The organism is Pseudonocardia hispaniensis (assembly GCF_042658695.1).
GTDB classification, from domain to species: Bacteria; Actinomycetota; Actinomycetes; order Mycobacteriales; family Pseudonocardiaceae; genus Pseudonocardia; species Pseudonocardia hispaniensis.
Genome location: NZ_JBHSQW010000044.1, coordinates 340773 through 396235, shown reverse-complemented (window position 1 = coordinate 396235; position 55463 = coordinate 340773). Strand labels below are relative to the sequence as shown.

Annotated in this window: 61 protein-coding genes and 1 riboswitch (2 of these 62 cut by a window edge); of the genes, 26 read left to right on the top strand and 35 right to left on the bottom strand. The window is 72.9% G+C overall.

The annotated features are described in order from the left end of the window. A protein-coding gene (locus ACFQE5_RS22025) for an HNH endonuclease family protein (RefSeq protein ID WP_379587749.1) crosses the window boundary here: on the top strand, positions 1 to 427 show its 3' portion. Its footprint begins 299 nt before the window's first position; the window shows 427 of its 726 coding nt (coding positions 300–726); its start codon lies off the left edge, out of view; it ends in the stop codon at positions 425 to 427. 9 nt (positions 428 to 436) lie between these two features. Here the strand turns inward: ACFQE5_RS22025 and ACFQE5_RS22020 are convergent, their stop codons facing one another. The 5 genes from ACFQE5_RS22020 to ACFQE5_RS22000 form a co-directional block, all read right to left on the bottom strand. Next, on the bottom strand, positions 437 to 1813 hold the full coding sequence (locus ACFQE5_RS22020; protein ID WP_379587748.1) for a deoxyguanosinetriphosphate triphosphohydrolase: 1377 nt from the start codon (positions 1811 to 1813) through the stop codon (positions 437 to 439). Next, complete coding sequence (locus tag ACFQE5_RS22015; protein WP_379588079.1) at positions 1810 to 2382, bottom strand: YdcF family protein; 573 nt, start codon at positions 2380 to 2382, stop codon at positions 1810 to 1812. Before ACFQE5_RS22015 ends, ACFQE5_RS22020 begins: the two co-directional genes overlap by 4 nt. Positions 2383 to 2540: 158 nt before the next feature. Then, complete coding sequence (locus tag ACFQE5_RS22010) at positions 2541 to 3596, bottom strand: XdhC family protein (RefSeq protein ID WP_379587747.1); 1056 nt, start codon at positions 3594 to 3596, stop codon at positions 2541 to 2543. 49 nt (positions 3597 to 3645) lie between these two features. Continuing rightward, entirely contained in the window at positions 3646 to 4902 is a 1257-nt protein-coding gene (locus ACFQE5_RS22005; RefSeq protein WP_379587746.1) for a glycosyltransferase, read from the bottom strand. Positions 4903 to 5141: 239 nt separating this feature from the next. Next, positions 5142 to 6539, bottom strand: a complete 1398-nt coding sequence (locus ACFQE5_RS22000) for a glycine--tRNA ligase (protein WP_379587745.1) — start codon at positions 6537 to 6539, stop codon at positions 5142 to 5144. 266 nt (positions 6540 to 6805) lie between these two features. Between ACFQE5_RS22000 and ACFQE5_RS21995 the strand changes: the two genes are divergently transcribed. The 3 genes from ACFQE5_RS21995 (at position 6806) to ACFQE5_RS21985 (ending at position 8316) form a co-directional block, all read left to right on the top strand. After that, positions 6806 to 7174, top strand: coding sequence for an ArsR/SmtB family transcription factor (locus ACFQE5_RS21995; RefSeq protein ID WP_379587744.1), 369 nt, complete (start codon positions 6806 to 6808; stop codon positions 7172 to 7174). Continuing rightward, complete coding sequence (locus ACFQE5_RS21990) at positions 7171 to 7602, top strand: Fur family transcriptional regulator (RefSeq protein ID WP_379587743.1); 432 nt, start codon at positions 7171 to 7173, stop codon at positions 7600 to 7602. The genes ACFQE5_RS21995 and ACFQE5_RS21990 overlap by 4 nt, the downstream gene beginning before the upstream one ends. A gap of 99 nt (positions 7603 to 7701) precedes the next feature. Beyond that, positions 7702 to 8316, top strand: coding sequence for a hypothetical protein (locus tag ACFQE5_RS21985; RefSeq protein WP_379587742.1), 615 nt, complete (start codon positions 7702 to 7704; stop codon positions 8314 to 8316). Positions 8317 to 8328: 12 nt separating this feature from the next. Here the strand turns inward: ACFQE5_RS21985 and ACFQE5_RS21980 are convergent, their stop codons facing one another. From ACFQE5_RS21980 to recO, 3 genes are read right to left on the bottom strand one after another with little or no spacing between them, the layout of a single operon-like run. Further along, on the bottom strand, positions 8329 to 8739 hold the full coding sequence (locus ACFQE5_RS21980; protein WP_379587741.1) for a hypothetical protein: 411 nt from the start codon (positions 8737 to 8739) through the stop codon (positions 8329 to 8331). Further along, positions 8736 to 9521, bottom strand: coding sequence for an isoprenyl transferase (locus tag ACFQE5_RS21975; RefSeq protein WP_379587740.1), 786 nt, complete (start codon positions 9519 to 9521; stop codon positions 8736 to 8738). Before ACFQE5_RS21975 ends, ACFQE5_RS21980 begins: the two co-directional genes overlap by 4 nt. A gap of 46 nt (positions 9522 to 9567) precedes the next feature. Beyond that, positions 9568 to 10371: a DNA repair protein RecO gene (gene recO, locus ACFQE5_RS21970; RefSeq protein ID WP_379587739.1), complete on the bottom strand. Its 804-nt coding sequence runs from the start codon at positions 10369 to 10371 to the stop codon at positions 9568 to 9570. Positions 10372 to 10457: 86 nt separating this feature from the next. Here recO and ACFQE5_RS21965 point away from each other — a divergent pair, with 86 nt between their 5' ends. After that, entirely contained in the window at positions 10458 to 11174 is a 717-nt protein-coding gene (locus ACFQE5_RS21965; RefSeq protein WP_379587738.1) for a hypothetical protein, read from the top strand. Positions 11175 to 11259: 85 nt separating this feature from the next. Here the strand turns inward: ACFQE5_RS21965 and era are convergent, their stop codons facing one another. From era to hemW, 13 genes are all read right to left on the bottom strand, one after another. Then, positions 11260 to 12177, bottom strand: coding sequence for a GTPase Era (gene era / locus ACFQE5_RS21960; RefSeq protein ID WP_379587737.1), 918 nt, complete (start codon positions 12175 to 12177; stop codon positions 11260 to 11262). Positions 12178 to 12232: 55 nt separating this feature from the next. Then, positions 12233 to 13528, bottom strand: coding sequence for an L-2-hydroxyglutarate oxidase (gene lhgO, locus ACFQE5_RS21955; RefSeq protein WP_379587736.1), 1296 nt, complete (start codon positions 13526 to 13528; stop codon positions 12233 to 12235). Then, positions 13525 to 13890: a cytidine deaminase gene (locus ACFQE5_RS21950; RefSeq protein ID WP_379587735.1), complete on the bottom strand. Its 366-nt coding sequence runs from the start codon at positions 13888 to 13890 to the stop codon at positions 13525 to 13527. Before ACFQE5_RS21950 ends, lhgO begins: the two co-directional genes overlap by 4 nt. Next, complete coding sequence (locus ACFQE5_RS21945; RefSeq protein WP_379587733.1) at positions 13877 to 15277, bottom strand: hemolysin family protein; 1401 nt, start codon at positions 15275 to 15277, stop codon at positions 13877 to 13879. The genes ACFQE5_RS21950 and ACFQE5_RS21945 overlap by 14 nt, the downstream gene beginning before the upstream one ends. Positions 15278 to 15281: 4 nt before the next feature. Continuing rightward, positions 15282 to 15818, bottom strand: coding sequence for an rRNA maturation RNase YbeY (ybeY, locus tag ACFQE5_RS21940; protein WP_379587732.1), 537 nt, complete (start codon positions 15816 to 15818; stop codon positions 15282 to 15284). 221 nt (positions 15819 to 16039) lie between these two features. Then, positions 16040 to 17101 carry a PhoH family protein gene (locus ACFQE5_RS21935; RefSeq protein ID WP_379587731.1) on the bottom strand — a complete coding sequence of 354 codons (1062 nt, stop codon included), beginning with the start codon at positions 17099 to 17101 and terminating at the stop codon, positions 16040 to 16042. A 105-nt stretch (positions 17102 to 17206) separates the two neighbouring features. Further along, positions 17207 to 17740 carry an isochorismatase family protein gene (locus tag ACFQE5_RS21930; protein ID WP_379587730.1) on the bottom strand — a complete coding sequence of 178 codons (534 nt, stop codon included), beginning with the start codon at positions 17738 to 17740 and terminating at the stop codon, positions 17207 to 17209. Positions 17741 to 17760: 20 nt separating this feature from the next. Further along, positions 17761 to 19389: a thiamine pyrophosphate-binding protein gene (locus tag ACFQE5_RS21925; RefSeq protein WP_379587729.1), complete on the bottom strand. Its 1629-nt coding sequence runs from the start codon at positions 19387 to 19389 to the stop codon at positions 17761 to 17763. Further along, complete coding sequence (locus ACFQE5_RS21920; RefSeq protein WP_379587728.1) at positions 19386 to 19553, bottom strand: hypothetical protein; 168 nt, start codon at positions 19551 to 19553, stop codon at positions 19386 to 19388. Before ACFQE5_RS21920 ends, ACFQE5_RS21925 begins: the two co-directional genes overlap by 4 nt. Positions 19554 to 19833: 280 nt before the next feature. After that, complete coding sequence (locus ACFQE5_RS21915; protein ID WP_379587726.1) at positions 19834 to 20589, bottom strand: 16S rRNA (uracil(1498)-N(3))-methyltransferase; 756 nt, start codon at positions 20587 to 20589, stop codon at positions 19834 to 19836. Beyond that, on the bottom strand, positions 20586 to 21743 hold the full coding sequence (dnaJ, locus tag ACFQE5_RS21910) for a molecular chaperone DnaJ (RefSeq protein ID WP_379587725.1): 1158 nt from the start codon (positions 21741 to 21743) through the stop codon (positions 20586 to 20588). Before dnaJ ends, ACFQE5_RS21915 begins: the two co-directional genes overlap by 4 nt. 49 nt (positions 21744 to 21792) lie before the next feature. Then, complete coding sequence (hrcA, locus tag ACFQE5_RS21905; protein WP_379587723.1) at positions 21793 to 22812, bottom strand: heat-inducible transcriptional repressor HrcA; 1020 nt, start codon at positions 22810 to 22812, stop codon at positions 21793 to 21795. 233 nt (positions 22813 to 23045) lie between these two features. Next, positions 23046 to 24179, bottom strand: coding sequence for a radical SAM family heme chaperone HemW (gene hemW, locus ACFQE5_RS21900; RefSeq protein ID WP_379587721.1), 1134 nt, complete (start codon positions 24177 to 24179; stop codon positions 23046 to 23048). Between hemW and ACFQE5_RS21895 the strand changes: the two genes are divergently transcribed. The 10 genes from ACFQE5_RS21895 to ACFQE5_RS21850 all read left to right on the top strand — a co-directional run bounded on the left by ACFQE5_RS21895 (position 24156) and on the right by ACFQE5_RS21850 (position 32771). Continuing rightward, positions 24156 to 24401 carry a putative leader peptide gene (locus tag ACFQE5_RS21895; RefSeq protein ID WP_379587720.1) on the top strand — a complete coding sequence of 82 codons (246 nt, stop codon included), beginning with the start codon at positions 24156 to 24158 and terminating at the stop codon, positions 24399 to 24401. The genes hemW and ACFQE5_RS21895 overlap by 24 nt on opposite strands. A 112-nt stretch (positions 24402 to 24513) precedes the next feature. After that, positions 24514 to 26193 carry a nitrite/sulfite reductase gene (locus tag ACFQE5_RS21890; RefSeq protein ID WP_379587718.1) on the top strand — a complete coding sequence of 560 codons (1680 nt, stop codon included), beginning with the start codon at positions 24514 to 24516 and terminating at the stop codon, positions 26191 to 26193. Then, positions 26190 to 26357: an Insertion element protein gene (locus tag ACFQE5_RS21885; protein WP_379587717.1), complete on the top strand. Its 168-nt coding sequence runs from the start codon at positions 26190 to 26192 to the stop codon at positions 26355 to 26357. Before ACFQE5_RS21890 ends, ACFQE5_RS21885 begins: the two co-directional genes overlap by 4 nt. After that, on the top strand, positions 26354 to 27055 hold the full coding sequence (locus ACFQE5_RS21880; protein ID WP_379587716.1) for a phosphoadenylyl-sulfate reductase: 702 nt from the start codon (positions 26354 to 26356) through the stop codon (positions 27053 to 27055). The genes ACFQE5_RS21885 and ACFQE5_RS21880 overlap by 4 nt, the downstream gene beginning before the upstream one ends. After that, entirely contained in the window at positions 27052 to 27975 is a 924-nt protein-coding gene (gene cysD, locus ACFQE5_RS21875) for a sulfate adenylyltransferase subunit CysD (RefSeq protein ID WP_379587715.1), read from the top strand. The genes ACFQE5_RS21880 and cysD overlap by 4 nt, the downstream gene beginning before the upstream one ends. Beyond that, positions 27975 to 29264, top strand: a complete 1290-nt coding sequence (locus ACFQE5_RS21870; protein WP_379587714.1) for a sulfate adenylyltransferase subunit 1 — start codon at positions 27975 to 27977, stop codon at positions 29262 to 29264. Before cysD ends, ACFQE5_RS21870 begins: the two co-directional genes overlap by 1 nt. Before the next feature lie 28 nt (positions 29265 to 29292). Continuing rightward, positions 29293 to 30297 (top strand): ABC transporter substrate-binding protein, encoded by a 1005-nt coding sequence (locus tag ACFQE5_RS21865; RefSeq protein ID WP_379587713.1) that lies wholly within the window; start codon positions 29293 to 29295, stop codon positions 30295 to 30297. Further along, on the top strand, positions 30294 to 31070 hold the full coding sequence (locus ACFQE5_RS21860; protein WP_379587712.1) for an ABC transporter ATP-binding protein: 777 nt from the start codon (positions 30294 to 30296) through the stop codon (positions 31068 to 31070). The genes ACFQE5_RS21865 and ACFQE5_RS21860 overlap by 4 nt, the downstream gene beginning before the upstream one ends. Next, positions 31060 to 31974: an ABC transporter permease gene (locus ACFQE5_RS21855; protein ID WP_379587711.1), complete on the top strand. Its 915-nt coding sequence runs from the start codon at positions 31060 to 31062 to the stop codon at positions 31972 to 31974. Before ACFQE5_RS21860 ends, ACFQE5_RS21855 begins: the two co-directional genes overlap by 11 nt. Then, complete coding sequence (locus ACFQE5_RS21850; protein ID WP_379587710.1) at positions 31971 to 32771, top strand: sirohydrochlorin chelatase; 801 nt, start codon at positions 31971 to 31973, stop codon at positions 32769 to 32771. The genes ACFQE5_RS21855 and ACFQE5_RS21850 overlap by 4 nt, the downstream gene beginning before the upstream one ends. A 34-nt stretch (positions 32772 to 32805) precedes the next feature. Here the strand turns inward: ACFQE5_RS21850 and ACFQE5_RS21845 are convergent, their stop codons facing one another. Further along, complete coding sequence (locus ACFQE5_RS21845; RefSeq protein ID WP_379587709.1) at positions 32806 to 33207, bottom strand: PaaI family thioesterase; 402 nt, start codon at positions 33205 to 33207, stop codon at positions 32806 to 32808. Between the two features lie 87 nt (positions 33208 to 33294). Here ACFQE5_RS21845 and ACFQE5_RS21840 point away from each other — a divergent pair, with 87 nt between their 5' ends. Both ACFQE5_RS21840 and ACFQE5_RS21835 read left to right on the top strand, forming a co-directional pair. Next, entirely contained in the window at positions 33295 to 34101 is an 807-nt protein-coding gene (locus ACFQE5_RS21840) for a helix-turn-helix transcriptional regulator (protein ID WP_379587708.1), read from the top strand. A gap of 29 nt (positions 34102 to 34130) precedes the next feature. Next, positions 34131 to 34919 (top strand): enoyl-CoA hydratase family protein, encoded by a 789-nt coding sequence (locus tag ACFQE5_RS21835; RefSeq protein ID WP_379587707.1) that lies wholly within the window; start codon positions 34131 to 34133, stop codon positions 34917 to 34919. Positions 34920 to 34935: 16 nt separating this feature from the next. On the opposite strand, the gene ACFQE5_RS21830 is transcribed toward ACFQE5_RS21835, so the two are convergent. Then, a complete protein-coding gene (locus ACFQE5_RS21830; protein WP_379587705.1) occupies positions 34936 to 35538 on the bottom strand; it encodes a TIGR03086 family metal-binding protein in 603 nt (200 codons plus the stop codon). A 77-nt stretch (positions 35539 to 35615) separates the two neighbouring features. Between ACFQE5_RS21830 and ACFQE5_RS21825 the strand changes: the two genes are divergently transcribed. Next, the gene (locus tag ACFQE5_RS21825; protein ID WP_379587703.1) at positions 35616 to 36488 is read left to right on the top strand and encodes an NAD-dependent protein deacetylase; all 873 of its coding nucleotides are present in this window, start codon (positions 35616 to 35618) and stop codon (positions 36486 to 36488) included. A gap of 4 nt (positions 36489 to 36492) precedes the next feature. Here ACFQE5_RS21825 and ACFQE5_RS21820 read toward each other — a convergent pair whose 3' ends face one another. After that, complete coding sequence (locus ACFQE5_RS21820; protein WP_379587701.1) at positions 36493 to 36684, bottom strand: hypothetical protein; 192 nt, start codon at positions 36682 to 36684, stop codon at positions 36493 to 36495. A gap of 44 nt (positions 36685 to 36728) precedes the next feature. Between ACFQE5_RS21820 and ACFQE5_RS21815 the strand changes: the two genes are divergently transcribed. After that, positions 36729 to 37694 (top strand): zinc-binding dehydrogenase, encoded by a 966-nt coding sequence (locus ACFQE5_RS21815; RefSeq protein ID WP_379587699.1) that lies wholly within the window; start codon positions 36729 to 36731, stop codon positions 37692 to 37694. Positions 37695 to 37772: 78 nt separating this feature from the next. Beyond that, complete coding sequence (locus ACFQE5_RS21810) at positions 37773 to 38345, top strand: MarR family winged helix-turn-helix transcriptional regulator (RefSeq protein WP_379587697.1); 573 nt, start codon at positions 37773 to 37775, stop codon at positions 38343 to 38345. A 72-nt stretch (positions 38346 to 38417) separates the two neighbouring features. On the opposite strand, the gene lepA is transcribed toward ACFQE5_RS21810, so the two are convergent. Next, a complete protein-coding gene (gene lepA / locus ACFQE5_RS21805; protein WP_379587696.1) occupies positions 38418 to 40259 on the bottom strand; it encodes a translation elongation factor 4 in 1842 nt (613 codons plus the stop codon). Positions 40260 to 40394: 135 nt separating this feature from the next. Here lepA and ACFQE5_RS21800 point away from each other — a divergent pair, with 135 nt between their 5' ends. From ACFQE5_RS21800 to rpsT, 4 genes are all read left to right on the top strand, one after another. Continuing rightward, on the top strand, positions 40395 to 41330 hold the full coding sequence (locus tag ACFQE5_RS21800; RefSeq protein WP_379587694.1) for an SPFH domain-containing protein: 936 nt from the start codon (positions 40395 to 40397) through the stop codon (positions 41328 to 41330). 3 nt (positions 41331 to 41333) lie between these two features. Next, positions 41334 to 41531: a hypothetical protein gene (locus ACFQE5_RS21795; protein WP_379587693.1), complete on the top strand. Its 198-nt coding sequence runs from the start codon at positions 41334 to 41336 to the stop codon at positions 41529 to 41531. 76 nt (positions 41532 to 41607) lie between these two features. Then, on the top strand, positions 41608 to 42072 hold the full coding sequence (gene cynS, locus ACFQE5_RS21790; protein ID WP_379587692.1) for a cyanase: 465 nt from the start codon (positions 41608 to 41610) through the stop codon (positions 42070 to 42072). A 189-nt stretch (positions 42073 to 42261) separates the two neighbouring features. Next, positions 42262 to 42534: a 30S ribosomal protein S20 gene (gene rpsT, locus ACFQE5_RS21785; protein WP_379587689.1), complete on the top strand. Its 273-nt coding sequence runs from the start codon at positions 42262 to 42264 to the stop codon at positions 42532 to 42534. A gap of 126 nt (positions 42535 to 42660) precedes the next feature. Here the strand turns inward: rpsT and holA are convergent, their stop codons facing one another. After that, a complete protein-coding gene (holA, locus tag ACFQE5_RS21780) occupies positions 42661 to 43647 on the bottom strand; it encodes a DNA polymerase III subunit delta (RefSeq protein WP_379587687.1) in 987 nt (328 codons plus the stop codon). A 130-nt stretch (positions 43648 to 43777) separates the two neighbouring features. Continuing rightward, positions 43778 to 43898, top strand: a riboswitch (SAM riboswitch). 9 nt (positions 43899 to 43907) lie between these two features. Here holA and thrC point away from each other — a divergent pair. Further along, entirely contained in the window at positions 43908 to 45176 is a 1269-nt protein-coding gene (thrC, locus tag ACFQE5_RS21775; RefSeq protein ID WP_379587685.1) for a threonine synthase, read from the top strand. Here the strand turns inward: thrC and ACFQE5_RS21770 are convergent. The 6 genes from ACFQE5_RS21770 to rsfS all read right to left on the bottom strand — a co-directional run bounded on the left by ACFQE5_RS21770 (position 45079) and on the right by rsfS (position 51478). Continuing rightward, on the bottom strand, positions 45079 to 47589 hold the full coding sequence (locus ACFQE5_RS21770; protein ID WP_379588078.1) for a DNA internalization-related competence protein ComEC/Rec2: 2511 nt from the start codon (positions 47587 to 47589) through the stop codon (positions 45079 to 45081). The genes thrC and ACFQE5_RS21770 overlap by 98 nt on opposite strands. 119 nt (positions 47590 to 47708) lie before the next feature. Beyond that, complete coding sequence (locus tag ACFQE5_RS21765) at positions 47709 to 48551, bottom strand: helix-hairpin-helix domain-containing protein (protein WP_379587684.1); 843 nt, start codon at positions 48549 to 48551, stop codon at positions 47709 to 47711. Positions 48552 to 48699: 148 nt separating this feature from the next. Beyond that, positions 48700 to 49551: a DegV family protein gene (locus ACFQE5_RS21760; protein ID WP_379587682.1), complete on the bottom strand. Its 852-nt coding sequence runs from the start codon at positions 49549 to 49551 to the stop codon at positions 48700 to 48702. Positions 49552 to 49559: 8 nt separating this feature from the next. Beyond that, on the bottom strand, positions 49560 to 50348 hold the full coding sequence (gene octT / locus ACFQE5_RS21755; protein ID WP_379587680.1) for a diglucosylglycerate octanoyltransferase: 789 nt from the start codon (positions 50346 to 50348) through the stop codon (positions 49560 to 49562). A gap of 78 nt (positions 50349 to 50426) precedes the next feature. Beyond that, positions 50427 to 51059 carry a histidine phosphatase family protein gene (locus ACFQE5_RS21750; protein WP_379587678.1) on the bottom strand — a complete coding sequence of 211 codons (633 nt, stop codon included), beginning with the start codon at positions 51057 to 51059 and terminating at the stop codon, positions 50427 to 50429. Continuing rightward, positions 51056 to 51478 (bottom strand): ribosome silencing factor, encoded by a 423-nt coding sequence (gene rsfS / locus ACFQE5_RS21745; RefSeq protein WP_379587677.1) that lies wholly within the window; start codon positions 51476 to 51478, stop codon positions 51056 to 51058. The genes ACFQE5_RS21750 and rsfS overlap by 4 nt, the downstream gene beginning before the upstream one ends. Before the next feature lie 397 nt (positions 51479 to 51875). Between rsfS and ACFQE5_RS21740 the strand changes: the two genes are divergently transcribed. Next, positions 51876 to 52523, top strand: a complete 648-nt coding sequence (locus tag ACFQE5_RS21740; RefSeq protein WP_379587675.1) for a GPR1/FUN34/YaaH family transporter — start codon at positions 51876 to 51878, stop codon at positions 52521 to 52523. On the opposite strand, the gene nadD is transcribed toward ACFQE5_RS21740, so the two are convergent. The 3 genes from nadD to ACFQE5_RS21725 all read right to left on the bottom strand — a co-directional run. Beyond that, positions 52516 to 53154, bottom strand: a complete 639-nt coding sequence (gene nadD / locus ACFQE5_RS21735) for a nicotinate-nucleotide adenylyltransferase (RefSeq protein ID WP_379587674.1) — start codon at positions 53152 to 53154, stop codon at positions 52516 to 52518. The genes ACFQE5_RS21740 and nadD overlap by 8 nt on opposite strands. Before the next feature lie 89 nt (positions 53155 to 53243). Next, positions 53244 to 54692 (bottom strand): vWA domain-containing protein, encoded by a 1449-nt coding sequence (locus ACFQE5_RS21730; protein WP_379587672.1) that lies wholly within the window; start codon positions 54690 to 54692, stop codon positions 53244 to 53246. 26 nt (positions 54693 to 54718) lie between these two features. Next, positions 54719 to 55463, bottom strand: the 3' portion of a protein-coding gene (locus tag ACFQE5_RS21725) for an AAA family ATPase (protein ID WP_379587670.1). 140 nt of this gene lie beyond the right edge of the window; only the last 745 of its 885 coding nucleotides appear in the window; the start codon falls outside the window, past its right edge — the gene reads right to left on this strand; its stop codon occupies positions 54719 to 54721.

Sequence of the window (55463 nt, the reverse complement as noted above, 5' to 3'; positions counted from 1 at the left end):
TCCCCGGCCGTGCATCGTGCTGGCCGGCCTGCTCGCCGATCCCTACAGCGGCGAGGACATCCTGTTCCACCGCGGCAAGGACACCAGCGCCGCCGTGCAGATCGACCATGTCGTCGCGCTGTCGGACGCGTGGCAGAAGGGCGCCCAGCAGCTCACCGCGCAGCAACGCAGGGACCTCGCGAACGACCCGTTGAACCTGCTCGCCGTCAGCGGCCGCCTCAACCAGCAGAAGAGCGACTCCGACGCCGCCAGCTGGCTGCCACCGAACAACCGCTACCGCTGCGCGTACGTCGCGCGTCAGGTCGCGGTCAAGGCCAAGTACCAGCTGTGGGTCACCGAGGCCGAACGCGACGCCATCGCGGGCGTTCTGGAACACTGCCCCGGCGAGCCGCTGCCCACCGACGCCACGATCCGCCCCGTCGCCTGATCGCGAACCTCAGCGGCGGAATCGCACCGCCGCGGCCCGGCCGGCGAGTGGAGCGGCCGTGAGGCGGCCGTGCCAGGCGATGGCCTGCTGGTCGGTGAGCATCGCGACCTGGTCGACGACCACCCGCAGCTGCGCGGCGTCGTCGGGGGCCGCGGCCCAGTCCTCGGCGCGCACCGGGTCGAGCGCATCCGGAGCGCCGGCCAGCAGCGCCGCCGCCAGCTCGGCCAGCAGCTCGCGCTGGCGCGCCTGCATCGCCAGCCGGACCGGGTCGCTCATCACGTACCGCAGGGCGACCGCCTTGAGCAGCGTGACCTCCGCCGCCGCCGCGGACGGCACGACCAGGTTCGCGGCGTAGCGCAGCAGCGGGCCCCGGCCGTCCGCGTACGCGTCGAGCGTGGCCTCGGTTGCCGCCCGGACGAACCGGCCGACCAACTCGCTGGTCAGCGTCTTCAGCGCGACATGCGCCCGCCCCGGGGCGGTGGGCGGATGGAACCCGCACACCGCGGCCACCGCGGGCAACGCCAGCAGGTCCGCCGCGGCCTGCTCCAATGCGGCCGGGTCGGCCCCGAAGTGGGGGGCGGCCAGCTCGGCCAGCGCGGACCGCTCGTCCGGCGAGCCCAGGGCGGCCAGGTCGATTCGACCGGCCAGGATCCCGTCCTCGACGTCGTGGACCGAGTAGGCGACGTCGTCCGACCAGTCCATGATCTGCGCCTCGAGACAGCGGCGCCTGGGCGGTGCACCCTCCCGCATCCAGTCGAAGACCGCGCGGTCGGCGTCGTACACCCCGAACTTGCGCTGAACCGACCACAGCGCCGGGTCGCCCGGCCGCGTCGGCGGCGCCTCGTCGGCGCCCCACGGATACTTGCAGGCCGCGTCCAGCGTCGCGCGGGTCAGGTTCAGCCCGCCCGCTGTCTGCCCGTACCCGACCTTCGGTTCGAGCCGGGTGAGGATCCGCAACGTCTGGGCGTTCCCCTCGAAGCCGCCGCACCCGGTCGCGACCTCGTCGAGCGCCCGCTCCCCGTTGTGCCCGAAGGGCGGATGACCGATGTCGTGGGCCAGTCCCGCGGTATCGACGACGTCCGGGTCCGCGCCGAGCTCCTCGGCGATCCCCCGGCCGATCTGGGCGACCTCGAGCGAATGCGTCAGCCGGGTCCGCGGGACGCCGGTGACCTCCGCGCCCTCCCCGGGACCGACCACCTGGGTCTTGCCCGCGAGCCTGCGCAGCGCCGCGGAGTGCAGGACCCGCGCGCGGTCGCGGGCGAACGGGGTGCGACGCTGCGGGCGCCCGCGGTCGGCGGCCTTGGGCGGCTCCGGGAGCAGCCGCGCACAGTCGTGGCCGGTGTATCCGCCGGGAACCGGCCCCGCACCGGACTCGAAGCCGCTCATCGCAGTCCACCGGTGTCGGTGTCGATCGAGGAGTGGGTGAGCCGGTAGTACAGCAACGCCCCGGTCTCCCGGACGATGTATCGGGCCTGGGTCTCGCGGGTCTGCACGACCGGCCCCATACGCGTCGGTGAGGTCCACGCCTGCAAGCCACTGTCCTCGGCCATGGTCCGAGCCCGCAACGAGTGCCACGGATCGCTGACGATCAGCACGGTGTGCCAGCCGTCGCGCCGGGCCAGCCCCGCCACGGCCTGCAGGCTGGCCAGGGTGTCGCCGCCCTCGCCGACGGCGACGACCGCATCGCGCGGCACGCCCCGCTCGACGAGGTAGCGTCTGCCCGCCTCGGCCTCGGTGTACTCGTCGCCGGCTCGGTTGCCGCCGACGGTGACGATCCGCGGGGCCAGTCCGTCCTGGTAGAGCGTGCGAGCGTGCCGCAGCCGGGCGGCGAACACCGGACTCGGATCGCCGTCGTACTGCGCGGCACCGAGGACGACGACCGCGTCGACGGGGCGGTCGCCGTCCACCCGCGCGGTCTGCCACACCCGGAAGGCCGTACCACCCATGATGATCATGACGACGAGGAGTCCACCGAGGAGCAACCGGACCGGCCAGCGCAGCGGCGAACGGCGCCGCGACCGGGCGGGGCGCAGCGGGACGGTGATCGACTCACCGGTGTCCGCCCTGCGATGAGCGGGGCGCGGCGTCCGGGCAACTCCCGATCCGGAGGCGGTCACCCCCCGATCCGGCCCACAGCGTCGCCGAGTGCGGATGCCCGACGACCTGCGCGCACCGCGATCACCTCCGCGACGATCGAGACCGCCGTCTCCGCCGGGGTGCGTGCCCCGAGATCGAGTCCGACCGGGCCGTGGATCATCCGCAGCTCGTCCTCGGTCAGCCCGGCCGCCAGCAGCCGTTCCCGTCGCTGCGCCTGGGTGTGCCGGGAGCCGAGGGCTCCGATGAAGCCACGACCGCGGCGTACCCCGTCGATCAACAGCGCATCGAACGCGGGAGCGTGGTCGAGCAGGACGGCGATGTCGGCGTCGGAGAATTCGGCCAGCGCCGCGCGAGCCTCGTCGAGCCCGGTGACCTCGCGCGCGCCCCAGCCCAGCACCGCGGCCTGGGCGCGCAGCGCCTCGCCGAGGGCGCCGGAACCGACGATCAGCAGCGACGGCACCGGCACCCACAGGTCCAGGAGCACGTCGGCGCCGGTGAGGTCGAGCCGCTCGGTGGTGGTGACACCGCGGCGCAGCAGCCGCCGCGTGGTGTCGACGGCGGCCCGGTCGAGGTCGGCGGAGCCGAGGGACCCGCTGGTCTGGTCGAGCGCGGGACCGGTCAGGACGAGCGCCGCGGCGCCGTCGACCGTGGCGAGCAGCGCCGCCGGGACCGCCCGTTCCAGTGCCGTGCCCAGCAGCGCCGCCGCGGCGGCGGGCAGCGGGTGCCCGAGCAAGGTCGCCCCACCCCCACAGGCCAGCCCGGCGGCAACCCCCGCCTGCTTGCCGAGGTGCGCTTCGCGGGTCCGGGGCCCGGTGACGGACGCGGTGGCCAACGGAACCGCGATGGGGTCGAGCGCGCCGAGATAGAGCAGCCCGGCGGTGGCGCCCCCAGCCGTGGCCGCCAGCAGCTGACCGGACTCGACGCTGCCCAGACCGTGCCGGTCGAGCACCCGCACGACACCGACGCCCTCATCGGCCCACGCCCGTAGCGCGGCGCCGAGTCTGCGGCGCGGATCGGCGGGACCTGCGGAATCCGTCGGGGGGACAGAAGGCGGCACGGTCACAGCGCTCACCTGGCTCAGCGTAGCGAGTCGGCTGCGGCACCGGCCCGGCATGGCGCCGTCATGGCTCCAGTTCGGGGAAGGGCAGGGGGCGCGCGTCGGTTTCGCCGACCGCTACCGGCGGCCGCGTTCGCCTCTCCGCCGCACGTGCCGGGCCGTCGGGCGCGGCACGACCGTCGATCCGGGCCGTGGTCCCGACGTAAGCGGCGGTGAGCGCGTCGCCGAGGGTGCGGTCGGCGAAGCGGTCCCCGAGCGAGGCCTTGGCGGACTCGGCCATCCGGGCGGCCTCGTCGGGGTGGTCGAGCAGATGGGCGACGGCGGCAGCCAGCAGTCGCGGCCGGTGCGGCGGCACGAGCAGGCCCGTGCGACCGGGGACGACGACGTCGGACACGGCGTTCACCGCCGTCGCGACCACGGGGATGCCGCAGGTCATGGCCTCGACGATCGCGACGGGAAGTCCCTCGTAGCGGCTCGGCAGGGCGAACACGTCGAAGGCGGGCAGCACCTCGCGCACGTCGGCGCGTTCCCCCGCGAGCACCACGCGAGCCTGCGGCAGGGCGCGACCGGCCAGCGTCCGCATCCGTTCGGCGAGCGGGCCGCCGCCGACCCACACCCCGACGACCTCGGGACGGCGCAGCGCGACCATCGCGGCGACGAAGTCCTCCGGGGCCTTCTGGTAGGCCAGCCGCCCGACGGCGCCGACGACGGCCACGTCGGCGGGCAGCCCGAGCAGACCGCGGGCCCGCGCCCGGGTCCGCGGCACGCACGGGGTCGGTAGGCCGCCGGAGGCGACGCCGATCGTGCGGACCCGCTCCGGCGCGGCCAGTCCCCGCCGCACGACCTCGACCGCCACCCCGGTGCCCACGCAGAGCGCGACGTCGGTGATCCGGCCGAGGCGACGTTCGATCGCGATATACGTTCGGCGCCGGGCCGCGGACTGGAACTCGTGGTAGGGCAAACCGTGGAAGGTGTGCACGATCCGGCCCACACCCGAGCGGTGGGCCGCGATCCGGCCCAGGGCGCCGGCCTTGGCGCTGTGGGTGTGCACCACGTCGTCGCGACGGGCCCGCAGCAACCGGGTCAGGTTCCGCAGGGCCGCAACATCGTCAGCCGGGGAGATCGGCGAGCGCAGCGCGGGTTCCAGCAGCACCTCCAGACCCGCCGAGGCCGCCTCGCCGAGCAACCGACTGCCGCTCCCGGCAACGATGCTCACGGCGTACCGGGCGGGATCCAGCGCGAGCGCGCCGCGCAGCGCCACCTCGCCCGCCCCGGCTTCGAGCCGGGTCACGATCGTCGCGACGCGCAGCCGGGAACTCACCACTCGCCCTCGACCGGGCCGAGTCCGGCGTCCACCTCGGCCGCCGAGCCCAACGGCCCGGTGCCGCCGCCCCGCGGCCTGCTGTCGTTGCCGCCCATACCCGTCCACCGCCCAGCCAGGGTTGCCTCGTGCCGCTCCGCTGACGGTACGCGGCGGGTCGACGGCAAGGCCCACGCCGATGGACGAGCGCGGCTACCTCATTCGAACGGCCGGCCCGTCCCTGGCTGCCGAACCGGCGGTCAGACCCCCACGAGCCGGGCGGCCAGGTAGGCCTCGACCTGGTCGAGCCCGATCCGCTCCTGGGCCATCGTGTCGCGTTCGCGGATCGTCACCGCATCGTCGGCCAAGGTGTCGAAGTCGACGGTGATGCAGAACGGCGTGCCGATCTCGTCCTGGCGGCGGTAGCGGCGCCCGATCGCCCCGGCGTCGTCGAACTCGACGTTCCAGTTCCGGCGCAGCACCGCGGCGAGGTCGCGGGCCTTGGGCGAGAGGTCGGCGTTGCGCGACAGAGGAAGCACCGCCGCCTTGATCGGCGCGAGCCTGCGGTCGAGCCGCAGCACCACCCGCTTGTCCACCCCGCCCTTCGCGTTGGGCGCCTCGTCCTCGGCGTAGGCCTCGACGAGGAACGCCATCATCGACCGCCCGACACCGGCCGCCGGCTCGATCACATAGGGCCGGTAGCGGGTGCCCGATGCCTGGTCGTAGAACGACAGGTCGACCCCGGAGTGGTTGGAGTGCGTCGTGAGGTCGAAATCGGTGCGGTTCGCGATGCCCTCGAGCTCACCCCACTCCTGGCCCTGGAAGCCGAACCGGTACTCGATGTCGACGGTGCGCTTCGAGTAGTGGGACAGCTTCTCCTTGGGGTGCTCGTAGTGGCGCAGGTTCTCCCGCGCGATCCCCAAGTCGACATACCAGCGGGTGCGCTCGTCGATCCAGTACTGGTGCAACTCCTCGTCGGTGCCCGGCTCGACGAAGTACTCCATCTCCATCTGCTCGAACTCACGGGTGCGGAAGATGAAGTTGCCCGGCGTGATCTCGTTGCGGAAGCTCTTGCCCATCTGACCGATGCCGAAGGGCGGCTTTCGCCGGGAGGTCGTCTGCACGTTGAGGAAGTTGACGAAGATGCCCTGCGCGGTCTCCGGGCGCAGGTAGTGCAGGCCCTCCTCGGACTCGACCGGGCCGAGATGGGTCTTGAGCATCATGTTGAACTCGCGCGGCTCGGTGTACTGGCCGCGGGTGCCGCAGTTCGGGCAGGGCACCTCCGCCAGGTCCCCCTCGGCGATCTGCTTGCCGGTCCGCTCGGCGTACTCCTCGGCGAGCTGGTCGGCGCGGAACCGCTTGTGGCAGCTGGTGCACTCCACCAGCGGGTCGTGGAACGCGCTGACGTGCCCGGAGGCGACCCAGACCTGGCGTGGAAGGATCACCGACGAGTCGAGACCGACCACGTCCTCGCGGCCGGTGACCATCGAGCGCCACCACTGCCGCTTGATGTTCTCCTTCAGCTCGACGCCCAGCGGGCCGTAGTCCCAGGCCGACCGGGTTCCGCCGTAGATCTCACCGGACGCGAAGACGAAGCCGCGACGCTTCGCGAGCGCGACGATGGTCTCGATCTTGGCGGAAGTCGGCTTGCTGGCCACGAGGCGAACTCCTGCGAGGTGGGACGGGGAACCCCCAGGTTAGCCGTCGCCGTCGCGCGCTCCGGCCGCACCCCACCCGCGGCACGCTGCGTCACCACCGGTGCCATCCGTGCACGACGGCCCCGGACGGCCACTCGATCGAGCCGACCGAGCGTCGCCGTCCGCGGAACACAGCCGATCGCGCCGGACCGCCTACCATGGGGTGAGTGCGGCCGCCGGCGACGATCCGCTTGAAGGCGAGGCCGCCGCCGCGGAACGGGGAGACCATGTCGATCACTGCAGGTGCCGGGCCCGCCGAGGAGCATGTGCACTCCGCGGAGCGCCCCCCCGTCGAGCCGGGCCCGGTGCGTACTCCAGCCACCCTCGCCGCGGCCGGGGACCTGCTCCGCGCGCTCGCCGCACCCGTGCGGATCGCGATCGTGCTACAACTGCTGGAGTCGGCGCGCTGCGTGCACGACCTCGTCGACGCTCTCGGGGTCGCCCAGCCGCTGATCAGCCAGCACCTGCGGGTGCTCAAGACGGCCGGGGTGGTGCACGGCGAACGGCACGGACGAGAGGTTCTCTACTCCCTCGTCGACGACCATCTCGCGCATATCGTCGTCGACGCAGTGGCACACGTGGAGGAGTCTGCATGACACACGCCCGCTCGAGCCCGCCGCGCACGATGCGGGCGACCCGGCAGCGCGCCGCCGTCTCCGCACTGCTCGACCGCCTCGAGGATTTCCGGTCCGCCCAGGAGATCCACGAGTTGCTGCGCCGCAACGGCGACGGCATCGGTCTGACCACCGTCTACCGGACCCTGCAGGCACTCGCCGACAGCGGTGAGATCGACATGCTGCGAACCACCAACGGCGAGGCCGTCTACCGGCGCTGCGCGTCGGCCGAGCATCACCACCATCTGGTGTGCCGGCGCTGCGGCACCGCCGTGGAGATCGAGGGACCCGCCATCGAGACCTGGGCCCAGCGGATCGCCGACGAACACGGCTTCACCGATCTCAGCCACACCGCGGAGATCTTCGGCCTCTGCCGTGGCTGCTCGTCGGTGAGTGCGTCACAGGGCTAGTACACAGCACCGCACGCACGTCGTCGTCTCAATTCGAGACTCCCGGGGCCCTGTCCCGCCGCTAGCGTCCTGCGGACGCACGCAGGGAGGCAGGACAACGTGACCAACGGCAGCATTGCGGAGGCGCCGTCCTCCGTCCGCAAGCTCGACACACCGCAGTCCGGCGAACTCGCCCAACTGGCAGCCGTCTTCGAGGATCTGCAGTACGTGCTGCGCTGCTGTGAGCATCTGGTCACCGCGTTGAACGCGCCCGACTCCGGCCCGGCCCGAGTGGAGACCGACCCCGCGCTGATCGAGGCACTGTGGACGGGCGCGCTCGTCGGGTACGTGCGGTGCTTCTCCGGGCGGACCCGCGTGCTCACCGAGGACGACCTCGGCGCGCTCAACCTCGAAGGCCAGGTCCTCGACTTCCACAATCTGCTCAAGCGGCTGCGCGACCACTACGCGTCCCGGCACGTGAACCCACGGGAGACCTTCACGATCGGGGTCGCGCAGGCCAACGACGGCACCCCGACCGGCGTCGCGGTCGTCTCGGGCCGCCAGCCCGGCGTCGACGACACCACCGTGCGCCAGCTCGGCCGGATCGCCTATGAGCTCTCCCGGCTGGTCGACGGGCGGATGCAGGAGACCCAGCAGAAGGTGCTCGCCGCGGCGGGCGAGATGAACGCGACGGCCCTGGCCGCCCTGCCGCTGGTACACCTGAGCGGCGACTGACCCCCTGGCCGGCTACTCGACGTCCGCGGTCAGCTCGGCGCGGACCGCCGAGGCGTTGCTGACCACCAGCATCAACAGCGTGCCCATCGCCTGCTCGGTCAGTCCTGCGGCCGGGAAGGCGTAGCGCAGCGTGATATCCCAGCCGTGGTCACCCCTGACCGCGCCGAGCGCACCGAACAGCCCTTCCCCGGCCCGCAGCCCCACCCGGGTCGCGATGTCCAGCTCAGCCGGAAGATCCCAGGCGACGACGCAGGTCAGGCTGAGCACCGGCAGTCCCTCCGCCAGCTCCAGACCCTGCAGGACGCACAGCACCTCGCCATGCCGGAACGTCAATGCGCCGTCCGGATCGACGGTGACCTCGAGATAGCGTTCCAGGGCGCGGTGGGCGGTGACGAGCATCTCGGGGATCGGGTTGGCGCTCATGACGCCGTCCCGGGCCGGTCGAGCGCGCCGCCGAAGCGGCGGTCCCGCTTCGCATAGATCTCGACGGCCTGCCAGAGGTGCCGGCGATCGAAGTCGGGGAACAGGGTGTCCAGAAAGACCATCTCCGCGTAGGCCGACTGCCAGAGCAGGAAGTTCGACGTGCGCTGCTCGCCCGAGGAGCGCACGAACAGGTCGACGTCGGGCATGTCCGGCTCGTCGAGGAACCGCGCGATCGTCCGCTCGTCGATCTTGTCGGGGTTGATCCGGCCCTGCGCGGCGAGCCGGGCGATCTGCTTCACCGCGTCGGCGATCTCGGCGCGCCCGCCGTAGTTGACGCACATGGTGAGGTTGAGAACGTCGTTGTGCCTCGTCTTCTCCTCGGCGATCTCCAGCTCCTTGATCACGCTGCGCCAGAGCCGTGGCCGCCGGCCGGCCCAGCGCACCCGCACGCCCATCGCGTGCATCTCGTCGACCCGGCGGCGGATGACATCACGGTTGAAGCCCATGAGGAACCGCACCTCATCGGGGCTGCGCTTCCAGTTCTCGGTGGAGAAGGCGTAGGCCGACAGCCAACGCACACCGATGTCAATGCAGCCGCGGGCGACGTCCATCAGCGAGGCCTCGCCGCGCCGATGCCCCTCGATCCGGGGCAGCCCCCGCGCGTTGGCCCAGCGTCCGTTGCCGTCCATCACCAATGCGACGTGGTTCGGGACGAGCTCGGGCGGGATCGCGGGAGGCCGCGCGCCCGACGGATGCGGCGGAGGCGGGGAGAAGCGGGCCACGGTTGGTCACCCTACGGCCCGGGCTCTCATCGACCGCACGCCCCGCTCACCCCCGGCCGTCGGCGCGGGCGGGCTCCGGGCCCGCGCCGGGCGGTCCTGACCCCGGCGAAGGAGCGGACGGCCGCCGCTCGACCAGCGGCAGCGACCGCAGCTGCCGCTCCAGGTGCCACTGCAGATGCGCGGCCACCAGCCCGCTGGTATCGCGGCGGGTACCGGGGGCGGCCGCGTCGGCGGTGGTCCAGTCGCCGTGCAGCAGCGCGTCGAGGAGCGTGAACGTCTCGCGGGACGGGGTGATCGAGCCCGGCGGGCGGCATCGGGGGCACACCGCTCCCCCGGCCGCGATGTTGAACGCCGCATGCGGACCGGGTGCGGCGCAGCGAGCACAGTCGAGGATCGCGGGCGCCCAGCCCGCGTGGGTCATCGCACGCAACAGGAACGCGTCGAGCACCAGCGACGGGTCGCGCTCCCGACCGGCCAGCGCCCGGATCGCGCCCACCAGCAGGAGATACATCCGCAGCGCGGGCTCGCCCTCCTCGGCGACGAGCCGGTCGGCCGTCTCCAGCACCGCGCAGCCCGCGGTGTAGCGCGCGTAGTCGCTGATCAGCCCGGTGCCGAACGCGTCCACCGTCTGGGCCTGGGTGAGGACGTCGAGCGAACGCCCGGTGTAGCACTGCACGTCGACGTGGTTGAACGGTTCCAGCCGGGCACCCCACCGCGAGCGGGTGCGGCGCACCCCTTTGGCCACGGCGCGAATCTTCCCGTGCCGGCGCGTCAGCATCGTGACGATCCGGTCGGCCTCGCCCAGCTTCTGGACGCGCAGCACCACGCCGGTATCGCGGTACAGGCTCATTCGACGAGCCTACGACGCGTTCGCGATCGCCAACGTCGCTCCGCAGCGGGATTCCGCGGTCTCGGCGGACCGGCGAGGATGCGGATGTGGATCGAGAGCCGTGGCCGACTGATGCGACCCTGACCGGCCCCGATCCCTGGGAGTGGTTCCCCGATCCGCTCGCCGCGCCATCGGGGCTGGAACCGCTCGTCGAGAACCCGCCCATCGTGCGGGCGGCGACGCCCACGCGCCCGGCGGAACCGGCGTCCCCGGCGGAGCCGAGAACGCCGAGGGTGGGTATCGGCGCCGGCATCCCGGTGCCAGCGGCATCGGCGGTCGACGACGCTCGCGGCCCGGCGGCTGCCCAGGCCGTCGTCCCGGTGGCTGCCGCGACCGTCGCGCCGGCACCGCCACGCCTCGCGGAGCCCGGGCGCACCCCGCGACGCGAGCCCCCCGAGCCGGCACCACCGCCCGGGCCGGGCGCGGCGCAGGTGGCCCCGGCGCTCAAGCCCGGCGCGAAACCGGTTGCCCCGCGGCTCACGGCGGGGGCGAAGCCGCTCCCGCCGCGCGGTCCGCAACCCCCGGCCGTACCCCGTCCGGATCCGGGGCCACCCAACGGCCAGTCGGGCCCGGCCCGGCCTCCGGAGGTCAGCGGCGCGGCCGGCTGCGGCTGTCTGCTGTCACTGCTCCTGCCGCCGGTCGGGCTCCTGCTCGGTCTGGTCACGCTGCTGCGCAAGCCCTCGCAGGTGGAGCGTGGGGTCGGCCTCCTGAGCGTCCTCGTCGGCGGTGCGCTGACCGGCCTGCTGCTGTGGCTCCTGCTCTGAGGGCTCCTGCTCTGAGCCATCGCCGCAGCTCACAGCCCCCTGTGAGGGCGTAACAGTGTCAGAACACTGTGACGCACTCACAGGGTCAGAAGCCCAGCTTGCGGAGCTGGCGCGGGTCCCGTTGCCAGTCCTTGGCGACCGTGACGTGCAGGTCGAGGTAGATCTTGGTGCCCAGCAACGCCTCGATCTGGCGGCGCGAGTCGCTGCCCACCTGGCGCAACCGTTCCCCACCCTTGCCGATCACGATGCCCTTCTGGCTCGCCCGCTCGACGTAGATGGTCGCGTGCACGTCGAGCAGGTCGTCGCGCCCCTGCCGCGGCAGCATCTCCTCGATCACCACGGCGATCGAATGCGGCAGCTCATCGCGCACCCCCTCCAGCGCGGCCTCCCGGATCAGCTCGGCGACCAACGTCTCCTCGGGCTCGTCGGTGAGCTCGCCATCCGGGTACAGCGGCGGGCCCTCGGGGAGCCGCGCGACCAGCAGGTCGGCGAGCAGGCCGACCTGGAAGCCATCGACCGCCGAACAGGGCACGATCTCGGCGAAGTCCATCAGGTCGGTCAGCTGGGTGAGCCGTTCGGCGACCTGCCCAGGCCGCGCGAGGTCGGTCTTGGTGACGATCCCGAACACCGGAGTGCGCCCCGCCACCGACCGCAGTTCTCCCGCGATGAACTCGTCGCCCCGGCCGACGGGCTGATCGGCGGGCACGCAGAAGCCGATGACATCGACCTCGGCCCACGTCTCGCGGACGACATCGTTGAGCCTGCTGCCCAGCAGCGTGCGCGGCTTGTGCAGACCGGGCGTGTCGACCACGACGAGCTGCGCGTCCGGCCGGTGCAGGATGCCGCGGATCGCGTGCCGTGTGGTCTGCGGGCGGCTCGACGTGATCGCGATCTTGGACCCGATCAGCGCGTTCGTCAGGGTGGACTTGCCCGCGTTGGGCCGCCCGACGAAACAGGCGAACCCGGACCGGAAGCCCTCCGGGACCTGGGCGAAACCGGTCACGTCTCGTTCCCTCCGGCTCGGCACCGAGATGCGACCCGGGAGCAGGCGTGCGCGCTCACGAGTGCCCCAGGCGCCCGACGATCTCCCGGCCGATCGGCAGCGCGGCGGTCGCGGCCGGGCTGGGGGCGTTGAGCACGTGCAACACCGCGGGCGGGCGGGCGCTCCCGTCCACGCTGCCCTGCTCGACGAACAGGAAGTCGTCGACGAGCGTGCCGTCCGGCTTGACGGCCTGCGCGCGCACCCCCGCCCCCGCCGGGTGCAGGTCGGCGGCCTGAACCTCCGGGAGCATCCGCTGGATCTGCGTGACCATCGCCTTGCGCGACAACGACCGGTGCATCTCGCCGAAGCCGTAGCGCCAGTGCCGCCTGGCGATCCGCAGCATCCCCGGGTAGGTGACGGTCGCCAGGAACTCCGTGGGCTTGATCGCGCCCCACGAGTAGCCCTCCCGGGCCAGCGCGAGCACGGCGTTCGGGCCCGCGTGCACATGCCCGTCGATACCGCGGGTGGCGTGTACCCCCAGGAACGGGAACGCCGGGTCGGGCACCGGGTAGATCAGGCCCTTGACCAGCTCCGCGGCCCGGTCGCCGAAGCCGGAGTACTCGCCCCGGAACGGAATGATGCGGATGCCCGGATCGGCGCCCGCGGCCCTGGCCATCTCGTCACAGCGCAGGCCGGCGCAGACGACCACCTGCGTACCGAGCAGGTCGCCGTCGTCGGTGCGCACCACGACGTCGGCCGCCCGGCGCACGATCCGGCGCACCGCGCGGCCCAGATGCACCTCGCCGCCCTCCTTGACGACGAGTTCGCCGAGCTTCTCCGCGATCGCCCGGAAGTCGGTGATGCCGGTCGACGGCACGTACAGCGCGGCGATCCCGCGCACATGCGGTTCGTACTCGCGCATCCCCGCCTGGTCCAACTCGTGGTTGGGCACGCCGTTGGCGTCCCCGCGCCGCTTGAGCTCGGCGAGCCGCGGCAGCTCCTCGGGCTCGGTCGCGACGACCAGCTTGCCGGTGACCTCGTGGGGCAGGTCGTGCTCGCGGCAGAACGCCACGGTCTCCGCGCAGCCGGCCAGGGCCAGCCGGGCCTTGAAGCTGCCGGGGGCGTAGTAGAGCCCGGAGTGGATGACACCCGAGTTGTTGCCGGTCTGGTGGTTCGCCAGCCGCGGCTCGCGTTCCAGGACCGCGACGGAACGGCCGGACCGGGCGAGCTCGTACGCCGTGGCCAGCCCGACGATCCCGCCACCGACCACGACGACGTCGAACCGCGGGGTGGGTGGCAGCGCCACGCCCGCGACGCGGTCGCGGAGATTCCCCGACTCGGTCGCGGAAAAACCCCGACTCGCGGGGGTCATGTGGCGGCTCCGGCGGTGTAGGTCTGCTGGACAGCGCCGGACGCGTCGGCAACGATCACGGCCGCGGCGGGGGCCAGATCGCGGACGGCGCCCAGCGAGGGGACGTCGATCGCGCCCGCCTCGGTCACCACGGCGGCGGCTTCCAGGCCGGGCGCGCCGCTGGACACCGCGGCCGCGACGGCCGCCTGCAACGCGGTCAGCTGCAGCGACGCAAGGGCGACGGTGGTCGCGACGTAGGTGCGCCCGTCGGTGTCGCGCACGGCGGCCCCCTCGGCGGCCCCGGTGCGGGCCCGCGCGGAGCGGGCCAGAGTCACGATCTTCGCGTCCTCGGGGTCGAGGCCGCCCTGGTCACTTGCGGACATCTGTTCCTTCCCGACGGGCGGTGCCCCCACCGGCCGCGCCCTGCCATGCACCATCACCGTCCCCGTCACCGGGCTCGGCTTCTGTCTCCCGCTGCACCGGGCTGACCAGCACGGTCGAAATCCGCATCCGGCCGCGGGCGTCCTTACCACCCTCGGCCCGCAGCACGAGCCCGGCGACCTCGGCCTCGGCGCCGGGCAGCGGAACCCGGCCCAGCCGCTGGGCCAGCAACCCGCCGACGGTGTCGACGTCCGCGTCCTGCAGCACCGCGGTCAGTTCGGCGCCCAGCTCGCTGTCGGCTCCGCCACCGAAGAGCTCGCCGAGATCCTCGACCGGCAGTCGCGCGGCGACCCGTAGCCTACGTCCGTCCAGCTCCTGGACCTCGGGCACCTCCTCGGCGTCGTACTCGTCGGTGATCTCACCGACGATCTCCTCGAGGATGTCCTCGATGGTGACGACCCCCGCGGTGCCCCCGTACTCGTCGACGACGATGGCCATGTGGTTGCGGGTACGCTGCATCTCCTTGAGCAACTCGTCGATCCGCTTGCTGTCGGGCACGAACACCGCGGGCCGGACGATCTCGGTGAGCGCCACATCGGGCCGGTCGGAGTGCAGGGCCCCGACGAGATCCTTCAGATACACGACACCGGTGATGTCGTCGATGCCCTCGCCCAGGACCGGCAGCCGCGAATAGCCGCTCTTGAGCGCGAGCCGCAACACCTTGTCCACCGGGGTGTCGTGCTCCACCCACATGACGTCCGGGCGCGGCACCATCACCTCACGCACCACGGTGTCGCCGAACTCGAAGACCGAGTGGATCATCTGTCGCTCGTTCTCGTCGACGACCCCGCGGGTGCTGGCCATGTCGACGAGCTCACGCAGCTCGACCTCGGAGGAGAACGGTCCCTCCCGGAAGCCGGGGCCCGGAGTGATCGCGTTACCGACCAGGATCAGCAGCGTGGCCAGCGGTGAGAGCAGCGTGGCCAGCGCCCGGATCGGCGCGGCGACGAGCATGCCCACCCGGTAGGGGTGCTGGCGGCCGAACGTGCGCGGCCCGACCCCGATCAGCACGTAGCTGACCACCACCATGATCACGGCGGCGAGCAGCACCGCCAGCCAGGACGGCGTCACCACCCGCAGCAGCCCCACCGCGAGCAGAACCGTCGCCGCCGTCTCCGCCGCGAGCCGCAGCAGCAACAGGAGGTTGACGTGCCGGGGCCGGTCGACGACGACGGCGGCCAGCGCCCGCGCACCGGGTCGGCCCGCCCGGACCAGGGACTCGACCCGAGCCCGCGAGACGGAGGTGATCGCGGCGTCGGCGGCGGCGAACAACCCGGCGAGCGGCACGAGCAGCGCGGCAATGACGATCATCGTGGCGGTGGCGCTCACGACCTCAACCGTCCTCGAGCCCGACGGTGCCGAGCACCCTGGAGTCGCTGCGCCGCTGGGCCTCCCGGGCGGCGGCATCGGCGCGGGCCCGCCGCCAGTCGCGCAGCAGCTTGTCCTGCAGCGCGAACATCTCGCGTTCCTGCTCGGGCTCGGCATGCTCGTAGCCGAGCAGGTGCAGCACGCCGTGCACGGTGAGCAGGTGCAGCTCGTCGGCGAGACCATGACCCGCCTTACGGGCCTGCTCGCGGGCGAACGCGGGACACAACACGATGTCGCCGAGCAGGGCAGGGCCGATCTCGGGGGCGTCGGGCCTGCGGGTCTCGTCGACCAGCTCGTCCATCGGGAACGCCATGACGTCGGTCGGCCCCGGCTCCTCCATCCAGCGCTCGTGCAGCTCGGTCATCGCCTCCGTGGTGACCGCCGTGATCGCCAGCTCGACCGCGGGGCTCACCCCCATCGCGTCGAGCGCGTACCGGGCCACCGACACGATCAGCGACTCGTCCACGGCGATGCCGGACTCATTGGCGATCTCAATGCTCACGTTGGTTCCCCTGACCTGCTGCCCGGCTCCGAGCGTATCGCCGTGCGCGGGCACCGGTCCGGCCGGTTGGGGTCGAACGTCCAGTCCTCGGGATCGCAAGCGATCGATCCAGCGGGAAACACGATCCCGGTCGCGCCGGACGTCTCGCCGGGATGACGAGCCGAGCGCGACACCCTTGCCCGGCCTGACCGCCGCGGCGCTCGGCGGGAACGGCGGGGCGGTCAGCGCCGCCCGCGCCGCCGCGACTGCTCGGGCCCGGTGCGGGCAGCGCTGGCCAGGCCCCGCCGCTCACCGGCGGCGTCCCAGCGGGCGTAGGCGTCGACGATGTCGCTCACCAACCGGTGGCGGACGACGTCGGTGCTGGTCAGCTGGGCGAAATGGACGTCGTCGACATCGACGAGGATCTCCTGGACGACCTGCAGCCCCGAACGGGTCCCACCCGGCAGGTCGATCTGGGTGACATCGCCGGTCACCACGATCTTCGAGCCGAAGCCGAGCCGGGTGAGGAACATCTTCATCTGCTCGGGGGTGGTGTTCTGCGCCTCGTCGAGGATGATGAACGCGTCGTTCAAGGTGCGTCCGCGCATGTAGGCCAGCGGCGCGACCTCGATCGTCCCGGCCGCCATCAGCTTGAGGATGGAATCCGGATCGATCATGTCGTGCAGCGCGTCGTACAGCGGACGCAGGTACGGGTCGATCTTCTCGTACAGCGTCCCGGGCAGGTAGCCCAGCCGCTCCCCGGCCTCCACCGCGGGCCGGGTCAGGATGATCCGGTTGACCTGCTTGGCCTGCAGGGCCTGCACCGCCTTGGCCATCGCCAGGTATGTCTTACCGGTCCCGGCGGGACCGATGGCGAACACGATCGTGAAGGCGTCGATGGCGTCGACGTAGCGCTTCTGGTTGAGCGTCTTCGGCCGGATCGTGCGCCCGCGCCGGGACAGGATGTCCAGGCTCAACACCTCGGCGGGCGACTCCCCGAGCCGGTCGTGGTGCGCGGCGTTCTCGTCGGAGAGCATCTCGATGGTGCGCGCCACGGTGTCCTTGCCGACCTGCTGGCCACGACCGGCCAGCGTGATCAGCTCGGAGAAGACCCGCTCGGCGAACGCGACGTCGGCGGGCTCCCCCGACAGGGTCAGCTCGTTGCCGCGGACGTGGACGTCGGCGTCGAGGAGCTCCTCCGCGACGCGCAGGCTCTCGTCACGAGAACCGAGCAGAGCGAGCAGGGCGGTGTCGGGAACGGCCATCCGGGACTGGACGACGGGGGCCGGCTCAGTGCCTGTCAAACCGGTAGCGCCTGCCTTCTGCTGCTCTGCTGCTGTGACCACGCGATGGTACCGGCTGGAACCGACGAATCGCCCGGACAATTCCGCCGTCGACCGGCATCCGGCTCATCGGATCAGCTTCTGCACCTCGCGGAACCGGGGATGAGTGCTGTCGCGCAGCCACTCGAACAGCACCATCTCGGTCGTCACCACCTCCGCGCCGTGCTCGCGGGCCCGGCGCAGGGCGGCGTCCCGGTTGACCGGGTCGCGCGAGCCGACCGCGTCGGCGACCAGAACCACGCGCCGTCCCGTCTCGGACAGCCCGATCACGGTCTGCAGCACGCACACATGCGCCTCACATCCGGCGACGACGATCTCGTCACGCCCGGGCGGAAGCAACGTCGCGAACCCCGGTTCGGCCACCGCACTGAAGGCGGTCTTGGCCAGCACGAGCTGGGCGAACCCGGCGAGCGCGGGAACCGTCGGGCCGAGGCCGTCGGGATTCTGCTCGGTCGCCGCGACCGGCACCGCGAGCAACCCGGCGCCCTCCGCGAGCCGCACGGCGTTGGCGAGGACCTGTTCGCCGCCGTGGATCGCGGGCATCAACCGGGCTTGGAAGTCGATGAGCAGCAGCACCGACCGGGGCGCGGAGATCAGCACACCCCTACCGTAACCCGGCCCTAGTGACCCCGGAACGCCTCCGCCAGCCACCACGACCCGCCGTCGGAGGCGATCTTGGCGTCGACCAGCAGCGGGGACGTGCGCGGGCCCGCCACCCAACGGGCGACACCCGCGAGATCCGACGGCGCCCGGACCGTCACCGCCTCGAAGCCGAACCCGCGCCCGATCGCCGCGATGTCGGTCTCCGGGAACCGGACGCATCCGTGGTCGGCGGTGGAGAAATGGTGGAACTCCGCGCCGTACCCGCGGTCGTCGTAGACCACCACCACCATCACGATCGCCAGCCGCGCCACCGTCTCCAGCTCCGCGGCGCTCATCAGCGCGCCACCGTCGCCGAGCGCGGCGACGGTGAGCCGGTCGGGCCGGGCCAGCGCCGCGCCGATGGCGGTGGCCAGGCCCAGGCCGATCGACTGGAAGCCCTGGGTGAGGCAGTACCCGAACTCATCGGGAACATCGAGGTAGACGCTCGGGTAGCCCATGAAGTTTCCCGAGTCCACCGCGACCACCCGCTCGACGGGCAGCACGTCGTCCAACGCGATCGACAGCGTGCGCGGGTCGATCCCCTCCGCCCCGCTCAGATCGTCATAGGGTTCGTCGCGCCAGCGTCCACGCGCGGCGAGCGCGGCCCGCACCGCATCGGTCCGGTACGCCGTCCGGATTCCCGGCAGCGCCGCACGCACCTCGGTGGCGGTGGCGGCGACGTCGCCGAGCACCCCGAGATGGACCGGCCGGTGCGCCCCGATCGCGTCGGCATCGAGGTCGACCTGCGCGACCCGGGTGTCCGGTCCGATCAGCACGCCGTGCCGCGTCGTCCACATGTTCAGCGCACACCCCCAGCCGACGACGAGGTCGGCGCCGGAGATCAGCTCTGCGGCCAGCGGGGTGGCGAACCCACCGGAGATGCCCAGCGACCACTCGTCGTCGTGGAAGAGCCCGGACGCCACGGCGGACGTCGCGAGCAGCGCCCCGGACGCCGCGGCCAGGCCGCGCAGCTCGTCCCGCGCGGCGCGGGCCCCACGCCCGGCGATGAACACCGGCCGCCGTGCCGCCGCGATCAGCTCCGCGAGCGCGGCGACCGCGGCGGCGGCGGGACGGGGCGCCGCCAGCGGCGCCACCGTGGGGACGGGGCCGGTGTCGGGGGCCTTCTCGGCTTGGACGTCCAGCGGCAGGTTGAGCACCACGGTGCGGCGCTGCTGCACCGCGGTGCGGTAGGCGCGCACGGTGTCGGCGAGCGCGCTCTCCGGCGAGTGCACCCGCTCCGCGACCGCGCCGACCGCCGTGACCAGCGAGTCCTGGTCGATCCGGAAGTTGGAGCGGACCGCGGCGCCGCCGGTGTCGGCGGCCAGCACGATCAGCGGGGTGCGGCTCTTGGCGGCCTCGGTGATCCCGGTCAGCGCGTTGGTCAGGCCGCAGCCCTGATGCACCGAGAGGACCGCGGGCCGCCCGCTCATCCGGGCGAATGCGTCGGCCATCGTCGCAGCGCCGCCTTCGTGCCGGGCCGCGGTGAAGTCGACCCCGGCGGCCCGCAGCGCGTTCGTGACATGGAAGTTCCCGCTGCCGACCACGCCGAACGCGTGCCCGACGCCCAGCTCGCCGAGCACGTGGCCGACCAGTTCGGCGACGATCACCGCTGCACCAGCGCCACTGGGCGCGCGGGGCAGGACGGCCCGCCCGCGACCGGTGGCGGCCCCGCGATCATGGCCGCACCGGTGGCCGGGGTCGGTCCGGTCGGATCGAGGATCCTGACGCGGCGGTCGTGTGACGCATCGGGCAGCTCCGGCAGCACAGGCATGGCGGCTCCTCGGCTCAGGGATGCCCAGCATCCCCCGAACCGCCGCGGAAATGCAGCGACTCGGTCGCGGAAACATCGCGACTCGCGGGGAGCAAAGAGTGGCCACGTCGCGGTGGAGATGGGGGGACACCCACCGCGACGTGGCGCCGCCGGCCGAGGGGGACTCTCCGGCGGCCCAGCGGATGCAACATCCGCAGCCCTGTTCCGGTCGCCCTCCGACCGGACCGCTGGCAAGAATAGACCGTTTGCACCCTCAACTGGATACCGCATCACCCGATCGTCAGATCCGGTTCCGCCATCGGGAGGTCAGGACCCCCAACGCACCGAGGGCGACCGCCGCGGCGGTGGAGGCACGCAGCACCTCGGGGCCGAGCCGGACCGCGCGGGCGCCCGCGCCGGCCAACTCCTCGAGCTCGGCATCGGACACGCCGCCCTCGGGGCCGACGGCGATCAGCACATCGCCTCGCTCCGGCAGTTGCCCGGCGACGTCCGCCAGGCCGTCACCGGCAGCCTCGTGCAGCACCAGGGCGACGTCGGCCGCGGCAACCCGCCGCGCCAGCTCGCGGGTGTCGATCGGGTCCTCGACCCGAGGCACCCATGGCCTGCGGGCCTGTTTGGCGGCGGCGCGGGCGGTGCCGCGCCAGCGGTGCAGGGCCCGGTCCCCGCGCGGCCCCGGTTCCCATTTCGCGACGCACCGCGCGGCCCGCCACGGCAGCACCGCGTCGACGCCCGCCTCGGTGGCCAGCTCGACGGCGAGCTCCCCGCGCTCCCCCTTGACCAGTGCCTGGGCCAGCAGCACCCGCGGCGCGGGCGGCTCGACCCACGTCCGATCCACGATCCGGACCGCCAGCGCATCGCGTCCGATCATCGCCTCGACCACCGCGTGCGCCAGCCCGCCGCAGCCGTCGGACAGCACCAGTTCCTCGCCGCGACGCAGCCGCCGCACCGTGGCGGCGTGCCTGCCCTCGGCCCCGTCGAGCACCGCGTCCGCACCGGTCGGCAGCGCGTCGACCAGGAACAGCGGTGCGGTGGTCACCGGCCGCCGAAGGAGTCGCGCAACCGGGAGAACAACCCGTGACCGTTGCGCGACCCGACCGTCAGGTCGGGCTGCTCCTCCCCGCGCAGCCGCGCGAACTGGCGCAGCAGCTCGATCTGTTCCTTGTCGAGCTTGGTCGGCACCACCACGTCGATATGCACCATCAGGTCGCCGTGGCCGTCGATCCGGCCGGTCGAGCGCAGCCGCGGCATCCCCTTTCCGTGCAGCGAGCGCACGGTCCCGGTCTGGGTGCCCGGCTCGACGTGCAACTCCTCGACGCCATCGAGGGTCGGCAACGGCAGCGTCGTGCCCAGAGCCGCCGCGGTCATCGGCAGCGAGACCGTGCAGTGCAGGTCCGCGCCGTCGCGGGTGAACACCTCGTGCGGGATCTCCTCGACCTCGACATACAGGTCGCCCGCGGGTCCGCCGCCCGCGCCGACCTCGCCCTGGCCGGCCAGCCGCACCCGCATCCCGTCGGCCACCCCGGCGGGGATCCGCACGCCCACGCTGCGCCGGGCGCGGACCCGCCCGTCGCCCGCGCACTGCCGGCACGGGTCGGGGATGACCTCGCCGAAACCGCGGCAGGTCGGGCACGGCCGGGAGGTGACGACCTGGCCGAGGAACGACCGCTGCACGGACTGCACCTCGCCGCTGCCGCCGCAGATGTCACAGACGGTGGGGCTGGTACCCGGGGCACAGCCGTTGCCGCCGCACTCCGAGCACACCACCGCGGTGTCGACGGCGAGTTCGCGCTGCACGCCGGTGGCGCATTCCTCCAGGGTGAGCTGCATGCGGATCAGGGCGTCGGCGCCGGGCTGGACGCGGCTGCGCGGGCCGCGCCCCCGGCCACCGCCCGCAGCGCCGAAGAACGCGTCCATGATGTCACCGAAGCCGAACGCGCTGAACGGGTCCGCGCCGCCACCCGCGCCGCCGCCGTTGCTCAGCGGGTCGCCCCCCAGATCGACGATGCGCCGCTTCTCCGGGTCGGTGAGCACCTCGTATGCCGTGCTCACCTCCCGGAAACGCTCCTGCGCCTCCGGGTCGGGATTGACGTCGGGATGCAGCTCCCGGGCCAGCCGCCGGTACGCCCGTTTGATCTCGTCGGGGCTGGCACCGCGTTCGACGCCGAGGATCCCGTAGTAGTCCCGTGCCACCCTTGCGTTCCTCATGATCCTTCGCGCTCAGAGTCGTGCCACTGCGCAGTCAGCGCCCGGCCAGGATCTCACCTACGTACCGGGCGACCGCATGCACCGCCCCAATTGTGCCCGGGTAGTCCATCCGGGTCGGGCCGACGACTCCCATGCCGCCCAGGACCGTACCCAGCCCGTAGCCGATCGAGACGACCGATGTGGCCCGCAGATCCTCGATCTCGTTCTCCTCGCCGATCCGCACGCTGACCAGGTCCCGGTCCTGCGCCGCGGCCAGCAGCTTCAGCACCACGACCTGCTCCTCGAGCGCCTCGAGCACCTGGCGCAGGCTGCCGGGGAAGTCCGCGACGTTGCGGGTCAGGTTGGCCGTGCCGCCGAGCACGAGCCGCTCCTCCGGATGCTCGACGAGGGTCTCGATGAGCACCGTCGAGATCGTGGTGGCCGCGTCACGCAGCTCGGCGGGCACCGCCTCGGGCAGCTCGGCCACCTCCGCGGACGCGGCCGCCAGCGGGCGACCGACCAGCGCGCCGTTGATCCGGGAGCGCAGGGTGGCCACATCGTCGTCGGACAGCACGTCCCCGAGGTCGACGACGCGCTGGTCGACCCGGCCGGAGTCGGTGATCAACACCAGCATGAGGCGGGCCGGGGTCAGCGCGACCACCTCGAGGTGGCGCACCGTCGAGCGGGTCAGGGTCGGGTACTGGACGACGGCGACCTGCCGGGTGAGCTGCGCGAGCAGCCGGACGCTGCGGCGCAGCACGTCGTCGAGGTCGACCGCGCCGGCGAGGAACGAATGCACGGCGCGGCGCTCGGCCACCGACAGCGGCTTGACCTGTGCCAGCCGGTCCACGAACAGCCGATAGCCCTTGTCCGTGGGGATCCGCCCCGCACTCGTGTGCGGCTGCGCGATGAGTCCGTCGTCCTCGAGGACGGCCATGTCGTTGCGCACCGTCGCGCTGGAGACCCCAAGGTTGTGTCGATCCACGATCGCCTTGGAACCGACAGGCTCCTTGGTCGCCACATAGTCGGCGACGATCGCCTGCAGCACCGCGAACCGGCGCTCGTCGGCGTTCATCACCCACCTCCTCGGCACGCCAGGTCGCATCCAGTCTAGGCCGTCGGCACCCGAAACGAGCCGTCCTCGATCGACGTGACGCGCCCCACTGCCGCACATCGGCTTCGCCCACCGGCCCGCCATGATCGGCGTCCGGGAGCCGGGAGCCGCGATTTCCGCGGTCGCGGCCGCCGAATCGCCGATCATGGGGCGGACAGGCCCGACTCGGGCGCGGAAATACCCCGACTCGCGGGCTACAGGAGGTCGCGGACGACGCGGTCGGCGAGCAGCCGGCCGTGGCGGGTGAGGATCGCCCGGCCCGCCGTGAGCGCCGCCGGGTCGAGCAGCCCCTCGGCGGCGGCCCGGCCCGCGGCGGCCCGGCCCGCCTCGTCCAGCAGGCCGGTCGGCAGCCCGGCCGCCAGCCGCAGCCGCAGCATCACCCGCTCCGTCGCCCGCTCGGCCTCGGTCAGCTCCTCGGCCCCGGCCTCGGGCGACCGCCCCGCCGCCAGCAGCTCGGCGTAGCGGGCGGGATGCTTGACGTTCCACCAGCGGCGCCCGGCCAGATGCGAATGCGCGCCGGGGCCCACGCCCCACCAGTCCCCGTCGCACCAGTAACCGAGGTTGTGCCGGCAGGCGGCGTCCGCCCCGCGCGCCCAGTTCGACACCTCGTACCAGGCGAACCCGGCCGCCGAGAGCAGGTCGTCGATGAGTTCGTAGCGCTCGGCGGCGACGTCGTCGTCGGGCGCGGGCAGCTCGCCGCGGGCCACCCGGCGGGCCAGCGCCGTGCCGTCCTCGACGATCAGCGAGTACGCCGAGACGTGGTCGACGTCCGCGGCGAGCACCGCGTCGAGCGAGCCCCGCAGATCCTCGGTGGTCTCCCCCGGCGTCGCGTAGATCAGGTCGAGGTTGACGTGCGCGAGGCCCGCCGCGCGGGCCTCGCGGGCCGCGGCGACGGCGCGGCCCGGGGTGTGCCGGCGGTCGAGCACGCGCAGCACATGCGGCGCCGCGGACTGCATGCCCAGCGACACCCGGGTGAACCCGGCCTCGGCGATGGCCGCGAAGAACTCCGGCGAGGTCGACTCCGGATTCGCCTCGGTGGTCACCTCCGCGCCGACGGCGAGCCCGAACGCATCGCGGATCGCGTCGAGCACCGCGGCAAGCCGGGACGCCCCGATCAGCGAGGGGGTCCCGCCGCCGACGAACACGGTGTCGACCTCGCGCGGCCCGGCCACCGCCGCGGCCCGTGCCAGCTCCCGGCGTACCGCGGCCAGCCAGCCCTCCGGGGACGCCCCGGACCCGGCCAGCTCGCTGGGGGTGTAGGTGTTGAAGTCGCAGTAGCCGCAGCGCGCCGCGCAGAACGGCACGTGGACATAGATCCCGAACGGCATCGCACCAACGGTAGCGCTCCGGGCGGGACGTGCCCGCGCCGGTCCTTCGACCCGGACGACGAGGCGAACGTGAGGCAGGTCACACCGCATCCCGTGGGGTGGCCCCCGGCGCCGGGGGATGGCACGCTATCCGCCGTGACCTCGTGGACCCTGCGGCTCGTGGCCCGTCGCCACGTCGATCTGCAGCGCGTCACGAGCGCGAGCTGTCGGTCGGCCTGCTGATCCCGCGCCGACCCGTCTTCTCACGGACCGACCGTCCCGGCGCCGGGTGCGCCGGGTCCTGGGCCGATCAGGAACCGCGGCGTGCGCCGGCCGCAATTCCGGAGGCCCCACCATGCCCCCTGCCCCCACCGCTGCCCCCCAGAAACCCGCGCGCACCCGCGGCGAAGGCCAGTGGAAACTCGGCCATCGTGAACCCCTGAACCCCAACGAGCGAACCAAACGCGACGACGACGGCCTCAACGTCCGAGCCCGGATCGAGACCATCTACGCCCGCCGCGGTTTCGCCTCGATCGACCCGTCCGACCTGCGCGGCCGGTTCCGCTGGTGGGGTCTGTACACCCAGCGCAGGCCAGGTATCGACGGCGGTCGCACCGCCGCGCTCGACCCCGAGGAGCTCGAGGACGAGTACTTCATGCTCCGGGTGCGCATCGACGGCGGCGCGCTGTCCACCGAGCAGCTGCTCGCCATCGGCGAGATCAGCCAGACCTACGCCCGCGACACCGCCGATGTCACCGATCGGCAGAACATCCAGTACCACTGGATCCGGATCGAGGACGTGCCGGCGATCTGGCAGCGGCTGGAGGGCGTCGGCCTGTCCACCACCGAGGCCTGCGGGGACACCCCGAGGGTCGTCCTCGGTTCGCCGGTGGCCGGGGTCAGCGCGGCGGAGCTGCTCGACGCCACGCCCGCGATCCAGGCCATCCGCGAGCGCTACATCGGCAGCCCCGAGTTCTCCAACCTTCCCCGCAAGTTCAAGACCGCGATCTCCTGGCACCAGGACGTCGCGCACGAGGTCAACGACGTCTCGTTCGTCGGGGTGGTGCATCCCGAGCACGGCCCCGGGTTCGACGTCTGGGTTGGCGGCGGGCTCTCGACGAACCCGAAGCTCGCCCAGCGGCTCGGCGCCTGGGTCCCGCTCGACCAGGTCCCCGAGGTATGGGCCGGGATCGTCGCGGTCTTCCGCGACTACGGCTACCGCAGGCTGCGCCACCGCGCCCGGATCAAGTTCCTCCTCGCCGACTGGGGGCCCGCCCGGTTCCGCGAGGTGCTGGAGCGGGAGTACCTCGGCCGGGCCCTGGTCGACGGCCCCGCCCCGGACGTCCCCGCGGGTCCCGTCGACCACATCGGGGTGCACCGGCAGGTCGACGGACGCAACTACATCGGCGTGGCACCCGCGTCGGGCCGGGTCAGCGGCTCCGCCCTGATCGGGCTGGCCAAGGCGGTCGAGGCGGCCGGGTCGCGCCGGGTCCGGCTCACCCCGCAGCAGAAGATCGTCGTGCTGGACGTCGCCGACGACAAGCTCGACCAGCTCCTCGACGAGCTCGCCGGGCTGGGTCTGCACGCCGACCCGTCGCCGTGGCGGCGCGCCACCATGGCCTGCACCGGGATCGAGTACTGCAAGCTCGCGATCGTCGAGACCAAGGAACGCGCGATCCGGCTGGTCGCCGAGCTCGAACGCCGCCTCGCCGACCTGCACCCCGGCGTCCCCATCTCGATCCACCTCAACGGCTGCCCGAACGCCTGCGCCCGCACCCAGACCGCCGACATCGGGCTGAAGGGGCAGATCGTCACCGACGCCGAGGGCAACCGGGTCGAGGGCTTCCAGGTGCATCTGGGCGGCGGGCTCGGCCTGGACGCCGGGTTCGGCCGCAAGCTGCGGGGGCTCAAGGTGACCAGCGCCGAGCTCGGCGAGTACGTGGAGCGGATCGTGCGCCGCTTCGTGGCACAGCGCGAACCCGAGGAGCGCTTCGCCCAGTGGGTCGTCCGCGCGGCCGAGGCGGACCTCGCATGACCGAACGCATCGTGCCCTACCACTGCCCCTACTGCGGCGACGAGGACCTGCGGCCCGCCGAGCCCGCCGAGCGGGTGCCCCGCGGCGCCTGGTACTGCGCGGCCTGCCTGCGGACCTTCGCCCTCACCTTCGTCGGCCTCGGCGTCGCGGAGGTGTCCCGATGAGCGTCTCGACCCCATCGCGGCTGCGCGAGCTCGCGCGGCGCGGGGCCGCCGAGCTCGGCCCCGACGCGACGGCCGAGCGGGTGCTGGCCTGGACCACGGCGACGTTCGGGGACCGGTTCATCGTCGCCTCGAACATGCAGGACGCCGTCCTGATCGACCTGGCCGCCAGGGCCAAGCCGGACGTCGCGGTGCTCTTCCTGGACACCGGCTACCACTTCGCGGAGACCATCGGCACCCGCGACGCCGTGGCCGCGACCTACGACGTGCGGATCGTCGAGGCGCGACCCGCGCAGACCGTGGCCGAGCAGGACGCGAGCCACGGCGCCGACCTGTTCGCCCGCGAGCCGGACCGGTGCTGTCACCTGCGCAAGGTCGTGCCGCTGCAGCGCACGCTGGCCGGCTACGACGCCTGGGTGACCGGGGTGCGCCGGGTCGAGGCCCCGACCAGGGCGACCACCCCACTGATCCAGTTCGACGAGCGGCACGGCCTGGTGAAGGTCAACCCGCTGGCCGCATGGAGCGACGAGGACATGCACACCTACATCGACGAACACCACGTGCTGGTCAACCCCCTGGTCGCGGCGGGCTACCCGTCCATCGGATGCGCGCCGTGTACGACCAAACCGCTGCCCGGCGCCGACCCGCGCAGCGGCCGCTGGGCCGGCCGCGCCAAGACCGAATGCGGGCTGCACGCATGACGGCCACCCCCGTCGCGGCGGCCCCGGGCCGGGCGGACGCGCTCGACGCCCTGGAGAGCGAGGCCGTCCACATCTTCCGCGAGGTCGCCGGGGAGTTCGACCGCCCGGTGATCCTGTTCTCCGGGGGCAAGGACTCCACGCTGCTGGTGCACCTGGCGGCCAAGGCGTTCGCGCCCGCGCCGGTGCCGTTCGGCCTGCTGCACGTCGACACCGGGCACAACTATCCGGAGGTCATCGAGTTCCGCGACCGGCTCGTGGAGCGACTCGGACTGCGGCTCGTCGTCGCGCACGTGCAGGACTGGATCGACGACGGCAGGCTCGCCGAGCGCTTCGACGGCACCCGTAACCCGCTGCAGACCGTCCCGCTGCTCGACACCATCGCCGAGCACCGCTTCGACGCCGTCTTCGGCGGCGGGCGGCGCGACGAGGAACGGGCCCGGGCCAAGGAACGGATCCTCTCGCTGCGCGACGCGTTCGGCCGCTGGGACCCGCGCCGGCAGCGCCCGGAACTGTGGAACCTCTACAACGGACGGCACGCGCCCGGTGAGCACGTGCGGGTGTTCCCGATCTCCAACTGGACCGAGCTCGACGTCTGGCAGTACATCCGGCGCGAGGGCATCGAGCTGCCGTCGATCTACTACGCGCACGAGCGCGAGGTGTTCCGTCGCGACGGCATGTGGCTGGCGCAGGGCCCGTGGGGCGGGCCGCGGGGGACCGAGACGCTGGAGCGCAGATGGGTGCGCTATCGCACCGTCGGGGACGGCTCGTGCACCGGAGCCGTCGAGTCCACGGCATCCACATTGGATGAGGTGATCGCGGAGGTGACCGCGTCGCGGCTGACCGAGCGGGGCGCCACCAGGGCCGACGACCGGCTGTCGGAGGCCGCCATGGAGGATCGCAAACGAGAGGGTTACTTCTGATGGGCGGCAAGGACCTCCTGCGGTTCGCGACCGCGGGCAGCGTCGACGACGGCAAGTCCACACTGGTCGGCAGGCTGCTGTACGACACGAAGTCGGTGCTCGCCGACCAGATCGAGGCGGTGCATCGCGCCTCCGTCGATAAAGGACTGTCCACTCCTGACCTGTCGCTGCTCGTCGACGGCCTGCGCGCCGAACGCGAGCAGGGCATCACGATCGACGTCGCCTACCGGTACTTCTCCACCCCGGTGCGCGGGTTCGTCCTCGCCGACACCCCCGGGCACGTCCAGTACACCCGCAACACCGTCACCGGCGCCTCGACCGCCGAGCTGGCCGTGCTGCTCGTGGACGCCCGCCACGGGATCGTCGAACAGACCCGAAGGCACGCCGCGGTGCTCGCACTGCTGCGGGTGCCGCGCCTCGTGCTGGCCATCAACAAGATCGACCTCGTCGACTACGACGAGGCCGCGCTGACGGCCATCGCCAAGGAGTTCGCGGGCCTCGCCGCCTCCCTGGGCATCGCTGAGGACGCGGTGCTCACCGTTCCGGTATCGGCGCTGCTCGGCGACAACGTCGTCGAACCCTCGATGCACACGCCCTGGTACGAGGGCCCGACCCTGCTCGCGCACCTGGAGTCGGTGCCGGTCACCGGCCCAGAGGTCGCCGCGCCGTTCCGGATGCCGGTGCAGTACGTCATCCGGGACGCCGGCCGCGACTACCGCGGCTACGCCGGACAGGTCGCCGCCGGTACCGTCAAGCCCGGCGACGAGATCGTCGTGCTCCCGGCGGGCCTGCACACCACGGTCGCGGCGGTCGAGACCGCGGACGGGCCACTGGCCGCGGCCGACGCCGGCCGCAGCATCACCGTGCTGCTTCGCGACGACATCGACGTCTCGCGCGGCGACGTGCTCGCCGCGGCCGCCGACCGGCCGCGCGTCCGCGACGAGTTCGACGCCACCCTGTGCTGGCTGGCCGAGACGCCGCTGCGGCCGGGCGCCCGGCTGCTGCTCAAGCACGGCACCCGTACCACCCCGGCGGTCGTCGGGGCGTTGACCGGGCTGCTGGACACCGACACGTTCGAGGTGCGGATGCCGCAGCAGTTGGAGATCAACGACATCGGCCGAGTTTCCCTGCGCACCGCCGATCCGCTCCCGCTCGACGACTACGGCGACATCCGCGCCACGGGCAGCTTCCTGCTCATCGACCCGCCGACCGGCAACACGCTGGCCGCCGGGCTGGTCGGCACCGCCCCGCTGCTCGACCGCGAGCAGGCCCACACCCCCGGCCCGTAGGCCCAGACGTCCCAAGGACCGCCAGCTCATGCGCTGCCGCTCGATCGCCCTGCTCGCCCTCGTCGCGGTGGGGGTGCTGTCCGCCTGCTCCCGCGCGCCGGAACGAACCGAACCGCCGGGCGCCACCACCCCGGCCGCCGAGGTCCGCCTCGGTCATCTCCCGAACATCACCCACGCCCCGGCGCTGATCGGCATCGCGAAGGGCTACTTCGCCGCCGAGCTGGGCGGCACCACACTCACCACCCAGGTGTTCAACGCCGGCCCGGACGAGGTCAACGCGCTGCTCGGGGGCTCGCTCGACGCCGCGTTCATCGGGTCGGGACCGGCGATCAACGCCTTCGCCCGCTCGAACGGGAAGGCCGTGCGGCTCGTCGCGGGCTCGACATCCGGCGGGGCGCAGCTGGTGGTCCGGCCCGATATCCGCACGCCCGAACAGCTGCGCGGCACGGTGATCGCGACCCCGCAGCTGGGCAACACCCAGGACGTCGCGGCCAAGAAGTGGTTGGCGGAGCAGGGCCTGCCGCCCGGGCCCGGTGGCGTCACGGTGCAGAACCTCGACAACCCCCGCACGCTCGACCTGTTCCGGACCGGCCAGATCGCGGGCGGCTGGCTGCCCGAGCCGTGGAGCTCGCGGCTGGTCGAGGCCGGGGCGAGGGTGCTCGTGGACGAACGCGACCGCTGGCCCGGCGGCCGGTTCCCGGCGACCGTGCTGATCGTCCGCACGGACTTTTTGGCCGCGCACCCGCAGACCGTCGATGCGCTCCTGCGCGCCGAACAGCAGGCCATCGATCTCCTCTCGACCGACCCGGCCGAGGCCAGAGCCGTGGTCAACGCCGAGATCGCGAGGCTGACCGGCGCCGCACTCGAACCACCGGTCCTCGACCGCGCCTTCGCCGGGTTGTCCTTCGGGCTCGACCCGCTGGCCGAGACGTTCCCCCGGCTGGCCACGGACAGCGTCACCGCGGGGGTGGCGACCCGCGAGCCGGACCTGCAGGGCTTCCTCGACACGACCCGGGAGAGATCCGCGAGATGACCGCGACGATCGAGCAGACCCCGCGGCCCCGCTCGGCCGCATCCGCCGTCCGCCTGCACGGCGTCGGCAAGATCTTCGGAACCGGCGCCGCCGCCGTGACCGCGCTGCACGAGATCGATCTCGACGTCCGGCCCGGCGAGTTCGTCTGCCTGCTGGGCGCCTCGGGATGCGGGAAGTCGACGCTGCTCAACCTCATCGCCGGGCTCGACGAGCCGACGACCGGGTCGGTCACCCGTACCGCCGCTCGGCCGTCGTTCATGTTCCAGGAGGCCGCTCTGCTGCCCTGGCTGACCGCGGCCCGCAACGTCGAGCTGCCGCTGCGGCTGGGTGGGCTGTCCCGGGCGGCCCGGCACCGACGCGCGGGCGAGCTGCTGGAGCTGGTCCGGCTCGGTGGGATGCACGCCCGGCGGCCCCACGAGCTGTCCGGCGGGATGCGGCAGCGGGTGTCGCTGGCCAGGGCGCTGGCGGCGACCGGCACCGGCCCGGACGGTCCGGGCCTGCTGCTGATGGACGAGCCGTTCGCCGCGCTGGATGCCATCACCCGCGATGTGCTGCAGGCAGAGCTGCTGCGGATCCAGGCGGCGACCGGCATCACGATCGTGTTCGTCACCCACGACGTGCGGGAGGCCGTCCGGCTCGCGGACCGCGTGGTGCTGCTGTCCTCGCGGCCGGGCACCGTCGTGCGGGAATGGGCCGTCGACGACGACCGGGAGCGGCTGCACGGCGAGATCACCGCGCGACTGCGGCAGGTGATCACGAGTCATGCCGCCTGACGCCGGGCCCACGATCGATCGGCCCGCGCGGGAACCCCGGGCGGAGCCCGACGATGCCGCCGCGGTCGCCGGGCTCGACGCCCTCGATACCCCGGCCGTGCGCCGGCTCGTGTGGTGGCGCCGGGCGCTGGCGGTCGGGCTGCCCCCGCTGGTGGCCTTCGCGCTGTTCGGCGCGCTGTGGCAGGCGGTGTGGGCCTCGGCGATCACCAGCGAGGTCGCGATCCCCGCGCCGGCCGCGGTCGGGGCCGAGATCGCCGCCGTCGTCGCCGACGGCCGGGTGTGGTCGATCCTGTGGACCTCGATCAGCCGGGCATTCCTCGGCTTCGTCGTCGCGCTGCTCATCGCGACCCCGCTCGGTCTGCTGGTGGCCAGGCTCCGCCTCGTCCGGGCAGCGATCGGACCACTGCTGCAGGGCCTGCAGAGCCTGCCCTCGGTGGCCTGGGTGCCCGCCGCGGTGCTGTGGTTCGGGCTGACCGACGCGACGATCTACTTCGTCGTGCTGCTCGGGTCCGTCCCCTCCATCGCGAACGGCCTGGTGGCCGGGATCGACCAGATTCCGCCGATCCTGCCGCGGGTGGGCCGGGTGCTCGGCGCGCGCGGGCTCGCCGGTGCCCGGCACATCCTGCTGCCCGCCGCGCTGCCCGGCTACCTGGCCGGATGTAAACAGGGCTGGGCGTTCTCCTGGCGGTCGCTGATGGCCGCGGAGATCATCGCGGCCGGGCCGCTGCTGGGTGTCGGGCTGGGCGCGTACCTCAAGGAGGGCAGCGACCTCAACAACATGCCGGGCGTGCTCGCCGCGATCGCCCTGATCCTGACGGTCGGGATCGGGATCGAGTTGGTGGTGTTCCGCCCGCTCGAGCGACGCGTGCTGCGGGCCCGCGGCCTGGCGCCGGGCGCCGGGTGAACCCGCCCGCGCTCGTCGCCGTCGCGCACGGCAGCCGCGACGGCCGATCGGCCGCCGCCGTGGCCGCGCTCGCCGCGGCCACCCGTGCACAGGCCCGAAGGCTGGATCTGCGGCTGTCGTTTCTCGACTTCAACGCCCCGGCGCTGCCCACCGTGCTGCGCGCCGTCGCGGCCGACGGGCATCGCACCGTCATCGTCGTCCCGCTGCTGCTGAACACGGCCTATCACGCCCGGGTCGACCTCCCCGCCGCCGTCGCCGCCGCGCTGCACGGGCTGCCGCGGCTGCGCGTCGCGGTCTCCGAGGTGCTCGGCGCGGCGCCGTCGGACCTGCTGGACGCGGTGTGGGACCGGCTGCGGGAGGCCGGGGCCGATCCCGCGGACCCGCGGCTGGGCGTGGTGCTGGCCGCGGCGGGGGCATCGGACCCGGCGGCCAACGCCGCCGTCGCCCGGCTGGCCGCGACCCGTCCCCGGACCGTCGCCGCCTTCGCCGCGGCCGCCCGGCCGGACGTCCCCGAGGCGCTGGCCCGGCTGCGCGCCCAGGGCGCCACCCGGTTCGCCGTAGCGCCCTGGTTCCTTGCGCCCGGCCGGCTGCTCGACCGCGTCCGCGCCGCGGCGCGGGCCACCGATCCGGCCGTGGTGCTCGCCGAACCGCTCGGCAGCCACCGGCGGGTCGCCGCGGCCGTGCTGGAACGCTATCGCGCGGCCGGACGAACGCTGTGGCGCGAGCGGGTCGGACTGCCACTGTCGCCGACGTTATGGCTCCATAACGTTCCAGCCACCCACGTTCCCAGCATGTGATGGCTCCATAACGCGGGCCGGCGTCGGCTGGGCTTCAGCGCAGCACCGCCTGCGTCTGGGTGACCCGGCAGACCAGCCGTCCGGCCGCGTCCCGCACCTCGGTGTCGATGATGATCACCGTCCGGCCCCGGTGCAGCGGTCGGGCCGTCGCCTCGACGTGGCCGCCGCTCACCCCGCGCAGAAAATGCGTCGTCGAATCGACGGTCGCGGTGCCGGTGGCGCCCTCGGGAAGGTTGAGGAACGCGTTCCAGCCGCCGGCCGCGTCCGCGAGGCCGATCAGCGCGCCGCCGTGCAGCATCCCGCCCGCAGTGCACCGGGTCGGGTCCCAGTTCAGCCGCAGTCGGACCCGGTCGGGTTCGGCGGCCACCGCCGAAGCGCCGAGAACGGCGGTGAAGGGCATCACGGCACGCATCCGAGCGGTGAGATCCGTGGTCATGCCGAGAACCTCGCGGACCCGGGTTGCCGCTGTCCATTACCTCGGAGGTCATCGATCGGCCGACCCGCCGACGTTAGGTTCGGTGGGGTGAGCGCCGTACTGACCGCCCCGGCACCCCGCTCTGGTTTCGGCGAGCTACTGCGAACCTGGCGGCGTCGGCGCCGCCTCACCCAGCTCGACCTCGGCATCCAGGCCGACGTGTCGGCGCGTCACCTCAGCTTCCTGGAGACCGGGCGCTCGCGACCGAGCCGGGAGATGGTGCTGCGGCTGGCCGAGGAGCTCGGCGTGCCGCTGCGCGGGCGCAACGAGCTGCTGGTGGCCGCCGGGTTCGCACCCGCATACACCGAACACGGCCTCGACGACGCCGAGCTCCGTGCGGTGCGCGGCTCGCTGGTCCGGATCCTCGACGGCCACGAGCCCTATCCGGCGGTCCTCGTCGACGGCCGATGGAACCTCGTCGCCGGGAACCGGGCGGTCGCGCTGCTCACCGATCTGGTCGCCCCCTGGCTGCTCGCGCCACCGCTCAACGTGCTGCGGGCGAGCCTGCACCCGGACGGTCTCGCACCGCACGTGGCCGACCTGGCGGAGTATGCCGCGCATGTGGTGTCGCGGCTGCGCCGGCAGGTGGCGCGGGCGGCCGATCCGGGCCTGGCCGAGCTGCTGGCCGAGCTCACCGGGTATGTGCGCGACGCCGGGCTCGATCCCGCCGCGCAGCCGCGCGACCGAATCGTGCTGCCGCTGCGGCTGCGCCACCCCGACCAGGAGCTGACCCTGTTCAGCACGGTCGCGGTGCTGGGGGCGCCGCTGGATGTGACGCTGGAGGAGGTCGCCATCGAGTCCTTCTTCCCGGCCGACGCCGCCACCGCGCGGTACCTGCGCACGCGGTTCGGCTGACGCCTGCCGGCACCGGATACGGTCCGGACATGACCTCCCGTACCGCGTCCGATGAGCTGGTCCATCTCGACGTCGCCGACGGCATCGCGACGATCTGTCTCGACTCCCCCGCCAACCGGAACGCGCTGTCGGCCCAGCTGCGCCGCGAGCTGCTCGGTCATCTCGACGCCGCGCTCACCGACGACGCCGTCCGGGTGATCGTGCTGACCCACACCGGCCGGGTGTTCTGCGCCGGGATGGACCTCAAGGAGGCCCGCGGGTCGGACGCGCAGGGCCAGGGCGTCAACGAGTTCCCGGCCATCCTGGAGCGGATCTGGAGCTCGCCCAAGCCCGTCGTCGCCCGGCTGACCGGGCCCGCCAGGGCGGGCGGGGTCGGGCTCGTCGCGGCATGCGATATCGCCGTCGCGGCGCACGAGACGACGTTCGCGTTCAGCGAGGTCCGGATCGGTGTGGTGCCCGCGGTGATCTCGGTGACGGTACTGCCGCGGCTGCTGCCGCGAGCCGCGCACGAACTCTTCCTCACCGGTGAGACGTTCGACGCGGCCCGCGCGGCGGCGATCGGCCTGATCAACTCCGCGGTCCCGGCCGACGCCCTGGACACCGAGGTCGACCGCTTCGTGCAGGCGCTGCGACTGGGTGGTCCCGCCGCGCTGGCCGGGACCAAGGAGCTGCTGCGCCGCGCCCGACCCGCCTCGATGGCCGAGGACTTCGCGCAGATGCAGGAGCTGTCGGCGCGCTACTTCGCGAGCGCGGAGGGCCAGGAGGGGATCCGCGCGTTCACCGAAAAGCGCAGCCCTTCATGGGCCGTGAGTGCGTAACAGTGTTCTAACACTGTTACGCACTCACGGGGGCTCGCCAGCTGGGGTTTCGGCCGCTGAGGCCCAGCGCACGCTCGAAGGCCGGGGCGTCGGCGGGCACCGGCACCTCGGGGCCGAACCAGCCGCCGTCGCGACCCATCGGCGCGATGCCCGCCACACCGGCGAGCACGGCGTCAGCAAGCCCGGCCGGGACCTCGAGCCGCCCGCCGGTCGCCGCCGCGAGGTCCCAGGCGTGCAGCACGAACTCGGCCGTCATCAGCGAGCCGATCGCCGCGGCGGGCATGGCCGCCCCGCCGAGGTGCGAGTCCCCATCCCACACGGCCGGGTCGGTCCAGGCCGACGCGGTGCGCTCACCCTGCCGCGCGCAGGCCCGGGCCCACTGCTCGGCGCGCAGCCCGCGCAGGAACGGGGCGTCGTCGTCGACGCTCCAGGTCTCGTCCCACGGCTCGCGGGTCGCCGAACGCTCGGCGAGCAGCAGCCCGAAGGCGAGGTGGTTGACGAGCCGCCCGACGGTGAAGTCCGGGCACGGGGACGGGTCGGCGTAGCGCTCGACGGGGGCGTCACGGACGGCGGCGACGGCGAGGTCGACGCTGCGGCACAGCTGATCGGTACGGTCCATGCCCCGAGCCTGCCCCCCGGCAGCGGCACCGGTCTTGTAGGAACGCGACACCCGCGGACCCGCTTACCCTGGCAGGCGTGTCTTCCGCCGCACCGGCCGTCGGACCCGCCCTCGACCGCGCGCTGGCCGTGCTGGCCGGCCGGCCGCTGGTCGCCCTGACCGGAGCCGGGGTCTCCACCGACTCCGGGATCCCCGACTACCGCGGCCCGAACTCCCCGTCCCGCACCCCGATGACCTACGACGAGTTCCGCTCCGGCGAGCCCGCGCGCCGCCGCTACTGGGCCCGCAGCCACGTCGGCTGGGCCCGGATGCGCCGGGCCCGGCCGAACGCCGGGCATCGCGCGCTCGCCGAACTGGAACGCACCGGGGTGCTCCGCGGCGTGATCACCCAGAACGTCGACGGGTTGCACCGGGCCGCGGGCAGCCGGGCCGTGATCGATCTGCACGGCCGGATCGCGGACGTCGTCTGCCTGGACTGCCGGCAGGTCACGTCGCGCGACGCGTTGCAGGAGCGGCTGGCCGCCCTGAACCCCGGCTTCGCCGCGGACGCCCGGACCGAGACCGCACCCGACGGTGACGCGGCGGTGGAGGACACCGCGGGCTTTCGCATCGCCGCCTGCGCCGCATGCGGTGGGGTGCTCAAGCCCGACGTGGTGTTCTTCGGCGAGAACGTCCCGCCCGATCGGGTGGCGAGGACCTATGCGCTGGTCGACGAGCTGGCCCCGGACGCGGGCGGCGGCGCGTTACTGGTCGCCGGCTCCTCGCTGACGGTGATGTCCGGGCTTCGGTTCGTCCGGCATGCCCACCGCGGCGGCATTCCCGTGGTGATCGTCAACCGCGGTCCCACCCGGGGCGACACGCTTGCGACACTGCACGTCGACGGCGGCTGTTCGCAGGTGCTCCCGGTGCTCGCCGCCGCAGTCGGTGGCACCCTGGGCGCGGCAGGCTGACGCGTCAGCGGCGCCGGCGCCCCCTGCTCGCCCGCTGCCACCGGCTCACCGTGACGTCGACCGCACGGTCGGCCAGGCCCGCGACGCTCCAGCACAGCGGCAGAGCGACCATCATCGCCAGCAGCACCTGGAACGGGAAGGCGAGCTGCGTCAGCCACAGCTCCACCGCGTCCCACCAGTCGGCCACCGCCCGCACACGTCACACAGTAGACCGGCACCGCCGAGACTAGGGTCCCTGGCATGTTTGCCGTGTACGCCGCAGAGCCGAACGCCGACGCACCGCTGGAGTCGCTGACCGTCGGCGAGCGCCCCGAACCGACGGTTCCCGACGGCTGGGTGGCCGTGAAGGTCCGTGCCGCCAGCCTGAACGGGCACGACATCTGGACCCTGCGCGGTGTGGGGATCAAGCCCGACCAGTTCCCGATGATCCTCGGCTGCGACGGGGCCGGAACCCTCGCCGACGGCACCGAGGTCGTCATCCACTCGATCATCGGCGACCCGGACTGGAGCGGCGACGAGACGCTCGACCCGAGGCGCACCCTGCTCACCGAGAAGTACCAGGGCACGTTCGCCGACACCGTCGTCGTCCCGGCCCGTAACGCGGTCCCGAAGCCCGCGGGCATCTCGTCCGTACACGCGGCCGTGATGGGTACGGCCTGGCTGACCGCCTATCGGATGCTGTTCACCAAGTCCGGTCTCAAACCCGGTCAGACGATGCTCGTGCAGGGTGCCTCGGGTGGTGTCTCGACCGCGCTGATCCAGCTGGGCCGGGCGGCCGGGATGCGGGTGTGGGTGACCGGGCGCACGGAGGACAAGCGCGCGATCGCCGAGAAGCTCGGGGCGCACGCCACGTTCCCCTCCGGCGAGCGGCTGCCGGCCAGGGTGGACGCCGTCTTCGAGTCCGTCGGCGAGGCCACCTGGGCGCATTCGATGCGGGCCCTTCGTCCGGGCGGCACGATCGTGGTCTGCGGTTCCACCAGCGGCCCGAACCCCGGCGCTGACCTGCAGCGGCTGTTCTTTCTGCAGCTGCGTGTGGAGGGCTCGACGATGGGCACCCGGCAGGAGCTCGTCGACCTGCTGTCGTTCGTCGAGGCCACGGGTATCACCCCGCAGATCGGGCTGGAGCTGCCGATGGAGCGGGCCGCGGAAGGATTCCACGCGATGCTCGACGGGAACACAGCCGGCAAGATCGTGTTCACTCGCTGATACGGACCCGCGGGGCGAGCATGCCCTCCATTCTGGAGGTCACCCAGATGCTCGACATAGCAAGTACAGTCAGTCAGCGTGTCAGAGCCACACTATCGGCCGGCGTCGGGATCGGTGACCACCGCCCCGGCGCCGCGGATACCAGGTCTGGTCGAGTTGCTCGACCGGGTCGAACGTGCGGTCACGGTCGCCCTCGTCCCGGTCACCTCGGCGGAAGGCGTCAGCCGGGACGGCTGGCGGGTGCTCCTGATGCTCGCCCGTACCGGCGGATGCAGCATGGGCGAGATCGCCTCACACACCGCCCTCCCCGCTCCCACCGCGACCAGAGTGGTTGATCGCTTGGTGGCGAATGATCTCGCCTATCGGCGCAACGATCCGGTCGACCGCCGCAGAGTCCTGGTGCACCTCGCCCGGGACGGGCGGGCCCTGGTGGAACGCGTGTGCGGCCGGGTCGAACGGCGCGTCGGAGTAGCCCTCGGCTCCGCGCACACCCCCGAACGCGCGCAGCTCGCCGAACTCCTGCAGCTGCTCGCCGAGCGCAGGACCGAGGAGTCGGCGGGACCCAGCAGCGCGAACTCGCCTCCGGACCACGCAGCCGCGCGGCGGCCGGCCCAGCCGCATCGGCTGCCGCCGGACTCTGCAGCCTGCTGAGTCCGGCGCCGGCCAGCGCGTGCCGGCGGATACGGGATGCGCGGGAGGTCCGGACCATCCCGCAGGATCGGGCTACTTCTTGGCCTTGTCCCCGCTCGACTCGGTGGACAGCGCCGCGACGAAGGCCTCCTGCGGGACCTCGACCCGCCCGATGGTCTTCATCCGCTTCTTGCCCTCCTTCTGCTTCTCCAGCAACTTGCGCTTGCGGCTGATGTCGCCGCCGTAGCATTTGGCCAGCACGTCCTTGCGGATCGCGCGGATCGTCTCGCGGGCGATGATCCGGGACCCGATGGCCGCCTGGATCGGCACCTCGAACTGCTGGCGCGGAATGAGCTCGCGCAGCTTGGTGGCCATCATGGTGCCGTAGGCGTAGGCGCCGTCGCGGTGCACGATCGCGGAGAAGGCGTCCACCGGCTCGCCCTGCAGCAGGATGTCGACCTTCACCAGGTCCGCCTCCTGCTCGCCGGCCTCCTCGTAGTCGAGCGAGGCGTAGCCACGGGTGCGGCTCTTCAAGGCGTCGAAGAAGTCGAAGATGATCTCGGCGAGCGGCATCGTGTACCGCAGCTCGACCCGGGTCTCGGACAGGTAGTCCATGCCACCGAGCTGGCCGCGCCTGCTCTGGCACAGCTCCATGATCGCGCCGATGAACTCCGAGGGGGCCAGGATCGTCACCTTGACGATCGGCTCGAAGATCTGCGCGACCTTGCCCGTCGGCCAGTCCGACGGGTTGGTCACGGTGATCTCGCGGGTGTCGTCGAGGATCACCCGGTAGACGACGTTGGGGGCGGTGGAGATCAGGTCGAGGCCGTACTCGCGTTCGAGCCGGTCGCGGGTGATCTCCAGATGCAGCAGGCCGAGGAACCCGCAGCGGAACCCGAAGCCGAGCGCCGCCGACGTCTCGGGCTCGTAGGTCAGAGCGGCGTCGTTGAGCTGGAGCTTGTCGAGCGCCTCGCGCAGCTCGGGGTACTGCGAGCCGTCGACGGGATAGAGGCCGGAGTAGACCATCGGCCGCGGCTCGCGGTAACCGGTCAGCGGCTCGGTGGCGCCGTGGCGCTGGCTCGTCACCGTGTCGCCGACCTTGGACTGACGGACGTCCTTCACGCCGGTGATGAGGTAGCCGACCTCGCCGACGCCGAGGCCCTCGGATGGTTTGGGTTCCGGTGAGACGATGCCGACCTCGAGGAGCTCGTGGGTGGCACCGGTGGACATCATCTTGATTCGCTCACGCGGGGTGATCCGGCCGTCGACGACGCGGATGTAGGTGACCACGCCGCGGTAGGTGTCGTAGACCGAGTCGAAGATCATCGCCCGGGCGGGCGCGTCGGGGTCGCCGACCGGCGCCGGGACCTGCCGGACGACCTCGTCGAGCAGCTCGGCGACGCCCAGCCCCGTCTTGGCGGACACGCGCAGCACCTCGTCGGCGTCGCATCCGACGATGTGCGCGATCTCGGCGGCGTAGCGGTCCGGGTCGGCGGCCGGAAGGTCGATCTTGTTGAGGACCGGGATGATCACCAGGTCCTTCTCCAACGCCAGGTACAGGTTGGCCAGCGTCTGCGCCTCGATCCCCTGCGCCGCGTCGACCAGCAGGATCGCGCCCTCGCAGGCCTCCAGCGCCCGGCTCACCTCGTAGGTGAAGTCGACGTGGCCCGGGGTGTCGATGAGGTGCAGCACGTGGTCGGTGCCGTCGGCGCTCCAGGGCAGCCGCACGTTCTGGGCCTTGATCGTGATGCCACGCTCGCGCTCGATGTCCATCCGGTCGAGGTACTGCGCCCGCATGGCGCGCTCCTCGACGACCCCGGTCAGCTGCAGCATCCGGTCGGCCAACGTCGACTTGCCGTGATCGATGTGGGCGATGATGCAGAAGTTCCGGATGCGCTCCGGCGGGGTGAACGTGCGGTCGGCGTACGTCGTCACTCGAAATCCATTCGATGCGGGGTCGCCCCATGGTCCCACGCATCCCCGACCCGGTCGGCTCCGCCCGTCATCGACCAAAAATTGATATCATCGCGATAGCGTGCGCGCGCCCGGTGACCGCGAACAGGGGAAAAGATGACCATCAACGACGTCCGCCCAGCGACCGATCTGCCGCCCGTGTCGGTCCACATGCCCGAGCCCGCGGTCCGCGAGCGGCCCGCCGCGGGCGCATCCGGGTTCCTCGGCCTGCTCGCGGGCCTCGTCCTGCTGCTCGGGGTCGGCGGCGGCGGGCTCGCCATGGCCGCCGGAGGTCAGGAGGGGGCCGGCGCGGCACTGGCCGTCGTCGGGCTGCTGACCGGCACGCTCGTGCTGCGCGGGCTCACCACGGTTGCCCCGGGCGAAGCCACGGTGCTGCAGTTCTTCGGCCGCTACACCGGCACCGTGCGCACCCCCGGGCTGCGCTGGGTCAACCCGCTGACCAGCAGGCGTAAGGTCTCGACCCGGATCCGCAACCACGAGTCCGACGTGCTCAAGGTCAACGACTCCGACGGGAACCCGATCGAGATCGCGGCCGTCGTGGTCTGGCAGGTGGCCGACACCGCCCGCGCGGTGTTCGAGGTCGACTCGTTCGTCGAGTTCGTACACACCCAGACCGAGACCGCCGTGCGGCACATCGCCACCAGCTACCCCTACGACTCCCACGACGCGGGCCTGTCGCTGCGGCAGAACGCCGAGGAGATCACCGAGCGGCTGTCCATGGAGATCAGCGAGCGGGTCGAGTCGGCCGGGGTGCGGATCGTGGAGTCGCGCCTGACCCACCTCGCCTACGCCCCGGAGATCGCCGGCGCGATGCTGCAGCGCCAGCAGGCGGGGGCGGTCGTCGCCGCGCGGGAGCGGATCGTCGAGGGCGCGGTCGGGATGGTGGACATGGCGCTGGCCCGGCTGTCCGAGCGCGAGATCGTCGAGCTCGACGAGGAGCGCAAGGCGGCGATGGTGAGCAACCTGCTCGTCGTGCTGTGCGGCGACCGGGCCACGCAGCCGATCGTCAACGCGGGCTCGCTGTACCACTGATCCGTGGCCGAACGGAAGAGCTTTCTGTTGCGGCTGGACCCGGCGGTGCACGACGCGCTCGCCCGCTGGGCCGCCGACGAGCTGCGCAGCACCAACGCGCAGATCGACTACCTGCTACGGGAGGCGCTGCGGCTGGCGGGCCGGCTCCCCAAGGACGCCGCCGCCCCGCGGCCGCGGGGCCGCCCGAAGGCGGGCGACTAGCGGCGCCGCGCCGCGGTGGACGAACATCGTCCGCAGCACCACCAGTCGAGGCCGAGAGCCAGGAGGTATCCGTCCGATGTCCGTCACGCCCATTCCGCCGTTGGACCGCAAGCAGGCCGCGCACGCCGTCCTTGCCGCGAAGCAGCGGTTGAGTGTGCGCTGGGAGGCGCTCGCCAAGGCCGTCGGCCGGTCCGTCGAGTGGACCACGTCCGCGCTGCTGGGTCAGCAGACCCTCACCCCCGAGCAGGCCGGCGCCGTCGGGTCCGTGCTCGATCTCGACCAGGCCGTCGTCGAGGCCCTCACGCTGCCGCCGGTGCGCGGCGCCGAGGCCGTCGACACCACCGACCCGCTCGTCTACCGGCTCACGGAGGTGGTCCAGGTGTACGGCGCGACGATCTCCGAGCTGGTCCGCGAGGAGTTCGGCGACGGCATCGTGAGCGCCATCGACTTCGAGCTGGACCTCGAGCGGGTCCCCGACCCGAAGGGCGACCGGGTCAAGATCACACTGAACGGGAAGTTCCTGCCCTATCGCGCATGGTAACCGCCCCGGCGTGGGACGTTCGGCGCGCTCCCGCCCCTGCCGGGGCGGTTCCCGAACCGTCCCGTCGCGCTGTTAGCATGGTCAGCCGAGCGCTCGGCGTGCTCGCTCGATCCGGGTCTGTCCCTGATCCGGGTTGGCGCCGCCGGAGCCCCGTCAGCGTCCCAGGCAGGAAGAACTCGAGGCAGAAGCGTGGCCAACATCAAGTCCCAGATCAAGCGGGTCAAGACCAACGAGAAGCGCCGGCAGCGCAACAAGTCGGTCAAGTCCGCCGTGCGGACGGCGGTTCGGCGCTTCCGCGAGGCCGCCGAGGCCGGCGACACCGAGAAGGCCATCGAGCTGCAGCGGGCCGCCTCCAAGGCGCTCGACAAGGCCGCCAGCAAGGGCGTGATCCACAAGAACCAGGCGGCCAACCGCAAGTCCGCGATGGCCAAGCGCGCCAACTCCCTGAGCGCTAGCGCGTAACTGCGGACGGTTCCGGGGCGATGTCCCCGTAGGGCCGGAGCGGCCCAGCGTGACGGCGATGGCGCTGCCCACTCCCGCGGGGCAGCGCCATTCGCATGCCATCCGCATACCATCGCCCGTCCGTGATCAACGGTGTAGGGCGCGGGCCTCGGCGATCCGCCGCACCGCACGCTCCAGCGCGTAGCCGGGATCGACCGCGGCCCCCTTGACGTCGGCGTTGACCGCCGCGGCCGCCGCGAACGCCGCCGCCAGCGCCTCCGGACGCCACGCCCGAACCTGCCCCTGCGCCTTGCGGATCTTCCACGGCGGCATGCCGAGCGCCCCCGCCAGCCGGTTGGGATCGCCCCGCCCGGCCGCGCCGACCTTCGCCAGCGTCCGCACCGCGTCGGCCAGCGCGTCGGCGACCAGCACGGGGGCCACCCCGAGCACCAGCGCCCAGCGCAGCGCCTCGAGCGCACCCGCCTGATCCCCCGCCACGGCCTTGTCCGCCACCGCGAAACCCGAGACCTCGGCGCGGCCGCGGTGGTAGCGGCGCACGGCCTGCTCGTCGACCACCCCGCCGGTATCGGCAACCAGCTGCGCCGTGACGGCGGCCAGCTCGCGCAGATCGGACCCTACCGCCTCGAGGACCGCGGCAACGGCACCATTGGTGATCTTCCCACCGAGCCGCCGGACCTCTCCTCGGACGAAGTCGGCTCGCTCCTCCTGCCGGGTGATGCGCTCGCAGCGGGTCAGTGCGGCGCCGGCCTTGCGCAGGTCATCGGCGAGCGACTTGCCGCGCGCTCCGCCCGCGTGCAGCACGACCAGCACGATGCCCTCGGCCGGTTCGGCGACGTACCGGGTGATCGCCGCGGCCAACTCCTTGCCCGCCTCGTGCGCGCCCGCGATCACCACGACCCGGCCCTCGGCGAACAATGAGGGGCTCAGATGCTCGGAAAGCTGCCCCGGGCTCAGGTCCGCGCTGCGGAGGCGACGCACCTCGACCTGCGGATCGGTCGTCTGCGCCACGGCCACCACCGCTCGCACCGCGCGCTCCACCAGCAGCTCCTCCTCGCCCACGACCAGGTGCAGCGGGGCGGGGGCCGAGGCGGCGGGTGGGGTCACGCTCGCCATCGTGGCCCACCGGTGCCCGGGACGAAGACCCGGCTCCCACATGGCGGGACCCGGCTGGGCAGCTCGACCGTCGGTGTCGTACCGTTGCCCCACCCCGCGGCCCCACGGTGCGCGGGACACAACCGAACATGGCTCATCCAGAGGGGCAGAGGGAACGGCCCGACGAAGCCCCGGCAACCGGCGTCGCGTGAGCATCGCGCGCGACGATCACGGTGCCAATTCCGACCCGCGGAGTGCGGGGAAGATGAGGAGACCTCACGATGACTCTGACCGCCGACCTCGCGGCCACCACCGCTCTCGACCTCGGGCCCGCTCGCGCCCTGTCCTGCCGCGAATGCGGCCACCGGACCGCGCTCGCCGCCGAATTCGCGTGCCCCCACTGCTTCGGCCCGCTCGAGGTCGCCTACGAGTTCACCGGCATCACCCGCGACTCGATCGAGGCGGGCCCGAAGTCGATCTGGCGCTACCGTCACCTGCTTCCGGTTCCCGGCGACGTGCAGTCCCACCCCAACACCGAGCCCGGCCTGACCCGGCTCATCGAAGCCGACCGGCTCGCCGCCGCGCTGGGCGTCCGGAAGCTGTGGGTGAAGGACGACACCGGGAACCCGACCCACTCCTTCAAGGACCGGGTCGTCGCGGTGGCCCTCGCCGCGGCCCGCGAACTCGGTTTCACCGTGCTGTGCTGCCCCTCCACCGGCAACCTCGCCAATGCGGTCGCCGCCGCGGCGGCCAGGGCCGGCTGGGACTCGGTCGTACTCATCCCGTCCTCGCTGGAGAAGGCCAAGATCCTCACCACCGCCGTCTACGGCGGCACTCTGCTCGCCGTCGACGGCACCTACGACGACGTGAACCGGCTCGCCACCGAACTCGCCGCCGACCACGAGGACTGGGCGTTCGTGAACGTCAACGTCCGGCCGTACTACGCCGAGGGCTCCAAGACCCTGGGGTACGAGGTCGCCGAGCAGCTCGGCTGGCGGCTGCCCGAGCAGATCGTCGTCCCGGTGGCCTCGGGCTCACAGCTGACCAAGGTGGACAAGGGCTTCACCGAGTTCGCCACACTGGGACTGGTCGAGCCCACCCCGTACCGGGTGTTCGGGGCCCAGGCCACCGGCTGCTCACCGGTCGCGAAAGCGTTCGAGGACGGCCACGACGTCGTCACGCCGGTCCGCCCCGACACGATCGCCCGGTCGCTGGCCATCGGTAATCCGGCCGACGGCCCCTACGTGCTCGACGTCGTCCGCCGCACGGGCGGGGCGATCGGCCACGTCAGCGACGAGGAGGTCGTCGAGGGGATCCGGCTGCTCGCCCGTACCGAAGGTGTGTTCGCCGAGACCGCGGGCGGGGTCACCGTCGCGACCGCCAAGAAGCTCCTCGAGGCCGGTGCGCTCGACCCGGACGCCGAGACCGTCCTGCTGATCACCGGGGACGGGCTCAAGACCCTCGACGCGGTGACCGATCGGGTCGGCCCGACCGCGACCGTACCCTCCACCAGCAAGGCCGTCCGCGAGGCCCTGGCCCAGCACGGCTGACGACGACGCGGGCAGCCGATCCGCCGTCGCCCACCTCATGGCTCCTTGACGCGCGAAATCTGCACGCTCGAGGACGTCGTGGCTCCATGACGCGGGTGAGGCGGCGGCGACGGCGTGCGGGTAGCGGGTCGCCGCGGCTGACGAGTGCCAGCTCGGGTGGGCCGGGGCCATCGCCGACGATGACGGCGGTGTCGCCGGCCAGATCGGTTCGGCGTACCGCCACCCCCGCCTCGGTGAGGGCGTTCATCAGGTGCGGGCTTGGGTGCCGGTAGGTGTTGCCGGCCCCCACGCTGACCAGGGCGACCCGCGGTGCGACGGCACTCAGGAAGGCCGCGGAGCTGTAGCGCGAGCCGTGATGCGGCATCTTCAGCACGTCGGCGCGCAACGGCACACCGGCATCGAGCAGATCCGCCTGACCCGACAGCTCGATGTCCCCGGTGAGCAGCACCGTGCCCGCCGCGGTCGCCGCCCGCGCGACGAGCGAACCGTCGTTGACCGCGGTGCCATCGTCGGGATCGACCCGGTCCGCCGGATGGACCGGACCGATGACCTCGAGCGTCAGCGCGGGCCAGACCAGCCGTTGCCCGGCCGCCAGCCCGACGAGCGGCGCGCCCGCCGCCGCGCTGTGCCGGCTCACCTGCTCCAGAGCCCAACGCGGCTGCCGGGACGGCCCGACCGCGACCGCACCGGTCGCCCGCCCGCGCAGTGCCCCGGCGAGCCCGCCGACGTGGTCGGCGTGCAGGTGGCTGAGGATGACGAGGTCGAGTGCGTGGATGCCGAGCCTGCGCAGGCAGTCGTCGACCGGCCCGCCCTCCGGGCCGGTGTCGATCAGTACGGCTCGCCCGGGATGGCCGGTGGCGAGCACCAGCGCGTCACCCTGGCCGACGTCACAGGCGACGACCGCCCAGCCGGCGGGCGGCCAGCCCGGCGGCGCGATCCGGGCCGGGACCAGCACCAGCAGCAGCCCGAGCAGCACCGCCAGCAGCACCGCGCGCCGCCGCGGAGAGCGTCCGAGGGCGATCGTGGCCAGCAGCGCACCGGCGAGCAGCAGCGCGCCACCCCAGCCGGCGGGCCAGGCCACCACGGCGCCCGGGACCGCGGCGGCCCGGTCGGCCACCGCGACCAGCCAGCCGACGGCGGGCCCGGACAGCCAGGCACATCCCGTGGCCAGTGGCCCGCTGAGCGGGGACAGCACCGCCGCCAGCACGCCGAGCACGGTGGCGGGCGCGACCGCGGGCACGACCAGCAGGTTCGCGACCACCGAGACCAGGCTGACCTCGCCGCTGAGGCCGGCGATGAGCGGAGCGGTGGCGAGCCCGGCCGCTGCGGGCACGACCAGCGCCTCGGCCGCACCCGGCGGAACACCGCGGCGGCGCAGCGCGCCCGCCCAGCCGGGCGCGACCAGCACCAGCGCCGCCGTGGCCAGCGCGGACAGGGCGAAACCCGGATCGATCGCCAGCCGCGGATCGGCCAGCAGCAGGGCCAGCACCGCGACCGCGAGCGCCGGGACGGCGGAGCGGCGTCTGCCCAGCGCAAGGGCCAGGAGCACCACCCCGCCCATGACCGCGGCGCGCAGCACGCTCGGCGACGGCCGGGCCAGCACCACGAAACCGAGGATCGCCGCGCCGGCACAGACCGCGGCGAACCGCGGGTCGGTCCGCAGCAGCCGCAGCAGACCGAGCACCGCGCCACCGATGATCGCGAGGTTCGCGCCGCTCACGGCCGTGAGGTGCGTGAGCCCGGCGACGCGGAAGTCCTCCTGGACCTCGGCCTGCATCCCGCGGGTGTCGCCGATCGCCAGACCGGGCAGCAGTCCCGCCGAGCCCTCCGGCAGCACCCGCGCGGCGTCCCGCAGGCCGTCGCGCAGCAGCCCTGCCGCACCCTGCCACCACGAGGGCGGACCGACCTCACGCGGTGGCCCGTCCACCCGCAGCACCGCGACCGTCAGGTCCCGGCGCTGGGCGGGCGCCAGGCGTCCCTCGGCGGTGAGCTGCTGCCCGGGCAACAGCCCGGCCCATCCCTGCGGCGGCGCGAGCACGAGCACCCGGCCCGCGGTCGCCCAGGTCGCGTCGCCGACCTGGGCGCCGCGCAGCTCGGCGGGTACCAGCACCTGGGTGACCCCACCGGGTCGCGAGCCGTAGCCCGCACCGCGCAGCGGCCGGGGGTCGTCGGACAGCTCGAGCCGCAGGACCGCCGACGTACCGCGCTCGGCCGCGACCGCGAGCGGGTGACCCTGGATGAGGACCGTGTGGGTACTCACCACAACCCCAGCCGCGGCGGCGGCGCCCACGGCCGCGAGCACCGCGGCCGACCAGCGGTGCCGACGGGTCCAGGCGGCCGCGGCCACGACCGCGGCCACCCCGGTCACGGTCCCGGCGGCGACCGGTCCGGCCAGCAGCCCGAGCAGCACCATCGTCCAGACCGCCAGCGCGGCCGGGAGGAGCCGAAGGTCGACGCGCGCCCGTGGCTCGTCGCCGCCGGGACTCGGCTGCCGCGCGGCGGCCCACCGGGGCGAGCCGGCCGCGGCGGCCATCAGACCGTCACCAGGTCGCGCAGCTGACCGAACCTGCGCGCGCCGATGCCCTCGATCTCGCGCAGCTGCTCGATCCGGCTGAACCGGCCGTTGCGGGTGCGCCACTCCACGATCCGCGACGCGGTCACCGGCCCCACTCCGGGCAGGCCGTCAAGCTGTTCGACGGTGGCCCGGTTCAGATCGATCTTGCCGTTGGTCCCGCTCGGAGCCCGGCCCGGGCCCGCCACCAGGACGCCGCCGCCCCCGTCGGGCGTCACCGGCACGCCGATCGCGATCTGCTCACCATCGACGACCCGGCGAGCCAGGTTCGTGCCGGAAAGATCGACGCCCGGCAACGGGCCACCGACCCCGTCGATGACGTCGGCGACCCGCGACCCGTCCGGCACCCGCACCAGCCCGGGCCGGGCCACCTTGCCCACGACGCTGACCACCAGCGGCGCGGCCGGGTCCGGCGCCGCGCCGCCGGCCGGGTCCGGGTTGACGGTGGCCAGCCCGGCGGGCGGCACGGCCACCGGCTCGGGCCGCGGCCGGCCCGCCCAGACCCCCACCGCGGCGAGGACCGCCGCGATCGCCGTGACCAGCGCCAATGCGACGGCACCCGGACGACCGGGATCCAGCCGTGCGTCGCGCCATCCCTCGGGCACCCACCTGAGCACGGCCGAGCCGGCGCGGCCGCGAAGGGCCGCCCCGACCCGGGTCCGGGCACGACCAGGCCGGGACTCGGCGGGTGCCACGGTGACCGGCAGCGGCACGGTCGGCGGCTCACCAGCGGGATGCGGGCACCCGTCGGGCGCGCCCACCACGCGGGCGAGCCTCCGTCCGGCATCCTCTGACCCCACCACGGCGACGACCGTATGGCCGGACAGGGCGTGGCGGCTCGGCGTCCGTACCGGCTGTGGACAGCCGAACCCCGATGGGGATCACCGGTTCGCCCCGCCGTCCGCGGCCACGAATCGTCGGTATCGGATGGCAGTATGGGCCGGGCCGCCGTCAGCCCTCCCGACGCGGCACTACCACGACCCCCAGCAGGCCCGCCCCGCCGTGCGCCCCGATCACCGCGCCGACCTCGGACACCAGCAACTGCGCGGCGTCCGGCAGCCGCTCCCGCAGCCGGTCGGCCACTTCCTCCGCCCGGTTCGCGGCCCCCAGATGGTGGACGGCGAGGTCGGCGCCCGGCCCCGCGGTCTGCGCGGCGAGATCGACGAGCCGCTGCACGGCACGCGCGGTGGTCCGCACCTTCTCCAACCCCATGATGCGCCCCTCGGCCAGGTGCAGCAGGGGCTTCACCGCCAGCGCGGTCCCGAACAACGCCGCCGCCGCCCCGATCCGCCCACCGCGGCGCAGGCGGTCGAGGTTGTCGACGGAGAAGAACACCCGGCAGCGCGCGGCCACATCGGCGGCCGCGGCCTCGACCTGCGACTCGTCACCCCCGGCATCGGCGGCGTCGGCGGCGGCGAGCACCGCGAAGCCGAGCCCCATCGCCAGCGCCCTGGAGTCGACGACCCGCACCCGGCAGGCGTCCACCTCCTCCGCGGCCAGCCGGGCGGCCTCCCAGGTCCCGGACAACTCGCGCGACAGATGCACCGACACGATCCCGCTGGCCCCCTCGGCGAGCGCCTCGCGGTACACCTCGGCGAAGGCGGCGGGTGCGGGACGGGAGGTCTGCACGTCGAGTCGCCGGTCGGCGAGCGCGGTGGTCAGCTCCGCGGGCCCGATGTCGGCGCCGTCGCGACCGATGCGGTCGCCGATGCGCACCTCGAGCGGAACGACGCGGATCCCGCGCCGAGCCGCAAGGCCGGGTGGAAGATAGGATGTCGAATCGGTCACAACGGCGACGGGCACGAGCCACCCTATGTCACAGGCGCGCGGCGGGGCGCGTTTCCCGGGGTGAGCCGTGTCGCCAGCGTCTCGGCCAGCGCCAGGCCGACCTGTGCGTGCGCCTCCCAGCCCCAGTGCATGCCGTCCGGGTTACCGCGGCCGTGGCGGATGTGCTCGCCCACCAGTGCCGGGAGGTCCAGCAGCGCGACCTCGGCGGCGGTGGCCCAGGCCGAGATCGCCCGCTCCGTGGCCGGTCGGCCGGAGTGCACCCCGGCGTACGCAGCCGCCCGATGTACCGAGGGCAGCATCGCCACGACCGGGATGTCCGGCCGGATCGTCGTCACCGCCCGCCGGCAGCGCTCCAGGTATCCGACGGTGAGCCGTGGCGGCAACGCGACGGGGCCACCGCCGGGCAGTGCACCGAGCAGGCGGCTGAGTGTGGGCTGGGCCCGTCGGTAACCGGAGCGGACGGCGCGGCGCAGCGGTTCGGGCCGCAGCACCGGCATCAGCTCACGCAGCGCGGTCGGCAGCGGCGAGGGCAGGCTGTCCATCCCGCCGAGCCCGAGTACCAGCGCGTCGACCTCGGGTAACACACTCCAGACGCGGGGATCGTGGGTCAGTGCGTGCCAGGCGTGCCGGGCCGTCCAGCCGATGCCGGCCACCAACTCCGCGCGTCCGCCGAGCGCGGCGGCGGCCACGTTGGGCCACAGCCGCGGCTCGTCGGCGGGTTCGGCGCGCACCGGGCCGTGGAAGGCCAGGGAGTCGGCCAGCACGAGCAGGACCGGGCCTGCCCCGCCGGTCTCGCGACATCCACCGCCCATCGACCGAGTATGCGCGGGAACCGGTCCGTGGCCGTCACACGGGGGACCGGCCCGCGCGGCGAGCGGGGTCGACCTGGCCTACCCCGCGACACCCACGTTGTATCCGGACAGTCGCCAGCGCGGATGATCACACCGCCGGGCGAGCACGGCCCAGCGGGCGTTGCCGATCCCGCCGATCGACGGCCATACGCTCTCGGGCAGTTCGAGCAACCCCGACACCAGGCCGGCGATGAGCCCACCGTGCGCGACCAGCAGCACCGTCGCCCCGTCACCGGCGACCGGTCCGGCGAGCTCGGCGTCGAGCTCCTGCACCACCGGCAGCGAGCGGGCGACCACCTGAACCCGCGACTCGCCACCGGGCGGAGCCCAGTTCGGGTCGGAGCGCCACGTGGCGATCGCCCCCGGCCAGTCGTCCTCGATCTCCTCGACCGACCGGCCCTGCCACTCACCCAGGTGGGTCTCGCGCAGCCGGGTATCGAGCTCGATGGGCAGGCCGGTGGCGACCGCGACCTCGCGGGCGGTGTCGACGGCGCGGCTGAGATCGGAGCTGACGAGCCGCACCGGCTGGAACTTCGCCAGCTCCGAAGCGGCGCGCAGCGCCTGGGCCCGGCCCTCGTCGGTCAGCTGGGAGTCCACATGTCCCTGCATCCGACCGGCGAGGTTGTGATTGGTCTGCCCGTGCCGAAGCAGAATCAGCCTGCGCAGGCTCACCCGGCGGCGTCCGTGCTGCTGCCGGCCGCGCCGGCGTCCGCGGAATCGGCGTCGGAGGCGGCCACATCCGGGAACGAGATCCGCGGACAGTCCTTCCACAGCCGATCCAGCCCGTAGTAGCCGCGTTCTTCCGCGTGCTGCACATGCACGACGACGTCGGTGAAGTCGAGCAGGACCCAGCGGCCCTCGCGTGCTCCCTCGCGCCGGGTCGGCTTGACACCGTGCTCGCGCAGTTTCTCCTCGACCTCGTCCACGATCGCCTGAACCTGACGCTCGTTGGGGGCCGAGGCGATCACGAAGCAGTCGGTGATGACCAGCTTGTCGGACACGTCGAGGACGACGATGTCGCTGGCCTTCTTGTCCGCTGCGGCCACCGCGGCCACCTTGGCCACGTCGAGCGCCTGATCGGTCGCCGTCACAGTTCCCCTCTCCGTGCGCACCGGCACTTCACCGCCGCAACGTACCGATTGTCCCAGCCCGCGGTGCCGCCGGTGCAGCGGGTTCGCCGGTGTCTGCCTGCACTGGACAGTCGCCTTCACGACGCTGATACTCGAAAGACCATCTGAATCTCTTCTACGGCTATCGACACAATCCGAAATCTCCGGGAGCGGATCGATAGATCGGGTATGCCGCTTTCGGCCTCCCCGATTAACCGGTTCTCGCCGGACGATATCTGGAGGAATCGGCGGAACCGATCTCCGCCGAGGCCCTATCAGGAGAGGGAGGCAAGTGATCATGGTTGAGCACGCCGACCGTGGGGCTCCTGTGATCCCGGCAGGCACGACGGTGGCCAGGGACATTCCCGTCGGTTCCCGGGTGACCGAGGCCGATTTCGGAGCCGGAGCGGAGCCTGTCGGCCCGCAGGAGGTTCAGGTCGGCGCCGGCGGCGATCCATTGATGATCGGCATACCTGTTTTCGTCGTGGGCTCCCTCGTTCTCGGGATGGCGTTGATCGGAGTGGTTCCCGCGGCCGCGCTACCCGGCATCGTCCCGGTGATCTTGGCCGCGACCGCGCTGTTCCAGACCATCAGCACAGTGTGGGCGGCGCTGCTCGGACAGGGAATGGTCGCCTGCATCTTCGCGCTGTTCGCCGGATTCTGGGCCAGCCTCGCCGGGCTCCTGCTCGGATTGACCCACAACTGGTACGGCGTCGCGGCGACCCAGTCTGCGAGCCAGATTCAGTTGATGTTCTTCATCGCCTGGGACGTCGTGTTCTTCTTCCTCGCGCTCGTCATGCTGCGGCTACCGTCCGTCTACCCGGCGATCCTCGTGTTGGTGCTGGCCGCGGTCACGATGGTGATCCTGGGGATCGAGTTCCCCAGCGCCGCGCAACCCCTGAACGTCGCGGCCGGCGCCTGCGTGCTGGCCTTCTGCGGGCTGGGCATGTGGGTCTTCCTGCACATCGGCTCGGTGGCACTCGGCGGCCCGCCACGGCCGGCGCTGGGGCCGGCGTTGCTCAAGTAGGACGGCGCTCGCCGCCGGTCGCCGTCCCACCGACGAGACCGGCCGCCGCGGACCGGTACAACCGTCGCTTACTGATGTACTGGACGACGCCGTCGGGCACCAGGTACCAGATGGGCCTGCCGTCGTGGACGCGGCGGCGGCAGTCGGTGGACGAGATGGCCATGGCGGGAACCTCGACCAGCGTCGTGGCCCCCTCCGGTAGATGATCATTGCCGAGCTCGTAGCCGGGCCGGGTGACCCCGATGAAATGCGCGTAGCCGAACAGCTCGTGGACGTTGCGCCAGGACAGGATCTGGGCCAGCGCGTCGGCACCGGTGATGAAGAAGAGCTCGGCGTCGGGCAACGCCGCATGCAGGTCGGCAAGGGTGTCGGTGGTGTAGGTGGGTCCACCGCGGTCGATATCGACCCGGCTCACCGAGAACCGCGGGTTCGACGCCGTCGCGATCACGGTCATCAGGTAGCGGTCCTCGGCGGGGCTGACGTCGCGTTCGGTCTTCTGCCACGGCTGCCCGGTCGGGACGAAGAGGACCTCGTCGAGGGCGAAGAGGTCGGCGACCTCGCTGGCCGCCACGAGGTGACCGTGATGGATGGGGTCGAACGTCCCGCCCATGACCCCGATCCTGCGCTGCACCCGCGAAGGGTAATGTGTCGCGGCCCCGGAACGGGCGCCGGCCCGGGGACCGGGTGGAACTCGACCAGGCGCCTCGACCCCGTGCGGAGTCACACCGGCAGGAGCGCCTCGACCACCTCGGCGAGCTGCCCCGCCGTGCGGCACTCGTGCATCGGCAGCACCTCGCCGTAGCGCAGCGCGGCGGAGTCGCCGCTGCCCCACTGCCTGCGGGGCTCGGGGTTGAGCCAGTGCGCGTGCCGGGCCTGGCCCACCAGCCTGCGCAGCACGGTGAGATTCGGGTCGCGGTAGTTGTTGCGGGCATCGCCGAGGATGAGCAACGAGCTGCGCGGGGTGACCGCGTCACCCCAGAGCTCGGCGAAGGTGCCGAACGAGCTGCCGTAGTCGCTGTGCCCGTCGAACGAGACGAGCCGCGCCTCGCGCAGCACCCGGTTCATCACGCCGGACAGTTCGGCCCCGGGCTCGAACAGGTGGGTGACCTCGTCGGCGCGCTCGACGAACGCGAACACCCGCACCTTGCTGAACTGTTCACGCAACGCCTGGACCAGCAGCAACGTGAAGTGGCTGAACCCGGCGACCGACCCGGAAACGTCGCAGAGCACCACCAGCTCCGGGCGGCCGGGACGACGGGTCCGAAAGGCCGGTTTCGTGGGTACTCCCCCGGTGGACATCGAGCGGCGCAGGGTCCGGCGCATGTCCAGCTCGCCGCGTTTGGCGTGCCGCCGCCGCACGGCCAGCCGGGAGGCCAGCCTGCGGGCCAGGGGGTGAACGACGCGCCGCAACCGGGCGAGCTGTTCGGCATTAGCGGCGAGGAACTCGACCTGCTCGGTCTGTGTGGGCACCGCGGTCCTGGCGGTCTGCTGTCTGCCCCGCGCCTCGGCGGTCCGCCTGCGTACCTCGTCGTTGATCATCGCCCGGAAGCGTGCGATCCGCTCCCGGATCTCCCGGCGCGCAAGCTCGGTGGCGAACCGGCTGGGCTCCTCGTCGTGGGCCGCGCGCAGGTCGTCCATGATCCGGGCGAGCAGCGTCTCCGGGGACAGCATCCGCAGCGCCTGGTAGGCCGACCAGCGCGGGGCGGCTTCCCCGTGCCCCACGCCGGGGCCCGCCCCGCCCGATCGGCCGAGCGCCTCGACGACGGCGCGCGCGAGCTCGGCCAGCGCGGCGTCATCGCCGTCGCGCAGCAGGTCGGCGAGGAGCTCGCGCAGCGCGTCGATGTCGACCGGCCCGTCGTCGCCGTCCCCGAGGCGCGGGACGTCGACCTCACCGCTGCCCGCGCCGATCGCCGCCGGGAAGTACAGGTCGAACAGGGCGTCATAGACCTGGCGCTGACCGCAACGGCGCAACAGCGCGGCGGCCAGGCCCGCACGGACCTGCTCGCGCTGCAACAGATCGAGCACGGCGAGGACCTCGGCGGCCGCGACGGTCTCCCCCGGGCCGACCGCCACACCGTGCTGGCGCAGTGCCCCGACGAAGTCGACCAGGTGCCCGGGCAGCCCGTGCGCGGGACCTGCTCCCGGATCGGCGATCCCGGCGGTGTCCATCGCACCATCATGCCTGGGCGAGGGGTTCAGTTGAGGCGCAGCTCGGCGGCCGCCCTGAGCTGGTCGGACTGGTGCTTGAGCACGACCCCCAGGGTCGCGCGGACCGCATCGTCGTCGAGGGTGTCCAATCCGAGCGCGAGCAGCGTGCGGCCCCAGTCGATCGTCTCGGCCACCGACGGCGCCTTGCGCAACTCCAGCTCGCGCAGCACCCGCACCGTCCGCACCAGAGCCTCCACCAGCGACTCCGTGAGCTGCGGGACCCTCCTGGCCAGGATGCGCCGCTCCAGGTCCGCATCCGGGAAGTCGAGGTGCAGGAACAGGCAGCGCCGCTTGAGCGCCTCGGACAGCTCGCGGGTCGAGTTCGAGGTCAGCAACGCGAACGGCCGCCGCGTCGCGACGATCGTGCCCATCTCCGGGACCGTCACCTGAAAGTCGGAGAGCACCTCCAGCAACAGGCCCTCGACCTCGACGTCGGCCTTGTCGATCTCGTCGACGAGCAGCACGGTCGGCTCGGACCGGCGAATCGCGGTCAGCAGCGGGCGGGGCAACAGGAACTCCTCGGAGAAGACATCGTCCCGCGTGGAGTCCCAGGACTCGTGCCCCTTTCCCGCGGTGATCCGCAGCAGCTGCTTGGCGTGGTTCCACTCGTACAGCGCGCGGGCCTCGTCGATGCCCTCGTAGCACTGCAGCCGGACCAGCCCCGAGTCCGTCGCCGCGGCGACGGCCTTCGCCAGCTCGGTCTTGCCGACCCCGGCCGGGCCCTCGACCAAC

Excerpts from the sequence above, each read along its gene's own strand:
- ACFQE5_RS21830 (WP_379587705.1), bottom strand. The coding sequence starts at position 35,538 with ATGGACCGTACCGATCAGCTGTGCCGCAGCGTCGACCTCGCCGTCGCC.
- ACFQE5_RS21890 (WP_379587718.1), top strand. The coding sequence starts at position 24,514 with ATGCCCCCTGCCCCCACCGCTGCCCCCCAGAAACCCGCGCGCACCCGC.
- hemW (WP_379587721.1), bottom strand. The coding sequence starts at position 24,179 with ATGCCGTTCGGGATCTATGTCCACGTGCCGTTCTGCGCGGCGCGCTGC.
- ACFQE5_RS21835 (WP_379587707.1), top strand. The coding sequence starts at position 34,131 with ATGACCTCCCGTACCGCGTCCGATGAGCTGGTCCATCTCGACGTCGCC.
- ACFQE5_RS21950 (WP_379587735.1), bottom strand. The coding sequence starts at position 13,890 with ATGTCCGCAAGTGACCAGGGCGGCCTCGACCCCGAGGACGCGAAGATC.
- recO (WP_379587739.1), bottom strand. The coding sequence starts at position 10,371 with ATGAGCCTGTACCGCGATACCGGCGTGGTGCTGCGCGTCCAGAAGCTG.
- ACFQE5_RS22020 (WP_379587748.1), bottom strand. The coding sequence starts at position 1,813 with ATGAGCGGCTTCGAGTCCGGTGCGGGGCCGGTTCCCGGCGGATACACC.
- ACFQE5_RS21730 (WP_379587672.1), bottom strand. The coding sequence starts at position 54,692 with ATGGACACCGCCGGGATCGCCGATCCGGGAGCAGGTCCCGCGCACGGG.
- ACFQE5_RS21870 (WP_379587714.1), top strand. The coding sequence starts at position 27,975 with ATGGGCGGCAAGGACCTCCTGCGGTTCGCGACCGCGGGCAGCGTCGAC.
- cysD (WP_379587715.1), top strand. The coding sequence starts at position 27,052 with ATGACGGCCACCCCCGTCGCGGCGGCCCCGGGCCGGGCGGACGCGCTC.
- ACFQE5_RS21815 (WP_379587699.1), top strand. The coding sequence starts at position 36,729 with ATGTTTGCCGTGTACGCCGCAGAGCCGAACGCCGACGCACCGCTGGAG.
- lhgO (WP_379587736.1), bottom strand. The coding sequence starts at position 13,528 with ATGACCCCCGCGAGTCGGGGTTTTTCCGCGACCGAGTCGGGGAATCTC.
- ACFQE5_RS21920 (WP_379587728.1), bottom strand. The coding sequence starts at position 19,553 with ATGCCTGTGCTGCCGGAGCTGCCCGATGCGTCACACGACCGCCGCGTC.
- ACFQE5_RS21770 (WP_379588078.1), bottom strand. The coding sequence starts at position 47,589 with ATGGTGCTGCTCGGGCTGCTGGCCGGACCGGTCGCCGCCGGGACCGTG.
- ACFQE5_RS21990 (WP_379587743.1), top strand. The coding sequence starts at position 7,171 with ATGACACACGCCCGCTCGAGCCCGCCGCGCACGATGCGGGCGACCCGG.
- ACFQE5_RS21995 (WP_379587744.1), top strand. The coding sequence starts at position 6,806 with ATGTCGATCACTGCAGGTGCCGGGCCCGCCGAGGAGCATGTGCACTCC.
- octT (WP_379587680.1), bottom strand. The coding sequence starts at position 50,348 with ATGGGCGGTGGATGTCGCGAGACCGGCGGGGCAGGCCCGGTCCTGCTC.
- ACFQE5_RS21880 (WP_379587716.1), top strand. The coding sequence starts at position 26,354 with ATGAGCGTCTCGACCCCATCGCGGCTGCGCGAGCTCGCGCGGCGCGGG.
- ACFQE5_RS21980 (WP_379587741.1), bottom strand. The coding sequence starts at position 8,739 with ATGAGCGCCAACCCGATCCCCGAGATGCTCGTCACCGCCCACCGCGCC.
- cynS (WP_379587692.1), top strand. The coding sequence starts at position 41,608 with ATGTCCGTCACGCCCATTCCGCCGTTGGACCGCAAGCAGGCCGCGCAC.
- ACFQE5_RS21860 (WP_379587712.1), top strand. The coding sequence starts at position 30,294 with ATGACCGCGACGATCGAGCAGACCCCGCGGCCCCGCTCGGCCGCATCC.
- ACFQE5_RS21865 (WP_379587713.1), top strand. The coding sequence starts at position 29,293 with ATGCGCTGCCGCTCGATCGCCCTGCTCGCCCTCGTCGCGGTGGGGGTG.
- holA (WP_379587687.1), bottom strand. The coding sequence starts at position 43,647 with ATGGCGAGCGTGACCCCACCCGCCGCCTCGGCCCCCGCCCCGCTGCAC.
- ACFQE5_RS21800 (WP_379587694.1), top strand. The coding sequence starts at position 40,395 with ATGACCATCAACGACGTCCGCCCAGCGACCGATCTGCCGCCCGTGTCG.
- hrcA (WP_379587723.1), bottom strand. The coding sequence starts at position 22,812 with ATGAACGCCGACGAGCGCCGGTTCGCGGTGCTGCAGGCGATCGTCGCC.
- ACFQE5_RS21845 (WP_379587709.1), bottom strand. The coding sequence starts at position 33,207 with ATGACCACGGATCTCACCGCTCGGATGCGTGCCGTGATGCCCTTCACC.
- thrC (WP_379587685.1), top strand. The coding sequence starts at position 43,908 with ATGACTCTGACCGCCGACCTCGCGGCCACCACCGCTCTCGACCTCGGG.
- ACFQE5_RS22015 (WP_379588079.1), bottom strand. The coding sequence starts at position 2,382 with ATGATCATCATGGGTGGTACGGCCTTCCGGGTGTGGCAGACCGCGCGG.
- ACFQE5_RS21855 (WP_379587711.1), top strand. The coding sequence starts at position 31,060 with ATGCCGCCTGACGCCGGGCCCACGATCGATCGGCCCGCGCGGGAACCC.
- ACFQE5_RS21885 (WP_379587717.1), top strand. The coding sequence starts at position 26,190 with ATGACCGAACGCATCGTGCCCTACCACTGCCCCTACTGCGGCGACGAG.